Origin of the sequence: Nocardioides currus (assembly GCF_003057875.1) — a bacterium.
In the GTDB taxonomy this organism is placed as follows: domain Bacteria; phylum Actinomycetota; class Actinomycetes; order Propionibacteriales; family Nocardioidaceae; genus Nocardioides; species Nocardioides currus.
Window position 1 is genome coordinate 1 of the sequence record NZ_PYXZ01000003.1, and the last position, 57,271, is coordinate 57,271.

Genomic DNA, 57,271 nt, shown 5'->3' on the forward strand with positions numbered 1-57,271 from the left:
CGGCGAGGCCGAGCACGGCACCGTCGTCCTGGACGAGGGCGTCGTGACGTACGCCCCCGACGCCGACTACGCCGGCAGCGACGAGTTCACCTACGAGCTCAACGGCGGCTCGACCGCCACCGTGAGCGTGACCGTCGACGGGATCGACGACGTGGCCGTGGCCAACGACGACGCCTTCTCGCTCGACGAGGACGCCGACGCCACGGTGCTCCCGGTCCTGGCCAACGACACCGACGTCGAGGGCGACCCGATCGAGGTCACCGCGGTCGGCGACGCCGAGCACGGCACCGTCACCCTGGTCGACGGCGTGGTCACCTACACGCCCAACGCCAACTACAACGGCACCGACTCCTTCNTCGGTGACCGTCGACGCCGTCGACGACCAGGCCGTCGCGAACGACGACGAGCTCACGATCGAGGAGGACGCCGACGCCACCGAGGTCGACGTGCTCGCCAACGACACCGACGTCGAGGGCGACCCGATCGAGGTCACCGCGGTCGGCGACGCCGAGCACGGCACCGTCACCCTGGTCGACGGCGTGGTCACCTACACGCCCAACGCCAACTACAACGGCACCGACTCCTTCACCTACACCGTGACGGACGGCGCCACCGCCACCGTCGCGGTGACCGTGAACGCCGTGGACGACAAGCCGGTCGCCCACGACGACGAGGTCACCGTCACCGAGGACGACCCGGCCGCCGTGGTCGACGTCCTGGCCAACGACACCGACATCGACGGCGGCCCGAAGCACGTCGCGTCGGTCGGTGCGGCGGCGCACGGCACGGTCACCCTCGTCGACGGCGTGGTCAGCTACCGGCCGAACGCCAACCACGCCGGGTCCGACAGCTTCACCTACACGGTGAACGGTGGCTCGAGCGCCACGGTCGACATCACCGTCAGCGCGGTCGACGACGCCCCCGTCGCGGTCGCGGACTCCGCCGCCGTCGCCGAGGACGCCAGCGCCACGGCGATCAACGTGCTGGCCAACGACACCGACATCGACGGCGGCCCGAAGGCGATCATGTCGGCCACCAACCCGGCCCACGGCACGGTGGTCATCACCGGTGGAGGATCGGGCCTGACCTACAGGCCCGCGGCCAACTACAACGGGGCCGACAGCTTCACCTACACGCTGAACGGCGGCTCGACCGCCACCGTCAGCATCACGGTGACCGCCGTCGACGACGCCCCGGTCGCGGTCAACGACGCCTACACGGTGTCCGAGGACTCCAACGCCACGACGCTCCCCGTGCTGGCCAACGACGCCGACATCGACGGTGGACCGAAGACGATCACTGCGGTGACCCAGCCGGCCAACGGCACGGTCACCATCACGGGCGGCGGCACCGGCCTGACCTACAAGCCGGCGACCAACTACTTCACCCCGCTCAACACGCCGAGCACGTTCACCTACACGCTCGACGGCGGCTCCACCGCCACCGTGTCGATGACGGTGAGCCCGGTCGCGGACAACGGGGCGTCGAACAACCCGACCATCGAGGTGGGTGCCGAGACCACGGTCTACAAGATCGGCACGGCTCCGGTCGTGATCGCTCCCAACCTGGCTCTCACGCACCCCGACTGGCCGTCGTTCTCCGGCGCCACCGTTCGCATCCCCGGCACCGCACAGGCGGGTGACGTGATCGGGTTCGTCAACCAGAACGGCATCGTGGGCAGCTACAGCAACGGCACCCTCACCCTGACGGGTGTCGCGTCGCCTGCGGCCTACCAGGCGGCGCTGCGGACCGTCACGTTCAAGGCCACCAGCACCCCGGAGACCTTCCCGATCGTCTTCACGGTGACCGACGGAGCGACCCCGGCGCGCAGCGCGACCGACAACAGGTCGGTTCAGATCACCAGCTGATCCACTCCCGCAGATCCCGCCGCCCGGCACCGCCCCTCGGGGCAGTGCCGGGCGGCGGTGCATTTCCTGCGGGCACGAGATCCGTCAGGACCACCTGACCTGCGCGCTGTCGCGCCAGTCGTCCCAGCCGCGACCGTCGTCGGGTGACGCCTCGTCGCTGCGGTTCCACAGGGTCAGGTAGAGCGCCACCGCCGACCCGGTGAGCTCGAGGTCGGCGTCGGGCGTCTCGCCGTCGAACCGGCTCGTCACCGGCGGCGCGGCACTCAGCTCGACCAGCCAGCCGCCGCTACCACCCTCGGGGCGTACGGCGATGCGGCGCCCCTCCTCGGACCTCAACCGCGACACGGGGCGCGGCAGGAACCCGGTCAGCAGCTCGTCGATCCCGTCGAGGGCGACCTCCTCGGTGACCCAGTCGGCATCGGCGGCCACCGGGTGGCGACCCAGGCAGGCGGCCAGCGCGTCGACGGCATGGATGGTGGTCTCGTGGCACTGCCGGCGGGCCCAGAACCGGCGCGGTGGCGGGGCGTCGGCGAGGAAGACCAGCGCGTCGAGGTCGTCCGGCGCGGCGCTGATCGCCCCCACCACCTCGATGGCCCCGTCGCGCAGCCACTCCAGCGGGTCGGGCGCCTCCAGCCCCTCGCGCTGCCAGCGGTCCGGGGCCTGGTCGGCGCCGGTCACGACCGCGGCCGCCCAGCGGTGCACCATCCCCTGGTGGGCCACCAGGCGGCGTACGGACCAGTCTGGCGTCGTGGGCACCGGCGCCCGGAGCCCGGCCCGGTCGGCGCACCGCACCAGCGCGACCATCGCCGCGCGCAGGCCCTCCAGGTGCGTGGCGAGGTCGAGGTCGGTGCTCACCGCACCACGGTGGCAGACGCCGGGGACCACGACGAACGAATTTCCTCGTGCCCAGCGGGTGGCCGTGTGGCCGTGCGGGCCGTGCGTCGGGCAGGCTTGTGTCCATGACCACAGAGCACCCGATCGGCATCGACTTCGGCGGCACCGGCATCAAGGCCGCGGCCGTGGACCTCAAGGCCGGCGAGTTCGCGAGCGACCGCGAGAAGATCCAGACCCCCAAGCCGGCCACCCCGGCGGCCGTGGCGGACGTCTTCGCCGAGCTGGTCTCGCGGTTCCCCTCGTCGGACTCGCCGATCGGCGTCACGGTCCCGGCCGTCGTACGCCACGGGGTGGTCCACTCGGCCGCCAACATCGACCCGTCGTGGATCGGTGCCGACGCCGACGCGATCTTCACCGCCGCCCTCGACCGCGAGGTGCACGTCGTCAACGACGCGGACGCCGCCGGGCTGGCCGAGGTCGAGTACGGCGCCGCCAAGGGCCAGCGCGGGCTGGTCATCGTCACCACCCTCGGCACCGGCATCGGCTCCGCGCTCATCCACGACGGCGTGCTGGTGCCCAACTCCGAGCTCGGCCACCTCGAGATCGAGGGCCACGACGCGGAGTCGCGCGCGGCCAACAGCGTGCGCGAGAACGAGGGGCTGTCCTACCCCGTCTGGGCCGAGCGCCTCACCACCTACTACCGCACCGTCGAGCGCCTCTTCTCCCCCGACCTGATCGTCGTGGGTGGTGGCGTCAGCAAGTCCAGCGACCAGTTCCTGCCGCTGATCGACATCGAGACGCCGATCGTGCCCGCGCAGCTGCGCAACAAGGCCGGCATCATCGGCGCGGCGCTGGTCTCCTCGCGCGCGGGCTCCTGACCGGTCCGGTCAGCCCTGCCACCTAGCCCTGGCGAGCCGGGAACAGTCGCTCGCGCAGCGAGGCCCGACGCTGGCGCGGGATGGCGACGGGCGGCACCTCCCACCAGTCCATGCCGACGTGGCCGGCGCGGTTGAAGCCCTCGCGGAACATGTAGTGGCTGCCGCACGAGCACACCCACCGCGTGTCGACGGGATAGTCCGCGTCGCGCACCGGCGCGTTCGGCTGCTCGAGGCAGACGTGGAGCCCTCGACCTGTCATTGCCCGTCCCCCTCGCGCCGGTGACACCACCCGATCGAAGCACGGTAGGAAACCGATGACCGGTCGACCCCGCCCGCGCGGGAACATCGCCACATTTGAGGACGGGAGGGGCGCAACGCTGCCTCAGGCCGCGACCGGCTCGTGCCGGACGTCCTCACCGGCGACGGGCGCCGACCGCTCGCCCAGCACCCGCCGGGTGGCGACCGCCATCACGACCAGCGCGAGCCCGCCGAGCACCCCGACGACGTTGTAGCCGTCGGTGAAGGCCGACTGGGCGGCGTACGCGACCTGGGCCGCGAGGTCCGGCGTCTGCGCGGCCGCGGCCGGCGCCGAGCTGACGCCCTGCGTGGCGATCTCGACGGAGGCGCGACTGGTGCCGGCGGGCAGGGCACCCGGCAGCAGCGCGCGGTAGATGACCGTGACGAGCGTGCCGAGGGTCGCGACGCCCATCGCGACGCCGAGCTCGCCGCAGGTCTCCATCAGGGACGCGGCCGATCCCGCACGCTCGGGCGGCGTCGCCCCCATCACGAGGTTCATCACCAGCGACATCGGCACGCTGACCCCGCCGGCCGCGAGCACCATGGCGACCAGGTGCAGGACCAGCGAGTCGGTGTCGAGCAGGCCGAGCAGCAGGAGGCCGGAGCCGGCGACGACGAGGCCGCCGGTCACGAGGCCGACCGTGTCGAGACGGCGGTCGAGGCGGGGCGCGAGCAGGGTGCCGGCGAGCATGACGAGGTTCTGCGGGACCAGCCACGCGCCGACCTGCAGCGGGGAGAGACCGACGACGCTCTGCAGGTAGATCGCCGCGGCGTACGACACCCCGGCCATGACGACGCCGGTCACGAGGAAGGTGGCGAGGCCGACGGTGAAGCGGCGGTCCTCGAAGAGCGCCAGGTCGACGAGCGGGTCCTCGATGCGCCGCTGCCGGCGGACGAAGGCCGTGCCGGCGACGGCGGCGACGAGCAGGCCCACGAGGGCGCTGGTGACGTGCTCACCGCGAGCGAGCTCCTTGAGTCCGTAGACGCCCGGCAGGATCGTGACGAGCGACAGCACCACCGACGCGGCGTCCGGCAGGGCGTGAGCGCCGCTGCGGGGCGAGTCGGGCAGCAGCCGCGGCGCCACCAGGACGAGCAGCACCATCACCGGCACGCCGACCAGGAAGGCCGAGCCCCACCAGAACCGTTCCAGCAGCGCGCCGCCCACGATGGGGCCGGCCGTCATGCCGCCCATGAAGCACGCGAGCCAGATGCTGATCGCCTGCCCCATCTGCTCGGGCCGGGCGAACATGTGGCGGATCAGCGCCATCGTGCTCGGCATCAGGGTCGCGCCGGAGACGCCGAGGAGGGCGCGAGCGGCGATCAGCATCTCGGGGGTCTGGGCGTACGCCGCCAGCACCGACGTCGCCCCGAAGGCCACCCCACCGACGAGCAGCAGGCGTCGGCTGCCGATGCGGTCGGCCAGCCCGCCCATCGTGACGAGCAGGCCGGCGAGCAGGAAGGAGTAGATGTCGAGGATCCACAGCTGCTCGGTGCTGCTCGCGCCGAGCTCGCGGCTGAGGGTCGGCAGGGCGACGTACAGGACGCTCACGTCGATCGAGATCAGCAGGGTCGGCAGCGTCAGCACGGCCAGGCCGATCCACTCGCGCCTGGTCGCTGCCGGTGCCTCGGGGGTCTGGGCGGTGAAGCTCATGGGTCGTTCCTCCGGGTTCGTGGATGCCGTCACCCACTCCACGAACGGGGAGGGCCGATCTCGACATCGCCCCCACGACTTTCAGGAGCCGGTGACCTCCCGGAAGGCCTCGGTGGCGCCGCGGAGGTAGCGCTCGACGACGGCGCGCTCGGCCTCGTCGAAGCCCTCGTCGAGCTCGCGGAGCCGCCGGAACATCGGCAGCAGCCGCTGCAGCACCTCTTCTCGTCCCGAGGGGGTCACGAGCACCTGCGTACGGCGCCGGTCGAGCTCGTGCGGGGCGCGGGTGACGTGCCCGTGGCTGGCGAGGCGGTCGACGATGCCGGTGCTCGCGGCGGTGGTGACGTTGAGCAGGCGCGCCAGCTCGGCCGGACCGAGGGGCTCGCGGACGAGGTGCTCGAGTGCGGTCAGCTCGGACTCGCTGAGACCGGCCTGACGAGCCACGACCCCGCGCACCCGCGAGGCCACATCGGTGCACTCGCGCAGCGCGTCGAGGCTCCCGGTCTGCCGCCAGGAGGCGGCGAACGCGGTGGCGGGACCGGATTCTTCGGTGTCGGACATTTTACTTCACCAACTTAGCGACTAAGGTGTCTAACTATTATGGCACCGAACACCACCATCTCACCGCTCCTGCGCCCACGACTCGCCTGGCTGGTCGCCCTGCTCCCCCTTCTGCTGGCCGGTGCGCTGATCGCCGGGCTCGGGGAGGGTGAGCGCGACCGCACCAGCCTCGACAGCCTCCCCGCCGGGTTCGACAGCACCCAGGGCACCGAGCTGCGGGACGCGCTGCCCGACGAGGGCGCCGCCACCGCCGTCGTGCTCTGGACCAGCGACGAGGGCACGCTCGGCCGGGACGCGATCACGGACCTCGGCCGCCAGGCCGACCAGCTCGGCGCCGTACCCGCCGGGCCGGACGGCCCCGTGGTCGTGGCGAAGGACGGCACGGCCGCCATCGCGATCGTGCCCGTGGAGTCGAGCTCCGCCACGCAGAACGCCGACAAGGTCACCGAGCTGCGTGACCAGCTCGACGGCGACGACCCCGACGGCGTGACGAGCCAGGTCACCGGTCCGGCCGCCGTCGAGGCCGACCTCGCCGCGGTCTTCGACGGCGCCGACACCAACCTGCTGCTGACCACGGCCGGCGTGGTCGCGTTGCTGCTGCTGCTGACCTACCGCAGCCCCGTGCTCTGGCTGATCCCCCTGACGGTCGTCGGCGTCGCCGACCGGCTGGCCGCCGTGCTCGCCACCCAGTCGCTCGCCCTCGTCGACATTGCCTGGGACGAGTCGACGGTCGGCATCCTGTCCGTGCTCGTCTTCGGTGCCGGCACCGACTACGCCCTGCTCCTCATCTCCCGCTACCGCGACGAGCTGCGGGCGCACGAGTCGCGGCACGTCGCGATGAGCGTCGCCGTGCGGCGTACGGCGGAAGCGGTCCTGTCCAGCGCGACCACCGTCGTCCTGGGACTGCTGACGCTGCTGCTGTCCGTCGTGCCGACGACGCGCGGCCTGGGCCTGGCGTGCGCGATCGGGATCGTGGTGGCGGCGGCCTTCGTGCTGCTCGTGCTGCCGGCGGCGCTCGTGCTCTTCGGGCGCTGGGTGTTCTGGCCGCGGGTGCCGCACGTCGGCGAGGCCGCGCTGGTCGACACCGACTCGTTCTGGCACAAGGTCGGCGCCCGGGTCGAGCGTCGTCCGGCGGCCTTCGTGGCCGGGACCGTCGTCGTCCTCGCGGTGATGGCGATCGGCGTCTTCCGCATCGACACCGGCCTCGACCAGTCGGAGCAGTTCCTCGTCGAGCCCGAGGCGATCGCGGCGTCGAACCGGCTGGCCGAGTCGTTCCCGGCCGGCGTCTCCGACCCGGCGCAGGTGCTGACGCGGGCCGACGGCGAGAAGGTGCTGGCTGCCGTCGAGAAGACCGACGGCGTCGAGAGCGCGAGCATCACCCAGCAGGGCGACGGCATCACGCAGGTCGACGCCGTGCTCTCGGCCGGGTCGGGCACGGACGAGGCTCGCAGCACCGTCGAGGCGTTGCGTACGTCGCTGGAGTCGTTCGACGACACCCACGTCACCGGCACGGAGGCCAGCGCGCTCGACGAGGGTGACGGCGCCGCCCGCGACCGGTTGCTGATCCTGCCCCTGATCCTGGCCCTGGTGCTCGGCGCGCTCTTCGTCCTGCTGCGCGCCGTCGTGGCGCCGCTGCTGCTGGTGGCGACCGTGCTGGCGACGTACGCCGCGAGCATGGGCGTGGCCTGGTGGGTCTTCACCGGACCGCTCGGCTTCTCGGCCCTCGACTCCGGCGTGCCGCTGCTGGCGTTCCTGTTCCTGGTCGCGCTCGGCGTCGACTACAACATCTTCCTCGTCACCCGGGCCCGCGAGGAGGCCGCCGAGCACGGGTCACGCGGCGGCATGCTGCGCGCGCTGACGGCCACCGGCGGGGTGATCACCAGTGCGGGGATCCTGCTCGCGGCCGTCTTCGCCGTGCTCGGCGTGCTGCCGCTGGTCGTGCTCGCGCAGCTCGGCACGATCATCTGCATCGGCGTGCTGCTCGACACGCTCGTCGTGCGGACCGTGCTCGTCCCGGCGCTGGCGTTCGTCCTCGGTGACCGGTTCTGGTGGCCGCGTCGGGTGTCGGGGTAGGTCGTCCCGTGCCTCTTCGGTTTCCCCGGCTAGCCGGGGAAACCCCGACTTAACGGGGCATGCAAACACCTGGAAGTTCACAACTCGCTCACGAAGTCGGGGCCTCGGAGCTCGGGGCAAAGTAGGCCGCGGAGGCCGGGAGGACGAGGAGTACGGCGCTCGCCAACCCGGCGGCGACCATGGTCCAGGCGACCACGGCCACCGCGGGCGCGCTGCCCACCGTCACGATCGGGACCGCGAGGACCGCCCCGCCCGCCGCGGTGAGGGCCAGGATCCTCGCCCACCCGCGGCCGCCGGGCGCGGCGACGGCAACGACGAGCCAGAGCACGATGACCGCGACGGCGAGGGCGACCAGCCCGGCGTGGACGAGCCAGGCGAACAGGTCGAGATTGGTCATCGGCCCCGGGTCAGCGTCCGCCGCCCTCGCAAGGACACGGTCCCACTCCTCCTGCGACACGCCGCGGGGTCGTGCCGGCGGCGGTGGCGTGGTGCCCCGCGTGACCGGCGCGAGGTCCATGACGGTCCAGAGCAGGGCCGTCAGCCCGGCTGCCATGGCCGCGAGGATCGCGCCGGCGGTGACGGAGGGAGGTCGGGTCACGCCGCGACCCTAGTCAGACCGGCGCGGGTCGTGGTCCGCCTTCACGACGTCTCCGCAACCCCTCCACGGTTTCCCCGGCTAGCCGGGGAAACCCGAACTTCCAGCAGCAAGCAAGCCCCGAGAAGTTCGCAACTCGCCCACGAAGTCGTACGCCGCTCAGGCTTCCTTGCCGCTGATCGCGGACGCGACCCGCTTGGCCACGTCGGGGTGGAACACGCTCGGGATGATGAACGAGGCGTGGAGCTCCTCGTCGCTGACCACCGCGGCGATCGCGTCGGCGGCACGCAGCAGCATGTCGATGCTGACGTCCTCGGCGCGGGCGTCGAGCAGGCCGCGGAAGACGCCCGGGAACGCCAGCACGTTGTTGATCTGGTTGGGGTAGTCCGAGCGGCCGCTCGCGACGACCGCGGCGTACTTCGCGGCCGCGGCCGGGTCGACCTCCGGGTCGGGGTTGGCGAGGGCGAAGACCACTGCACCGTCGGCCATGTCGGCGATCCACTCCGGCGTGAGGATGCCCGGCGCGCTCACGCCGACGAAGACGTCGGCGTCGACGAGCACCTCCTGCAGCGACCCGGCCGCCCGGCGCGGGTTGGTGGCGCCGGCCAGCTCCTGGTGGGACGGCGAGAGCGTGGCGTCGTCGGCGGAGAGCGCGCCCTCGCGGTCCACGACCACCACGTCGACCGCGCCCGCGGCGAGGAGGAGGGTGACGATCGCCGTACCCGCCGCGCCGGCCCCCGAGACCACGATCCGCACGTCGGGCAGCGACTTCTTCACGCAGCGCAGGGCGTTCTTCAGCGCGGCGAGCACGACGATCGCGGTGCCGTGCTGGTCGTCGTGGAAGACCGGGATGTCGAGCGACTCGCGCAGCCGGCGCTCGATCTCGAAGCAGCGGGGGGCGGCGATGTCCTCGAGGTTGATGCCGCCGAAGCCGGGCGCGATCATCTCGACGGCCTTGACGATCTCGTCGGTGTCCTGGGTGGCCAGGCAGATCGGCCACGCGTCGATGTCGGCGAACCGCTTGAACAGCGCGGCCTTGCCCTCCATCACCGGCAGCGCGGCGCCGGGGCCGATGTTGCCGAGCCCGAGCACCGCCGAACCGTCGGTGACCACGGCGACCGAGTTGCCCTTGATCGTCAGCCGGCGAACGTCCTCGGGGTTGTCGTGGATCGCCATCGAGACGCGGCCGACGCCGGGCGTGTAGGCCAGCGACAGGTCGTCACGGGTGCGCAGCGGCACCTTCGACTCGACCTTGATCTTTCCGCCGATGTGGAGCAGGAAGGTGCGGTCGGAGACCTTGTGGACCGCGACGCCGTCGAGGGCCTCGACCGCGCGGACCAGCTCCTCGGAGTGGGTCTGGTCGGAGGCCGAGCAGGTGACGTCGACGACGAGCTTGTCGTGGCGCGACTCGGCGACGTCGATCGCGGTGACGATGCCGCCGCCCTCGGCGATGGTCGTCGCGACGGTGCCGACGACGCCGTGATCGGGAGCGGTGTTGAGCCGCATGGTGATCGAGTAGGACGAAGCAGTGGCGGCCATGGCGACGACTCTCGTCGCCCGCGAGGGTTACGGGCAAGTCACCTAGGGTGATTTGCATGACTACCAGCGACGTGACGACCCGCGACAACCCCGACGAGGGCCGCTTCGAGATCCTGGTCGGCGACGAGGTCGCCGGGTTCACGATCTATTCCGTCGAGGACGGCGTCGCCACGATGCCGCACACGGTGGTCGAGAAGGCGTACGACGGCCAGGGGCTCGGCAGCCGGCTCGCGGTCTACGCCCTCGACACCCTGCGCGAGCGTGGCCTGAAGGTCCGGCCGCTGTGCCCGTTCATCAAGGGCTACATCGACCGGCACGAGGAGTACGCCGACCTGGTGGCCTGACTACAGGACCTTCTCGATGTCCCCGGCCAGCTTGGTCGGGTCGGTCGTCGGGGAGTGCCGCGAGATGACCTCGCCGTCGCGGCCGATCAGGAACTTGGTGAAGTTCCACTTGATCTTGCCGCCGAGCAGCCCGCGCTTCTCGCCGCGCAGCCACGCGAAGAGCGGGTGGGCGTCCGTGCCGTTGACGTCGACCTTGGCGAAGAGCGGGAAGTCGACGCCGAAGTTGCGCTCGCAGAACTCCGCGATCTCGTCCTCGGCGCCGGGCTCCTGGTTGCCGAACTGGTCGCACGGGAAGCCGAGGACGGTGAACCCGCGCTCGCCGTACGTGTCCTGCAGCTCCTGGAGTCCCTTGTACTGCGGGGTGAACCCGCACTTCGAGGCGGTGTTGACGACGAGCACGACCTGGCCGGAGAAGTCGGCGAGGTCGGTCTCGGTGCCGTCGATGGCGGTGGCGGAGAAGTCGTTGATCGTGGTCACGGGTGTCCTTCGGAGCGGCTGGTCGATCGGATGGTCGTGTGGACGGTCATCCGGGCGGGCGGACCCGCACCTCGGCCCGCTCCCGCCGGCCGACCGGGTTGGTGTGGCCGTCGAGCACGACCCGCACCAGTCTCTCCCCCAGGTCCAGGACGACCTCGTGCTCGTCGTGCTCGAGCACCTCGCCGCTGACGCGCACCGTCCCGTCGCCGAGGTCCTGCCAGAGCGCGTGCATCCGGCCGGGCTCGACGTCCTCGAGCGCCTCGACGGTCTCGACCTCGCGCCGGTGGCGGAAGCGGACGCGCCACAGCAGGAGCAGGATCGCGAAGATCACGACGTCGGCGATGATCGTGCCCGTGCGGTACGTCGAGCGGCGGACCTCCCCGTCGACGATCGCTGAGGCGGGCTTGCCCGCGATGACGCGCACCGCCACGGTGTCGTCCCGCTCCGCGTCGTCGTACGTCGCTGCGTCGACCTCCGCCGACCACGAACGCCCGTCCGGGTCGATGTCGCGGGGCAGCCGGTAGCTCAGCCACCACCGTGGCTCTGCCTCGGTGCCGAGGTTGCGCGTCTCCGTCACCGGGGCGACCACGTCCTCGCCGGAGCGGACTACGGAGGCGCGGGTGAAGGAGGAGTAGACGATCGGCAGGTTGACCAGCAGCACGAGGACGCCGATCAGCAGCCAGCTGGAGCGGGAGACCCTCACGACCAGCCCTCCGTCCACGCCTGCGTCCAGGTGCCGGCCCGCGCCACCTCGTCGAGCCCGACCCGTTCGCGGATGCGGCGGTCGCGGTCGGCCGTGCGTTCGTCGACGTCGGCCGCGTCGCCACGCACGCCGATCGCGATCCCGGTGAGCAGCACGTGCGTGGCCGGCAGGTCGAGGTCGGCCGCGAGGGCCTCGTGGTCGAAGCCCGCGAACTGGTGGGAGTGCAGCCCCATCGACCGGGCCTGCAGGGTCAGGTGGGCGGCGGCCTGGCCGACGTCGTAGAGCGCGTAGTCGCTGTAGGCCGGCGCGTCCTCGTCGGCGCCGGTGCTGACGTGGGCGGCGGTCACGAAGACCACCGACGCCCGGGGCACCCACCCCGAGTTGCCGCGGCTCAGGCGGGCGACGAGCCGCTCGTGGTTGGCCGATCCGCGCTCGCACACGAAGAACACCCACGGCTGCGAGTTGCCGGCCGACGGCGCCCACTGCGCAGCGTGCAGCAGCCGGTCGATCTCGTCGCGGGTGAGGGTGTGCTGGTCGTCGTACACGCTCGTGCTCCAGCGCGAGCGCATCGGTTCGGACAGGCCCTCGGCGCCGGGCCGGGGCGCGTGGACGATGTCGGGAGGGCCGGCCATGCCGACCAGTATCGGGTCTGCGGTGAGACAAGGGGTTTGCGCCCCACAGGTGAGTGGAACGAGCATGGGCAATCCGACAACCACTGGGGGACCCGTGACACAACCGACCCATCGCAAGCGCTTCGGCTCCATCGTCCTCGTCGCGGTGCTGGCCCTCGTGCTCACCACGCTCGTCGGCTCGCCCGCGGAGGCGAAGCCGAGGAAGGGCAAGGACAAGGTCAGCTACGGCACCACGTCATGGGTCGCCGGCACCCAGGGCTACTCGATCAAGGGCAAGCTCAGCGGCCGCAAGGGACGCAAGGTGCAGCTCCAGATCAAGTGGGCCGACGGCTGGCACACCATCGACAAGGCGAAGACCAAGAAGAAGGGCAAGTTCACCATCACGGGCAACCTCGACTGGTACGGCGCCCACAAGGTCCGGGTCTTCGCACCGAGGTCGAAGGGCTCGCGCGCCAAGGTCTTCAAGGCCAAGTCGTTCAAGATCGCCGTGCCGTGGACGCCGCGCGGTTCGAAGTCGTCCTACCTGCGGATGAACTACAAGGGCGTCAACTTCCAGTGGGACCCCTGCAAGACCATCAAGTACCGCGTCAACCCCGGCTACGCCGGTGAGCCCGCGATCGCCTTCACCCAGCAGGCCGTCGAGCTGCTCGAGCGGGCGACCGGCTTTAGGACGAAGTACGTGGGCACCACCACCTCCGTGCCGATCGACCGCAAGCCCTTCCAGAAGGGCACCGACATGGTCATCGCCTGGTCCAACCAGACCGACTACGCCGACCTCGTGCAGGCCGTCGGCGTCGGCGGCCCCGGCTCGCTGAAGCCCGCGCGCCGCAAGTCCAACAACAAGGTCGTCCTCGAGATCAAGCGCCCCGGCGTCACGATGAACATGGCGTACGCCGGTCTGTACCCGTTCGCCTTCGACGACCCGGCCACCGAGACCTACGGCCTCGTGCTGATCCACGAGCTGGGCCACGCGTTCGGCCTCGAGCACTTCGCCGACAACATCCAGGTCATGCACCCGGGCGACCGTCCGCCGTCGGAGACCGGCTACCACGCGTGGTACGAGGCCGGCGACCTCGCCGGGCTCAAGGCCCAGGGCGCGCAGGGCGGCTGCCTCAAGCCCTACCGCAACCGTGGTCGCTACTCCGCGATCGACCTCACGAACATCCCGGACTTCATGCGGGAGTGAGCTGAGAGATGCACGAAGGCCCCGGAGTGATCCGGGGCCTTCGTCGTGTGTGCGCGAGGGGGGATTTGAACCCCCACGCCCTTTCGGACACTGGCACCTGAAGCCAGCGCGTCTGCCGTTCCGCCACTCGCGCGAGAAGCGGGAGACAGGCTATCCCACGCCGCGCCGTGCCTCCCAATCGCCTCGTCGGCCGGGTCGGCGCATCGTCGGCGCATCGTCGACGCGTCGTCGGCACATCGTCGGCGCGCCGCCCTCCCGCAGCAGTGAGCCACGCTCCGGACAGTACGATCGGGCACACCTACGTGACCCCGCGCCGTCCAGACGGTTGCTCCTGCGCGCCCCGGCCCGACCCACCCGCGAACTGACAAGTGAGAGAGGAGGCGCTGGACGTGAACGCCCTGCAACGCTTCGAGCACAAGCTGGAGCAGATGATCTCCGGCGCCTTCGCCCGTGCGTTCCGCAGCGCCGTGCAGCCCGTCGAGATCGCCGCGGCCCTGCAGCGCGAGGTCGACAACAACGCGCAGATCCTCAGCCGCGACCGGCGCCTGGTGCCCAACACCTTCCACGTCGAGCTCTCCGCGACCGACCTCGAGCGGCTGCACGGCTACGACGACGCGATGGGCCGCGACCTGATCGACCAGCTCAAGGACCACGCGGACTCGCAGGGCTACGTCTTCACCGGCCCGGTCAGCGTGGACTTCGAGACCGCCGACGACCTCACCACCGGCCGGTTCCGCATCCGCAGCCAGGCCGAGGCCAAGGTCACCGACAACGACCAGCGCACCCGCACCCGCTCGGCGCGCGCCGTGCTCGAGGTCAACGGCACGCGCCATCCGCTGCGCGCGCCCGGCCTCGTCGTCGGCCGCGGCACCGAGGCCGACCTGCGCATCAACGACCCGGGCGTCAGTCGCCAGCACGTCGAGTTCCTCGTCAACGGCGAGGACCTCGAGGTCGTCGACCTCGGCTCCACCAACGGCATGCTCGTCAACGGCACCAAGGTCCCCCGCGCGGTGCTGCGCGACGGCGCCGAGGTGAAGATCGGGCGGACGACGATGACGGTGCGCCTCGACGCCCACCTCGACGGGGAGGCGTGAGCCGTGTCCGAGCTGACCCTGTTCCTGATCCGGTTCGCCTTCCTCGCGATCCTGTGGATCTTCGTGCTCTCCGCGGTCTCGGTGATCCGCTCCGACATGTTCGGCGCGCGCGTCCCGGAGACGGCCCGCGGCAGCGCCCCGGCCCGCGGCAAGGGCAAGGCCAAGGCGCCCACGAAGCGGCGCGGCTCGCCGACCCACCTGATCGTGGTCGAGGGCGACAACACCGGCGCCCGCGCCGAGCTCGCGGACGCGCCCCTGCTCATCGGCCGCGGCAGCGACGCGGCGATCAAGCTCGACGACGACTATGTCTCGACCCGCCACGCCCGCGTCGCCGCGAGTGGTGACGAGTGGTTCGTCGAGGACCTCGGCTCGACCAACGGCACCTACGTCGGCACCGCGCGGATCACCCAGCCCACCACCATCGGGCTCGGCGTCCAGGTGCGGATCGGCAAGACCATCCTCGAGCTGCGGAAGTAGGCGCGATGGAGCAGCTCTTCCTCCAGTTCTCGGCCATCTCCGACGTCGGGCGCATCCGCAAGGACAACCAGGACTCCGGCTACGCCGGTCCGTGGCTGCTGACCGTCTGCGACGGCGTCGGCGGCGCGGCCCGTGGCGACCTCGCCTCGGCGACCGCCGTCCAGGCACTGCGCAAGCTCGACGCCCCGCCGAGCGACGACCTGCTCGGCCAGGTCGCCGGCGCCATCCACCGCGCCAACGACCGGATCTCCGAGATCATCGACGAGGACCCCGCCCTCAAGGGCACCAGCACCACCGCGTCGGTGCTGCTCTTCGACGGCACCAAGGTCGCCGTCGGCCACCTCGGCGACAGCCGGGCCTACCTCCTGCGCGACGGCGGGCTGCGCCAGCTCACCCACGACCACACCTTCGTCCAGACCCTGATCGACGAGGGCCGGATCACCGAGGAGCAGTCGCGGACCCACCCGCACCGCAACCTCATCCTCAAGGCCGTCGACGGCATCCGGCACGAGGAGCCCGACCTCTTCGAGGTGCCGGTGCAGGTCGGCGACCGGCTCTTCGTGTGCAGCGACGGCGCGTGCGGCTTCCTCACCGACGACCGGATGGCCGACATCCTCCGCAGCGGCACCCCCGACTTCGCCGCGGTCGAGCTGGTCCGCGCCAGCCTGGAGGCGGGCAGCAGCGACAACGTCACCTGCGTCGTGGCCGAGGTCGTTGCCGAGACCCCCGACCCCGCCCTCGAGCCGCTGCTCGTCGGTGCCGCCGCCGACCTCCCGCGCCGGCTCGCCACCAGCGGCGCGACCCGCAGCCGCGGCTTCCGCGGCCACCGCTCGGGCGACACCGGCGAGATCCCGCCGGTGCCCGACCTGCCCGGCGACCTGCCCAGCGACGTCCACGCCATCACCAACGACCCGATCGATCCCGAGGCGGCCCGCTACGCCCCGCGGCCCCCGGCCAGCCACACCTGGCTCAAGCGCGTCCTCGCGCTGGCCGTGGCCGTCGGCCTCGCCTGGATCGCCCTCGCCTTCGCGTGGTCGTGGAGCCAGAGCCAGTTCTACGTCGGCGAGCACGACGGCCGGATCGCGATCTTCCGCGGACTCAACGCCGACATCCCCGGCATCGAGATGTCGCACCCCTACGAGGTCAGCGACGTCGAGCTCGACAACCTCAGCGAGATCGACTCCGACACCATCATGGGCGGGATCGAGGCCACCGACCTCGAGGAGGCCCGCGCCACCGTCGAGAACTACGCCGCCCTCCAGGACCTGCCCGGATGACCCAGACCGGCGCCCTGATGGGGTTCGTGCACCGGCGTCGCCGCGGTGCCGAGCTCTTCCTGCTCCTGCTCGCCCTGGTGGTGGGCATCGGCGCCTACGCCGCCGTCGGCCTCGGTGTCGAGGGCACCGTCCCGGCCGACATCGTGGGGTACGGCGGATGGCTGGCCGGCCTCGTCGTGGCGGCCCACGTCGCGGTGCGGATCGTGGCGCCGTACGCCGATCCGGTGCTGCTGCCCCTCGTCGCCGCCCTCAACGGACTCGGCCTGGCGGTCATCCACCGCCTCGACCTGACCTACGAGGCGATCGGTCGCACGAACCACACGTTCGCCACCCAGCAGCTGACGTGGATGACGCTCGGCGTCGTCCTGTTCGTCGCCACGCTGGTGCTGCTGCGCGACCACCGCATCCTGCAGCGGCTGACCTACACCTCGGGCCTGGCCGGCATCGCGCTGCTGGTGCTGCCCTTCCTGCCCGTCATCGGCAAGGACATCAACGGCGCCAAGATCTGGATCAACGCCGCGGGCTTCAGCTTCCAGCCCGGCGAGGTCGCCAAGGTCCTGCTGGTCATCGCGTTCGCGGGCTACCTCGTCCAGCACCGCGACGCCCTGGCGCTGGCCGGTCGCCGCGTCGTCTTCGTCGACCTGCCGCGCGGCCGCGACCTCGGCCCGATCCTGGCCATGTTCGGCGTCTCGATGATGATCCTGGTCCTCCAGAACGACCTCGGCTCGTCGCTGCTGTTCTTCGGCCTGTTCCTGGTGATGCTCTACGTCGCGACCGAGCGCCCCGGCTGGCTGGTGGTCGGCGCGGTGCTCTTCGGCGCGGGCGCGCTGGCCGCCTACACCTTCGTCGGCAACGTGCAGAACCGCTTCAACATCTGGCTGCACCCGATGGACTACTACCCCGGCACCAGCTTCCAGCCCGTCGAGGCGATGTTCGGGATGGGCTGGGGCGGCCTGATCGGGCGCGGCTTCGGCGGCGGCATGCCGGAGCGGATCATCTACGCCGAGGCCGACTACATCCTGGCCGCGATCGGCGAGGAGCTCGGCCTGACCGCCGTGATGGCGGTGATCGTCTGCTACGGCCTGATCGTCGAGCGGGCGCTGCGGATCGCGCTGATCTCGCGTGACGGGTTCGGCAAGCTGCTCGCCGTCGGCTTCGCCAGCATCGTCGCGCTCCAGGTCTTCGTGGTCGTCGGCGGCGTGACCGGGCTGATCCCGCTGACCGGTCTCACCACGCCCTTCCTGTCGTACGGCGGGTCGTCGCTGGTCGCCAACTGGGTGATCATCGCGCTGCTGATGCGCATCTCCGACCACGCCCGCCGGCCGATCCCTCGGATGTCGGACGACACCGGCGAGATGGCCGACAGCGAGCACACCCAGGTGGTGAAGCTCCAGTGATTCACCCCACGATTTTCCTCGCTTCGCTCCCGATTCCGCGGGGGCCCCGATGAACAAGCCGATCCGGACGATCTCGATGTTCTGCCTGGTGCTCTTCGTGGCCCTGCTGATCAACGCGACGTACCTCATGTACTTCCGCTCCGACGAGCTGGCCGCGGACGCCCGCAACCGGCGCGTCGTCACGGCCGCGTTCGCGCGCGAGCGCGGGGCGATCCTCGTGGACAAGCAGCCGGTCGCGCGCAGCCTGCCCTCGGACGACCAGTACGAGTTCCAGCGGACCTACCCGCAGCCGCTGCGCTACGCGCCGATCACCGGCTACTTCTCCTACTACTCCCAGACCGGCATCGAGCGCTCGCAGAACGACGTCCTCTCCGGCGACGACCCGCGGCTGTTCGTGACCCGGCTCGTCGACATGCTCAGCAACGCTGAGCCCAAGGGCGGCAACGTCGAGCTGACCATCGACCCCGCCGCCCAGGACGCCGCCTTCGACGGCCTCCAGGCGCTGCCCGGCGACGCCCGAGGCGCGGTCGTCGCGCTCGAGCCCAGCACCGGCAAGGTGCTGGCGATGGTCTCCAACCCGACCTTCGACCCCAACGTCCTCGCCTCCCACGACCTGAACGAGGTCGAGGACGAGGCCAAGCGCCTCGAGGACGACCCGGCGACGCCGCTGATCAACCGCTCGATCGGCACCACGCTGCCGCCCGGGTCGACGTTCAAGCTCGTCACCGCGGCCGCCGCCATCGAGTCGGGCGACTACGACAAGGACTCGATGGTCCCCGGCGTGGCGCAGTTCCAGCTGCCCCAGTCGACGACCAAGGTCGGCAACTGGCAGGGCGGCAGCTGCGGCGCCAACAAGATCACCCTGACCCAGGCGCTGGCGGTCTCGTGCAACGTCAGCTTCCTGACGATCGCCAACGAGCTCGGCAACGAGACGATGGCCAAGCAGGCCGAGGCGTTCGGCTTCAACTCCACCGCGCTGACCGACCTGCCGGGCCAGGCCCGCTCGCTCTACCCCACCGACATGGACGAGCCGCAGACCGCGCTGTCGGGCATCGGCCAGTCGAGCGTGACGGCCACCCCGCTCCAGATGGCGATGGTCGCGGCCGGGATCGCCAACGGCGGCGAGGTCATGCAGCCCTACCTCGTCGACGAGGTCCGCGCCCCCAACGCCTCGCTGCTCGACAAGACCGACGAGAAGCCCTACTCGCGTGCGATCTCCCGCACCACTGCCGACGAGCTGACCGACATGATGGTCGCGACGGTGAACGACGGCACCGCCGGCGTGGCCGCGATCCCGGGCATCGAGGTCGCCGGCAAGACGGGCACCGCCCAGTCGACCGACTCGCGACCGCCGTACGCCTGGTTCGTGTCCTTCGCCCCGGCCGACGACCCCAAGGTCGCGGTCGCCGTGATGGTCGAGGCCAGTGACACCGCACGCGACGAGATCGCGGGCGGCACCCTCGGCGGCCCGATCGCCAAGGCCGTGATGCAGGCGGTGCTGGACCAGTGAGCGAGCGAAGCGAGCGAGCCATCCAACACCGCGCGACATGTGCCTCATGCGCGCGCGGAGCGAAGCGAGCACGGGCATGAGCGACGACACCCGCTTCGCCGACGACGCGCACCGCTACGTCCTCACCTCGCGGATCGCGACCGGCGGCATGGGCGAGGTGTGGCGCGGGCGCGACACGACGCTGGATCGCGACGTCGCGGTGAAGCTGCTGAAGGCGGAGTACGCCGACGACGTGACGTTCCGCCGCCGGTTCGAGAACGAGGCGCAGCATGCGGCGTCGCTGCACCACCCGGGGATCGCGGGCGTCTACGACTTCGGCGAGGGTGCGCCGACCGACGGCTCGGGCACACACCGGCCCTACCTCGTGATGGAGCTCGTCGACGGGCAGCCGCTGTCGGCCCTGCTGCGCCCCGGCGCCCCGCTCGACGCGGGCGTGACGCAGGACCTGATGGCGCAGGCGGCCGAGGCGCTCGGTGCCGCCCACCGCGCCGGGATCGTGCACCGCGACGTGAAGCCCGGCAACCTGATCGTCACCCCCGACCGCACGATCAAGGTGACCGACTTCGGCATCGCCCGCGCCGCCGACGGGCTCGCGATCACCGAGACCGGCCAGGTGATGGGCACCCCCGCCTACCTCTCCCCCGAGCAGGCCGAGGGCGGCAAGGCCACGTCGGCCTCCGACGTCTACAGCCTGGCCTGCGTCGCGTTCGAGTGCCTGACGGGTCGCCGCGCGTTCGTCGCCGAGACGGCGGTCGCCACCGCGGTCGCGCACCTGCGCCAGCCCGTCCCCTCGCTCCCGCCCTCGGTGCCCGCCGGTCTCGCCGCCGTCGTGACCCGCGCCCTGGCCAAGTCGCCCGCGGAGAGGTACGCCGACGGGTCGGCGTTCGCCGCCGCGCTCCGCTCGCCCGACGCGCCGACCGCTGTGACCGCCCCGGTCCCCACGCCGGTCCCCGCGCCGGCGAGCGAGACCCAGGTCCTGTCGACCACGCAGGCGACCCCCCTCGACACCCCGGTCGAGGGACCGCCGGCGCAGCGGCGTACGAACGTGGCGGGGTGGTTCGTGCTCGGCGCGCTGCTGGTGGCCGCCGCGCTGATCGCGTGGCAGATCGTCAGCGGCAGCGGCGCGGACGACGAGCCGGCCGACACCCCCACCACGGGCCAGACCCGCACCCAGACCGAGTCGCCGAGCACGTCGGAGTCGCCGACGGCCGAGAGCGTCGAGGTGGACGCGGACGACTACATCGGCGACGACATCAAGGACGTCCAGTCGGCGCTGAAGGCTCTCGGCCTCAAGGTCAGCCGGGTGAAGCTCGACAACCCGGGCGACGAGCTGGAGAACACCGTGGCGGCCGTGGACCCGTCGGGCACCCTCGAGAAGGGCGACACGGTCAGCGTCAGCTACTGGGGCAAGGCGAAGAAGCAGACCCCCACCGAGACCCCCACCGAAACTCCGACCGAGACCCCCACCGAGACCCCCACGGAGACTCCCACAGAGACGCCGACCGAGACGCCGACCGAGACCCCCACGGAGACTCCCACCGAGACGCCGACGGCCGCGGTCCCGACCGAGACACCTGCCGTAACGCCTGCCATGACCCCCACCGGGACCCCCACCGGGACCCCCACCGGGACACCGTCGGTGGCGCCGCCGACGCAGGCGTCCACCCCCGGTATCGGCGAGACGACCGCGCCCACCGAGAGCCCGACCCCGTGAGAGGCGACGATGACCACTGAGCCGACCGTGATCGGCGGACGCTACGAGCTCGGCGAGCTGCTGGGCCGCGGCGGCATGGCCGAGGTGCGCCAGGCCCGCGACACGCGCCTCGGACGGACCGTGGCGGTCAAGCGGCTGCGCACGGACCTCGCGAGCGACGCGACCTTCCAGGCGCGGTTCCGCCGGGAGGCGCAGTCGTCGGCCTCGCTCAACCACCCCGCGATCGTGTCGGTCTACGACACCGGCGAGGAGATGGCGACCGACGGGTCCGACGTCGCCCAGCCCTACATCGTGATGGAGCGCGTGCAGGGCCGCACCCTGCGCGACATCCTCCGCGAGGGCCGCAAGATCCTGCCCGAGCGCGCGCTCGAGATCACCAGTGACGTGCTCGCCGCGCTCGACTACAGCCACCGCGCGGGGATCATCCACCGCGACATCAAGCCGGGCAACGTGATGCTGACGCCGTCCGGCGACGTGAAGGTGATGGACTTCGGCATCGCCCGCGCCGTCTCCGACGCGAGCTCGACGATGACGCAGACGGCAGCGGTCGTCGGTACGGCGCAGTACCTCTCCCCCGAGCAGGCGCGCGGCGAGACCGTCGACTCCCGCTCCGACGTCTACTCCACCGGCTGCCTGCTCTACGAGCTCCTCACCGGTCGTCCGCCGTTCGTCGGCGACAGCCCGGTCGCTGTCGCCTACCAGCACGTGCGCGAGACGCCCGCCCCGCCGTCCGACCACGACGACCAGCTCGACCCCGAGATCGACGCGATCGTGCTCAAGTCGCTCGCCAAGCGCGTCGAGGACCGCTACCAGAGCGCCGCCGCGATGCGCGCCGACATCGAGCGCTACCTCGCCGGACACCCCATCCAGGCCGGGCCGCCGCCGCTTCCGCTGGACGACCCGGCTCCCACCTCGACGCAGTTCATCCCGGCGCAGACCGCGACCGGGATGGCGGCCGCGGGCGCCGTACCCCCGCCGTCCGACCACTCCGGCGGGCGCAACCGCACGGGGCTGATGTTCCTGATCGGCTTCCTGGTCGTCGCGGTGATCGCCGGAGCGGCCTACGTGCTCCCGGGGCTGTTCGAGGACCCGGTCGAGCGCGAGCAGGTGCCCGCGCTGATCGGGATGACCCAGAACGAGGCGCGCGCCGCCATCCGTGACGCCGGGCTGTCCGTCGGCACCGTCAGTCGCCAGACCTCCGACAGCGTCCCGGTCGACCAGGTCCTCGAGCAGACCCCCAACCGCGACCTGTACGTCGATCCCGGCACCGCCGTGGACTTCACCCTGTCCTCCGGGATGCCCGAGGTCGAGGTGCCGTTCGTCGTCGGCCAGCCCAAGGACAGCGCCAGCAACGTGCTGGAGAGCAACGACCTCAAGGTGAAGTTCAAGACCGAGGAGTCGGACGAGCCCAAGGACGAGGTCATCCGCACCGAGCCCGCCAGCGGCCAGCGGGTCGCGGAGGGCACGACCGTCACGCTGGTCATCTCCGCCGGTCCGAAGGAGATCCCGAACGTCGTCGGGATGCGGCAGGGCGAGGCCGAGAAGGCGATCCGGGCCGCGGGCTTCGAGGTGGAGATCGTCGAGACCGCCGAGACGACCGAGCCGAAGAAGACCGTGATCCGCCAGATCCCCGAGAGCGGCACCGCCGACCAGGGCGACACGATCACCCTGTTCGTGTCGATCTACGTCCCGCCCGTGGAGACGCCCACCGAGACCCCCCTGCCCACGGAGACCCCGGTGCCCACCGAGACCCCGCTGCCCACGGAGACCCCGCTGCCGACCGAGACGCCCTCGCCGCGCCGGCGCTGAGCCCCGCCGCTACATCGGGGTGGCGTACGTGAGGTCGAGCAGCCCCTCGTAGGCCGGGGCCGTGGCGGTGGGGAGCACCTCTTCGGCGTACAGCACCCCACCGCGCTCGTCGGCGGCCGCTTCGCGGTAGAGGTCGACGTAGCCGTCCGCGTCGATCGAAGTGAGCATCGCACCCGGGTCGCCGATGCCGACGATGACGTACGGCGGGGAGTAGGGCACGCCCTGGAGGCTGACCAGGTTGCCGTCGCACTTGATGCCCGTGGTCGAGATCAGGCGCTGGCCCTGGATGGTCACCGCGACCGCACCGGCGCGCCACATCGCGTTGACCACGGCCTGGATGTCCTGCTGGTGCACCACGACGTCGAGCGGGTCGCGCGTCGGGTCGGCGAGCACGTCCTCCGGAGCGTCGTCGAGGGTGACCTTCAGGGCGGGTCCGGTCCTGGGGGTGAGCCCGGCCGGGTCGGAGAGGATGGCGACCTGCTTCTGCGCGCGGTTGACGCTGCGGTCGCCGAGGCCGGCGCTGAGGCGCTCGATCTGCGCGTTCAGGTCGGCGACCTCGCCGGTGAGCTCGGCAGTGTCCTCGCGCTGGACCTGCACCACGGAGGCGAGGTCGGTGTAGCGCCCGCCGCGGAGGTCGGTGCCGTCGCTGTGCTCGTAGCTCACCGCGAACAGGGCGCCGGAGAGCAGGATCGCGACGGGGGTGCCGATCCGCCACGCCAGCGCGGTGCGCGGCCGCTCGTGCGTGCCGTGCGCCCCGTGGGTGGGGCGAGAATCGGCGTCGTGGGGCACGGCGACTACGCTAACCCCCCGGTGGGCGCCCCCGCCGCAGACCGCGTCATCCCGGTGCGAAAACCGAGCAGGAGTGAAGTAGTGGCCAAGTCCCCCGCGTCGTACGTCGAGACCGAGGCGAAGATCGTGTCGGTGAGGTTCGTGATCTCGCTGCTGCTGATCGTGGCCGGGATCGGGTGGATCCTCTTCTACTACCTGAGCGTGCGCCCCGACCCGGACGTCTTCCCCGTCCCCAAGGCGAGCCCGAAGGCGATCGCCGACCTCGGCCTGTGGAACTACGCGATCGGCTTCGGCGCGCTGCTGATCGGCCTGGCCATCTCCGCCCACCCGGTGACGCCGCTCGGTCGCGGTCGCGGCGTCGTGATCGGGATGCTCGGCTGCTTCCTGATCGGGCTGCTGTGGATCTGCACCTTCTACGTCTTCTCCGACGACCTCAGCAAGCTGCCGGTCTTCGACGACCTCGGCCAGTGGAACCTGATGGTCGGCATCGCGTTCATGGCGGTGGGCTTCACCTTCGCCACCCGCTGGGAGTAGCTCCCAGCCCCACGTCGCCCCACAGCCGCCGGTCCCGACAGGGGCCGGCGGCTGCGTGCTTTGTCCACCGCTGTGGACAACGATGTGGACGAATTACACGCGTGTAGTTATCCACAGATGTGGACACAGCTGTGCACGACCGGCGATCAGGCCAGGGCGACGATCCGCAGCGCGATCAGCGCGACGAGCAGGGCCAGGACGCCGGCCAGCCCGAGGCCCTGGACGAGGGCGCGGCGCTGGCGGGGAGCGTAGGCGAGGATCGCCGCGATCACGGCACCGCCGAGGATGCCGCCGAGGTGGCCCTGCCAGGAGATGTTGGGCACGGCGAAGGTGATGAACAGGTTGAGCGCGATCAGGGCGCCGATGCTGCGCAGGTCGCCGCCGACCTTGTGCGAGATCACCGCGAAGGCTCCGAACAGGCCGTAGATCGCGCCGGACGCGCCGAGCGTCAGCCCGCTCTCGCCGGAGAGCCACAGGACGGCGACCGAGCCGGCGAGCCCGGAGAGGAGGTAGAGCGCCAGGAACCGGGCGCGTCCCAGGGCGGCCTCGAGCTGGGGGCCGAGCATCCACAGCGCCAGCATGTTGCCGGCGATGTGCCAGATCTCGACGTGCAGGAACTGGCTGGTGACCAGCTGCCAGACCGCGCCGTCGGCGACCCCGGGCACCCAGTGCCCGTCACCGCCGGTGCCGAGCGTGCACAGGCGCTCACCGACGGCGGTCGGGTAGTAACCGTTGCTGGCCAGCGACTCGCAGGTCCCGCGGGGCACCAGCGCGAGCCGGGCGATCAGGTCGCTGTTCTTCCAGCCGGTCGCCACCACGGCCAGCCAGACGACCACGTTGGTCGCGATCAGCGCGATGGAGGTCAGCGCCGGGTTGGCCGAGCGCTGTCCGCCGTACGCCGTGCGACCCGTGCGCGTCGTCTTCGCGCCCTCGCTGACGCACGAGGGGCACTGGAACCCGACCGACGCGTCGCGCATGCAGTCGGGGCAGATCGGGCGTCCACACCGCTGACAGCGGATCCAGGTCTCGCGGCCCTCGTGCCGGTAGCACGTGGGTACGGCGGCGGCGGGATCGGACTCGGCGGTCATCGGACGTGCTCGTCAGCGGTGTGGAGCGGGACTCAGCGCTCGATCGTGACCGACTCGATGACGACCGGCTCGACCGGACGGTCCATCGCACCGGTGCGGGTGGCGCCGATCTTGTCCACGACGTCGCGCGAGGACTGGTCGGCGACCTCGCCGAAGATGGTGTGCTTGCGGTTCAGCCACGCGGTGGGCGCGAGGGTGATGAAGAACTGCGAGCCGTTGGTGCCGGGGCCGGCGTTGGCCATGGCCAGGAGGTAGGGCTTGTCGAAGACGAGCTCGGGGTGGATCTCGTCCTTGAACGTGTAGCCCGGACCGCCGGTGCCGGTGCCCTGGGGGCAGCCGCCCTGGATCATGAAGCCCTCGATCACCCGGTGGAAGCCGAGGCCGTCGTAGAACGGGCCGGAGCGGTCGCCGGCGGAGTAGTCCTTGGTGCCCTCGGCGAGACCGACGAAGTTGTCGACCGTCTCGGGAGCGTGGTTGGGGAACAGGTTGATGACGATGTCACCCTGGTTGGTCTTGAGGGTGGCCTTCGGGTCCGCCATGGGGGGTGTTCCTCTCGCGTGGTTGTCGTCGACGCAACCGATCCTGCCATGAGGACCAACAGGGGGATGCGTAGTGGTCGCGCCTTCGGGTACGTGGTGAGATGGACGCACCATCACCTAGGAGGACACGCATGCGGATCCGCAAGCAGAAGTCGCTCATCGACCGCGCTCACGACTACGTCGAGTCGGTCGCCGACACCGTCATTCCCCAGATCGAGGCGGCCCTCGAGTCCGCCCGCGAGAAGGCCGGACCCGCCATCTCCGACGCGCGCGACAAGGCCGGGCCCGCCCTGGCCGATGCCCGCGACCGCGTCGCACCCGCCCTGAGCGACGCCCGTGACCGCGTCTCGCCCGCCCTGAGCGACGCCCGTGACCGCGTCGCCCCGGCGCTGGTGGACGCCCGCGAGCGGGTCGCCCCCGCGTTGGCCGACGCCCGCGATCGGGTCGCCCCGGTGATCGCGGAGGGCCGTGCCCTCGCGGCCGAGAAGGCCGCCGCCGGTGCCGCGAGCGCGGCCGAGGCCGCCGCCGCGTCCCGGGAGTTCGCCGCCACCAAGGTGGCCGAGCTGCGCGACGAGCCGGAGCCGCGGGGCTCGAAGCTGAAGAAGTTCCTCCTCCTCGGTGGCCTGCTGGCCATCGGTGGCGTCGTGTTCTCCAAGATGCGCCAGCAGTCGGGGAGCAGCAACAACTGGCAGTCCTCCTACGTCCCCAGCCCGCCCCCGCCGGCCCCGGCCGCACCGGTGCCGCCCGCCCCGGTCGACCCGGTGCACGCGGACGAGGCCACGACCGACGTCGCCGCGGACACGCCCGACGACCCCGCCGGCGGCGGCCCGGGCGAGGCGATCAGCGACGCCGCCGAGGCCCCCCACGAGGTCACGACGCCCGACGCGCCCGCCGAGATCATCGACGTCGACGACGTCCCCGAGAACAAGGGCTGACACCGGCCGGGCGACCGGCCACCAGCGCGATCCCGCGCGAGGTCCCCGCACCCCCGACACGGGTGTGCGGGGACCTCGTCCGCATTTCCGGTCGGAGTGACACGGGCGTACCGAAAAACTCGCCCCCTCTCGAGCTCGCGATGACACACCCGTGCTGACATCTCCGCACGGCTGTGTCACGTGCCGTGTCGGGGCGGGCGTCCAATTCGGTACAACCGTGTTACCGGTCGCGTGGGGGCGGCTGTTCGCATCGGTACAGCCGTGTCACGGGCGTCGCGCGCATCAGCGGTGGGCGAGGTCCGTCGGCTTGTTGTCGTCGATCCACTCGTCGATCCGCTCCCACCAGCCGAAGAGCCACTCGATCCGTGCCTCCCGGTCGGCGGGGATCTCCGCGCGCGGCACCTCCCACCACCGCATGACCAGCTCCTTGTCCATCGGCAGCTCGCGCCACACGTCGCCGACGGTGAGCATGTGGTCCAGCCCCGTGTGCGCGACGAGCACGACGTCGGCCTCGGGCGCCGCGTCGAGGGCCGCGAGGAAGCCACCGGGGCGCGGGGCCAGCACGTTGGTCATCTGCTCGGCCCGCTCCGCCATCCGGGCCAGGCCGAGCTTGCGCAGCCGGGCGATCGCGCGGTCGCGGCGGGCCGGGGTGAAGTTGCCGCCCTCGGGGAAGATCACGAACGCGTCGTTGCGGTCGAGCCCGCTCGCCAGCCGCGCGATCTTGCTCTCGAAGTCCTCCCCCGGGCCAGGGTCGGGCGAGATGAAGGAGGCCGGGATGCGGTTGAGCAGGACGTCGATCGCGGGATCCCACGCCAGGGTGTCCTTGAGGACGACCCGGGGCTCGCGGTTGTACCAGTGCAGCAGGGCATACATCAGCGTGAACGAGTCACCGGGTCCCGCGTGCCGGCAGCACACGAGGATCGGGCGGACCGGGTGGGCGACGGGCGCCGGGCCGTCGGTGCGGATCCGCAGCGCCAGCACCCGCCGCGCCTCGCGGAAGAAGAGCACCAGGACGAACTGCACCAGGTCGTAGTGGATGCCGGAGAAGTACGGCGACTTCAGCCGCCACCCGAAGCCGGAGGCCAGCCACAGGCCGAGCAGCACGAGGAGCAGCAGCGCCTCCGCGGTGAGGTAGAGCATCGCGACGCACAGCACGCGCAGCGCGCGCCAGCGACCCGGGACGATCGGGGACAGGGCGGCCGCGGCGATCAGCCACAGCGGCAGGCTCACCCACATCGCCACGGTCAGCAGCACGACGGCGGGCGCGATGACCAGTCGGCGCAGGACCCAGATCACCGCGCGCCCCGGCTCACCGTGGTGCCAGGTGCTCGTCGAGGTAGGCGCTCGAGGCGTCGTACGTCGCGTCGATCCGTCGCTGCACGGAGTCGAAGTCGCGGAAGGCGAGCATGCTGTCGTCCTTGGTCGACGTGCCTGCGGCGGGCAGCACGTGGGCCTCGACGTGGTCGGGGATCTCGGACAGCTCGCGCATGAAGCGGTGGCGACGGGCGACCTCGAAGCTGACGCGCGCCACGTCCCACGGCCGCCTGGGCGGGACGAGGGGACGGTCGATCCGGCCGACCTGGAGCACGAAGACGCGGGTCGCCCCGAGGCCCACGGCGCGACCGACCGGGATCGAGTTCACGATGCCGCCGTCGAGGAAGTGCTCCTCGCCGAACTCGGTGGTCGCGACGGCGGGCGGCAGCAGCCCCGGGACGGCCGCGCTGGCGACGATCGCCGGCACCAGCGGTCCGCTGGTGAACCAGTGCTCGGCGGCGCGCTCGATGCTGGCCGCACACACGCCGAAGGTCACCGGCAGGTCGGCGAACGTGAGGTCGCCGAACTCGTCGACCAGCCGTTCGCGCAGCGGCTTCGCGGAGAACACGTGGGTGCCGCCGGTGGAGACCACGCGGCGTACGGTCCGCAGCGGCCGGTCGCGGAACAGCTCCGACCCGTCCGACCTGCGGGTCTGGGCGGTGGTCGCCCACAGGTCGGTGAGACGCTCGATCACCTCGATGGACGGCTCGCGCGCGACCATCGCGCCGTTGAGCGCGCCGACGCTGGTGCCGAGCACGAGGTCGGGGACGATGTCGCGCTCGAAGAGGGCGCGCAGCATGCCGACCTCGACGGCGCCGAGGACGCCGCCACCACCGAGGACGAAGGCGGTCGTCACGGCGTCAGCGCAGCTCTGCGTGCTCGGCCCGGAGGCGGCTGGCGACGTTGTGCTCGACCCAGAAGATCAGCACCGGGATGAGCCCGGCGAGCAGCATCAGCACGAGGAACTGCAGCGACCAGCCCGCCCGGCGGGAGAGCAGGAAGGCGACCACGACGTAGACGATGTAGACCCAGCCGTGGATGAGGGCGACGATCCCGGTCAGGCTGTCGCCGAAGGTCTGGAGGTCACCGCCCTCGGCGAGACCGTACTTCAGCACCATCCCGACGGCGAGGGCGAGCAGGAGCACGCCGACGACGAAGGCCAGCACGCGGTAGGTGAGGAAGAGGTTGCGCACGCGGATCAATCTACCGACGCGGCCTCGGCCTCCCGGACGGCCTGCTCGTCGCGGACCCAGCGCCACCACACGAAGGCCGCGAACGCACCGAAGAACCACCACTCGAACGCGTAGAGCAGGTTGCGCAGCGCGGTGAAGCGACCGACCTCGGGCAGTGCGTCGAGGGTCGCGGCGTCGAGGCCGTCGGCGGGCGAGGTCGCGACGGCGTAGGCGCTGTAGAGGTCGTTGTCGACGCGCTGGATGGCGTCGGCGGTCCGCAGCTGGGGCACGACGTCGTCGTCGGGGTCGTCGTCGAAGGCGCCGTTGCCCTCCGGCGGCTGCAGCCAGCCGGTGACCGTCGCCTCGCCGGACGGCACGAGCGAGGCGTCCTGGCTCTCCGTCCAGCCGAGCACGACCGGGATCGCGGGGTCGTCCGGGCCGCCGACCGCGAGCGGCACGACCAGCCACAGCCCGTCGCGGCCGGCGTCCTCGCGACCGGAGACGTAGAACGCCCCCTGCGGCAGCCACTCGCCCGCGAGGTCGACCGGGCGGCCCACGTCCTGGCCGGGGAAGGGGTCGTCGGGACCCATCACGTCGGCCAGCGGCACCGGGTCGAGCTGGGTGAGGTCGCGGGCCTCGGCGTCGCGCCGGTCCTGCCAGGCACGCAGCTGCCACACGCCGAGCGCTGCGGCGACGGCCACGAGGACGAGCGCGAGGGCGGTCGGTCCGATCAGTCGCTTCACAGGCCGGTCGGCTCTTCCATGGGCGTGACCTCGTTGCACACGGCGAAGGGGAGCAGGCCGGTCAGGGTCGCCGTCGCCGCGGCCAAGGGTCGCGCGACGTCGTAGCCGATGCGTCCGGTGGAGGGGTCGACGACCGGTGCGGTGAATCCGTCACCGAAGCCGAGGGAGCCGATCGTCGGGAAGGCGGCGGCCAGCTCGGAGCGGTCGAAGAGGTCGGGGCGGTCCGGCCCGAGGCGGGCCGTGGCGACCCCGTCGGCGAAGCCCACCGCGAACCGCTCGAGCGGCGCCAGGGTGGTCGGGTCGTGCGCCGCCACCACCGCCTCCTGGTCCTCGACGTCCGCGTCCGGGCCGAGCACGGCGGCCAGGGACAGGCAGCCCGCTCGGTAGTACGTCGACTCGGCCGGGGTGTCGCTGGCCAGGTCGGCGATGCCCTCGATGGTGCCCCACGAGTCCTGAGCGTCGCTCGCCGCACCCACCGAGACGAGGTGCCGCTCACGGTCGACCTCGGCGCCGCCGAGGCCCGCGACGTCGTCGGCGACCGCCCGTTCCACGCCGGCGAGGTCGAGGTCGGGGCGGAACGCGAGGACCCAGCCGGGACCGCCGGGGCCGGTGAAGTGCGCCTCCCAGTCGACGTCGTCCTGGGTGAAGCCGTAGTCGAGCATCAGTCGCGAGGTCTCCTCGCGCAGCATCCCCTCGGCGAGCAGCACGCTCTGCGTCCGCGCCCGCTCCCAGTAGTCGCTGCGGTCGGTGACGAGGTCGTCGCTGGTCAGGTCGGGCACGCCCAGGCTCGCCCGCGACTCGTCGAAGTCGGTGACGGTGACCTCGGTGGCGTCGGCCGGGACCAGCGTCAGCGCCGCCTTCCCGGCCGCCACGTCGGCATCGGGGTCGTACGCCGCGATGGTCGGCGTGGGTCGCGCCGGGACCTCCTGTTGCGTCAGCCCCGGGTCGCCGCACCCGGCCAGGAGGACCAGCGCCGCCAGAGCGACCAGACCGGCGGCCCGACCGGTCGCCGAGGCCCAGGCGAATTTCACGCGGGCGAGTCTGCCACTCGCCGTACGCGTGCCGTCAGTCCGCGTAACCTCATGACCCATGACCGCCACGAGTGAGACCGCGCCCGCTGCCGCCCCGGGCGGCGTGGCCGACGGTGGGGCGACGACCGGTTCCATGACCCCCGACCAGGCGACCTGGTTCGCGGCCGCCTTCACCCGGATGGCCGACAACATCGGCCTCGCCGTCCTGGGCAAGGACCACGTGGTCCGGCTCGCGCTCACCTGCCTGCTCTCCGAGGGCCACCTGCTCCTCGAGGACCTGCCCGGCACCGGCAAGACGATGCTGGCCCGCGCGCTGTCCAACACCATCGAGGGCACGCACGCCCGGATCCAGTTCACCCCCGACCTGCTGCCGACCGACGTCACCGGCGTCACGGTCTACGACCAGCACAAGGGGACCTTCGACTTCCACCAGGGCCCGATCTTCCACGACATCGTGCTCGCCGACGAGATCAACCGCGCCTCCCCCAAGACGCAGGCCGCGCTGCTCGAGGTGATGGAGGAGGGCCACGTCACCGTCGACGGCATCACCCACGACGTGCCGCACCCGTTCATGGTCATCGCCACGCAGAACCCGATCGAGCAGGCCGGCACCTACCGCCTCCCGGAGGCGCAGCTCGACCGGTTCCTGATGAAGACCTCGGTCGGCTACCCCGACGCCGACGCCACCGAGGAGCTCCTCCTCGGCTCGGCGGTGCGCGACCGCGCCTCGCTGGTCACGCCGGTCGCCAGCCGCCAGGTGGTCGGCGACCTCACGCGCCTCGCCGGTTCGGTGTACGTCGATCGCGCGGTCGTGCGCTACGTCCGCGAGCTCGCCGAGGCGAGCCGCGAGCTGCCGCACGTGAAGATGGGCCTGTCCGCGCGGGGCTGCCTGGCCCTGGTGCGGGTCGCGAAGACGTGGGCCGCGGCCGACGGGCGCACCACCGTCGTGCCCTCCGACATCACCGCCCTCGCCTCGCCGGTGCTGTGCCACCGCCTGCTCCTCGACCCGCAGGCGCAGTTCAGCGGGGTCTCGGTCGACGACGTGATCGAGCGGCTCCTGGGCTCCGTCACGCCCCCCACGACCCGCGACTGACCCGTGCCGTCGTTCCTGGCCCGCCTCGCCCGGGGGATGCTGGCGCTGCTGCGCGTTCCGACGGCGACCGGGCGCGGCGTCATCGCGCTCGGCCTCGCGGCGTGGATCGGCTCCGCCTACACCGACATCGTCGAGCTGCGGCTGCTCGCGCTGATGTGCGGGCTGGCCGTGCTGGCGGCCGTGCCGTGGCTGTTGGTGCCGATGCGGGTGGACGCCGCCCTGACCCTGCGACCCCCGCGCGCGGTCGCCGGCGAGCACGTCGACATCACCCTCGCCGCGACCAACCGGGGCCGGCTGTCGCTGTGGCAGCCGCTGGTGCGCCTCCCCGTCGGGCAGCGCGAGTCCTGGCTGCGGATGCCGACCCTGCCGCCGGCCGAGCGTCGCAGCCACGACAGCGTCGCCGACGACCTGGAGCGGGGCGTGCTCGACGTCGGCCCGGCGAGCGCCGTACGCACCGATCCGCTGGGTCTGCTGCGCAAGACGGTGCGCTGGTGCGAGCCGATCGAGCTCTACGTCCGCCCGCGGATGGCCCTGCTCTCGACCCTCGGCTCGGGGCAGGTGCGCGACCTCGAGGGCGTGCCGAGCGACCGGGTCTCGATGAGCGACCTCGCCTTCCACGCCTTGCGTGAGTACGTCCCCGGCGACGACCTGCGACACGTTCACTGGAGGTCCTCGGCGCGCGCCGGCGAGCTGCTGGTGCGGCAGTACCACGACACCCGGCGCAACCACGCGACCGTCGTCCTCGACCCGACGCCCGGCGCCTACCGCGGCGACGACGACTACGAGCTCGCCGTGTCGGTCTCCGCGTCCTTGGTGATGTGCGCCGCGCGCGAGGAGTACGACATCAGCCTGCTCAGCGGGACCGAGCAGATCACCTCCGTGCCGGCCGGTGCCGTGCTGGACGCGACGTGCCGGGTGCAGCGCCAGCCGGGTGCCGACCCGCTCGCGAGCCAGGTGCACCAGGCGCTGGTGCTGGCGCCCGACACCAGCCTGCTCTTCGTCGTCACGGGGGGTGTCGCCGACGACCTCGACGCGCTGGCCGCCGCGCTCCTGGTCGTGCCGGCCGACACCCGCTGCGTGGTGCTGCGATCGGTGCCCGGCGAGGAGCCGTCGGTGCTGCGCCAGCACGGCCACGAGGTGATCACGGTGGGTTCGCTGGCCGAGCTCCCCGGCGTGATGGCGGCATCATGAGGACGCGACCGCTGCCCCGCTACGCCGGCATCGACCTGCTGGCCGTGGTGGTCCTCACCGCGATCGCGATCAGCGGCTTCTGGCCGACCTTCGCGGGCTACCGCTGGCTGGTCGTCGCCGGGGCCGGTACGGCGATCGGCATGGCGTGGGCCCTGCTGGTCATCACGGTCCGGCTCGGGATGGACATCGTGCTCGAGTCGATGGCCGTGCCCTACCTCGTCACCGCCGGCGGCGTCGCCCTCGGGGCCTCGGGCCTCCTCCTCGGTATCCCGGACGCCGACGTGGTCAACCGGGTGCTGGCCGGGACGGCGACGTCGTGGACCACGATGGTCGAGACCGCGCCACCGGTGGACAGCACCGGTGCGGTGCTGCTGATCCCCTACGCGCTGACCTACTTCCTCACCTGCACGGCCACCGCGATGGCGCTGCGCAGCCGACGGGCCGCGCAGCCGGTCGTGCCGCTGGTCGCGATGCTCGTGCTGGTGCTCTTCCTCGGGTTCCCGCAGGCGTTCTCGGTGCTGCTCCAGGGCGTCGCCTTCGGGGCCGTCGCGCTGCTGTGGATCGGGCACCGGGGCATGCGGATCGAGGCCGGGCGCCAGGCGGACCCGAGCCTCGGGGTGGTGCCGGCGGGCCGCTTCGTCGCGGCCCTGCTCGTGGTCGGGGTCATCGCCGCGTCCACCCTGCCCTTCGTCGACTCCATCGCCCCGGACCGCCGGCTGGTGATGCGCGAGGTCGTCACGCCCTACGACGCGGCGTACATCGAGACCCCGCTCTCGGCCTTCCGCCGCTTCCGCGACCAGGGCCCCGACGTCTACGACAACCTCGCCGACCGCAAGCTGTTCCGGGTCAAGGGCGCGAGGGCCGGTACGCGGGTGCGGGTCGCGGTGCTCGACGGCTACGACGGCAACCGGTGGTACGCCGCCAATGACACCAGCCCCACCGACTTCTCCGACCGCTTCCTGCGCGTCTCCTCACGCATCGACAACCCGGCCGAGGGCGACGAGGGGCTCTACACGTTCTTCGTGCGCAGTCGCTGGGACCTGCCGTGGGTGCCGACGATCGGCGCGATGCGGGCCTTCGAGTTCTACGACGACTACGCGACCGACCGGCTGCCCGACCTGCGCTACAACCGCTCGACCGACACCGCCGTGCTGCCGGGCGGCCTCGACGTCCGTGAGGACTACGTCATCTCCGCCGTGCCGGTCGCCGACCGGCTGACGTCGAAGATGAAGCCCTGGCCGGTCAAGGACGAGGCGCTGCACGACGCCGCGGCCTTCCTCGACATCCCCGCGCAGGCCTGGTCGCTGGGCGCGAGGACGCCCATGCAGGCGGTGTTCCGGATCGCCGACCGGCTGCGGGTGCGTGGTCGCTACAGCGACGGCGCGTTCGGCTGGGAGCAGCAGTTCGAGGCCGGGCAGGACTCGATCCGCCTCGACGAGGGCTTCGTCAACGCCCCGGCGATGGTCGGCAACGACGAGCAGTACGCCGCCACGATGGCCCTCCTCGCCAACCGCATCGGCGTCCCGGCGCGGGTCGCGGTCGGCACCGTGCTCGGCAAGTTCGGGGTCATCAAGGGCAAGCACCTCGGCGCGTGGGTGGAGATCCGGGTCGCCGACGGCTCGTGGCGGGTGCTGGAGACCGACACCTTCATGGGGCACAAGGCACCCCGGCGCGACGACGCGAAGCTGCTCCCGGTCCGGCTGCCGCCCGAGCGCCAGGACCAGCCCCGGCCCACCGAGCAGGAGCAGCCGCAGGACCAGCCCGACCAGCAGCCGAAGGCCGACGAGACGAAGCCCGACGAGCCGCTGCCGCGCTGGCCGCTGCTCCTGCTCCTCCCCGCCGCCGTCTCGCTGGTCCCGGTGGCCAAGGGCGTACGCCGTCGGCGCCGGCGCTCGGCCGCCTCGTCGGCCGCCTACCTCGGGGGATGGGAGGAGCTGCTCGACACCGCCCGCGACCTGGGCGTCGGTGTGCCGGCCTCCGGGACCCGACCCGCCCAGGCCGCGGCACTCGGTGTGCCCACGACGCTGGCCCGTGACGCCGACATCGCGGTCTTCACCCCGGCCGACCCCCCGCCCGCCGGCCCGTTCTGGGACTCGGTCGACGAGCAGCGCCGTCGCCTCGCCTCCCGCTCCCCCGCCTGGCGGATCCTCCTCGCGCCCCTCAACCCGGCGTCGTTCTTCCGCCGCCGCTGAGGCGGGTTGGTGGTGCCGCTCCCGCGTGGCTTGCTTAGTGCACTAAATTGTCTTTAGAATGATGAGGTGCTGACCGACCGCGAGCGACAGATCGTCGACCTGCTCCGTCGCGACCCCCTGATGGGCTCGGAGGCCCTGGCCGCCGCGCTCGGCACCACCCGCGCCTCGATCAACGTGCACGTCTCCAACCTGGGCAAGAAGGGCGTCATCCTCGGCCGGGGCTACGTCCTGGCCGAGAGCCCGGGCGCCGTCGTCGTCGGAGGCGCCAACATGGACCTCAAGGCCCGCAGCGCAGCACGGGCGACCAGCCACACCAGCAACCCCGGCCACGGCTCGATGGCCCCGGGCGGCGTGGCCCGCAACATCGCCGAGAACCTCGGCCGGCTCGGCGACCGCGTCCACCTCGTCTCCGTCGTCGGTCGCGACCCGCTCGGCGAGAACCTGCTGAGCCACACCGCCGCCGCGGGCGTGCGCATCGAGCACGTCGCCCGCACCGACCGTCCGACCGGGACCTACACCGCGGTCCTCGACGCCGACGGCGAGCTGATCGTCGCGATCGCCGACATGGAGGCCACCGCCGAGCTCGGACCCGACCAGGTCCAGGCCGCGCGCGACGTCATCGCCACCGCCGGCGTGCTCGTCCTCGACGGCAACCTGCGGCGCGAGGCCCTCGAGCACGCGCTCGACCTGGCGGGCGGCGTGCGGACGATCTTCGAGCCGGTCAGCGTCCCCAAGGCCACCGCGCTCAAGGACGCGCTCGACGGCCGCGTCTGGGCCGTGACCCCCAACCGCGACGAGCTCGCTGCCCTCACCGACCTGCCGACCCGCACCGACACGCAGGTGCGTACGGCGGCCGCCGCCCTCCACCAGCGCGGGGTCGAGCTCGTGTGGATCCGGCTGGGCGAGCGCGGCTCGCTGCTGAGCACCGCCGACGGCGTTGTCGAGATCCCCGCCGTACCCACCTCCGTCGAGGACGTGACCGGAGCGGGCGACTCGATGCTCGCGGCCTTCTGCCACGTCCTGCTCGCCGGCGGCTCCCCCGAGGAGGCCGCCCGCTTCGGCCATGCCGCCGCGGCCCTCACCATCGCCAGCCCGCACACCGTCCGCCCCGACCTCACCCCGCGCCTGATCCGCACCACCCTCGACCAGAAGGAATCCTCGTGACCACTCCGCACCCCTCCCTCCGACTCACCGACGAGGTCGCCCAGGCCCTCGCGGACGGTGCGCCCGTCGTCGCGCTGGAGAGCACGATCATCAGCCACGGCATGCCCTACCCGCAGAACGTCGAGATGGCGACCGAGGTCGAGCGCATCGTCCGTGAGGGCGGCGCCGTCCCCGCGACGATCGCCGTGCTCGACGGCGTGCCCCGCATCGGGCTGGACGAGCAGTCCCTCGAGCTGCTGGCCACGCACCCCGACGTCGCCAAGGTCAGCGTCCGCGACCTGCCCTACGTCATCGCGCGCGGCACGCACGGCGCCACCACCGTGGCGGCGACGATGCGCCTGGCCGCGCTGGCGGGCATCCGGGTGTTCGTGACCGGCGGGCTCGGCGGCGTGCACCGCGGTGCCGAGACGTCCTTCGACATCTCCGCCGACCTGACCGAGCTGTCGCTGACCGACGTCGCCGTCGTCTCGGCCGGGGTGAAGTCGATCCTCGACATCGCGCTCACCCTCGAGACGCTGGAGACGCTGCACGTGCCGGTGCTGTCCTACGGCACCGACGAGTTCCCGGCCTTCTTCTCCCGCTCCAGCGGCCACGCCTCGCCCATGCGTGCCGACACCCCCGAGGAGGTCGCCGCGTTCATGGCCGCCAAGTGGGACCTCGGCATCGCCGGCGGAGTGTCGCTGGTCAACCCGATCCGCGAGGAGGACGAGATCCCCGCGGACGAGATGGACGTCGTCATCCGCCAGGCCATCGCCGACATGGACGCCGCCGGCATCCACGGCAAGGAGGCGACCCCGTTCCTGCTCGGCCGCATCGTCGAGATCACCGGCGGCGCGAGCCTGAAGGCCAACATCGCGCTGGTCAACAACAACGCCCGCGTCGGCGCCGCGGTCGCGACGGCGTACGCCGCTCGGTCGGCCTCTACCTGAGGGCGGGGCCGCCTCGGTCTGCAGACAGAGGCCGCGCGTGCCTCCGCGGGCGTAGCGTGCGGACATGAGAGGTCGGGCGGTGGGCCGGTCCGACGGCGTCGGAGCATGGGCGGGACTCACGCGTCGGCTCTCGCCGTACGTCGATCTCGCCGTCGGGCTCGTCGCCGCGGCCCTGTCGGTCACCTCGCTGGTGACCAACGACGTGGCCGCGATCGACCCCCGGCTGCATCCCGCCGACGCGTGGTCCGTCGCCGCGACCGCGGTCGCCGGACTGTCCCTGGCCTGGCGCCGGTCGCGCCCGGCCGGGTCGTTCGCCGTGTTCCTCGGCGGCTGCCTGGTGGTCACCCTCACCTGGCACTACATCGGCCTGCTCTCGGTGCTGCTGCTGGTGAGCCTCTACTCGCTGGCCGCCCACGGCCGGCGCCGCGACGGCGTCGCCGGACTGGCCGTCGGCCTGGCGATCTTCGTCGGCCTCGCACTGCTCGACGTCCCCGACCTGGGCGCCTCCGACCTCCTGCAGGCCTGCGCTCTCCTCATCGCCGCCTGGGCCCTCGGCGACGCCATCCGGTCCAGGCGCACCCAGCAGGCGGAGCGGCTCCGGGTCGCGGAGCAGGAGGCCGTCACCGCACGGGAGCTCGCCGCTCGGGCCGTCGTCGAGGAGCGCTTGCGGATCGCCCGTGAGCTGCACGACGTGGTCGCGCACAGCATGTCCCTGATCGCCGTGCAGGCCGGGGTCGGCGGGCACGTGATCCGCTCCGACGTCGCGGCCGCCGAACGCTCACTCGACATCATCGCCGAGACCAGCCGCAGGGCCCTGACCCAGACCCGCTGGATGCTGGGACTGCTCCGGGCGGACGACGTCGACCCGGCCGCCCCGCCGATGAGCACCATCGGCGACCTCGACAGCCTCGTGGAGGGCGTCCGGGAGGCCGGCGTCGACGCCTCCCTGACCGTGGCCGGCCACGCCCGCACGCTCGACCTGGCCGTCGAGCTGGCGGTCTACCGCGTCGTGCAGGAATCCCTGACCAACGTGCTCAAGCACTCCGGCGCCAGCCGGGCTCGCGTGCGCGTGACCTACGTGCAAGACGGTGTGGACGTCGAGGTCAGCGACCAGGGTCGCGGGGCACCGCGGGTCCCAGGTGCCGGGGCGAGCGGCGGACACGGGCTCGCGGGGCTGCGCGAGCGCGTCCGGCTCCTGGGTGGCGTCCTGGACTACGGGGCGGTCGACGGGGCCGGGTTCCGCGTGAGCGCCCACCTGCCCTCGTCGCTGGAGGCGGTCTCGTGATCCGGGTCGCGGTGGTCGACGACCAGGAGCTCGTGCGCTCGGGCTTCGTGGTGCTGCTGGGCTCCAGCCCCGGCATCGAGGTCGTCGGCGAGGCGGGCGACGGCGCCGGGGCGTGGGAGCTGTGTCGCCGTACGACCCCCGACGTGGTGCTGATGGACATCCGGATGCCGCGGATGGACGGCCTCGAGGCGACCCGGCGGATCGTGGCCGACCCCGTGTGCGCCGGCACGCGGGTGCTGGTGCTGACGACCTTCGACGACGACGAGCTGGTGCACGAGGCGCTGGTGGCCGGCGCCAGCGGGTTCCTGCTGAAGGACACCCGGCCGACCCAGCTGCTCGACGCCGTCACCGTGGTGGCCGCCGGCGACGCCCTGCTCGCGCCATCGGTCACCCGACGGCTGATCGAACGGTTCGCCGCCCTGCCGACGCCCCCGGTGCGATCCGCCGACGACGGACTGACCGACCGCGAGCGCGAGGTGCTGGTCGCCGTCGCGCGCGGACTGTCCAACCAGGAGATCGCCGACGCGCTGCACATGGGCTACGGCACCGTGAAGACCCATGTCAGCCACGTGCTGACCAAGCTCGGGCTGCGCGACCGCGCCCAGCTCGTCATGCAGGCCTACGAGTCGGGACTCATCGTCCCCGGGACCGGCTGACCTCTGCCGCGGGTCTCGCGGCGCGACGACCTCGGACAGATGTGAGGGACCCGTCCCGGCGACCAGATTGGGGGCACGGCCAGACCGGCCGACCCACCCGACGGAGGTTCCCCCATGTCCCGACCACTTCGCGAGGTCACGACCTATCTCGTGCTCGCCTTCGCCATGGCCGTCGGCATCGCCGCCGCACTGCCGCACGCCGGCATCGGCGTCCTGCTCAGCGCGATGATCCCGATCACGACCGTCCTCGTCATCACCGCGACCACGCCGCGAGGTGGACGTCGCGCGCTGTGGGCCGGCTTCGGCCTGAACCGATCAGGCAGGCGAGTCTGGCCGATCGCCCTGTTGGTGCCGGTGCTCCTGTCCGGCCTGGCGTACGGCGCCGCGGTGGTGCTCGACGTCGCCGAGCTCCGCGACTGGAACTCCTCGCACGGACTCCTGTGGTGGGCCCTCAACATCGTCACCACGCTCGCCTCCATGACGGTGCTCTTCGTGGGCGAGGAGATCGGCTGGCGCGGCTACCTGCTGCCCCGCCTGCAGCAGCTCACCAGCCGTCGGCGCGCCGCGCTCGTCGCCGGTCTCGCGCACGGGTGTTTCCACCTGCCGTTGATCCTGATCGCCACGACGTACGACGAGTTCGGGAGCCGCTGGTTCGTCGCCCCGATGGTGGTGGCCACCCTGACCCTGGGCGGCGTCTTCTACGCCTACCTCTGGGACCGCACCGGCAGCGTCTGGCCCGTCGCGATGGCCCACGGCGCCATCAACTCCGCCTTCGGCTGGGGCGCCGCCGCGGTGGTCGGGTCCCAGACCGACCTGGCCTACGTGGCCGGGGAGAGTGGCGTCGCGACCTTCGGGGTCGTGGCTGTCCTCGGTGCGTTGCTCCTCGCGCGGGCGGAGGTGTGGCGCACGCGCCGCTCCACCGTACCCACTCCCGAGCCCGGGCTCCTGTCGTCGGCGTCCTAGTCCGGGCGGCGCGCGAGCACGTAGAGCCGGTCGGTGGTCTCGCCCCGACCGGTGAGCGGGCCGCGGAGATACCACTCGACGTCCACGAGCCCTGCAGCCTCGACGGTGCGGACGACCTGGGCCGGGTCGTGGAGCACGACGTCGAGGTCGACGTCGCGGCCGAACCACTCGCCGAGGTGGCGCACCTCGCTGCCGGCGTGCATCGCCAGCACCAGCCACCCGCCCGGCGCGAGCGGGCGGGTGAGCGCGGCGATCGCCGCCGGCAGCTCGGAGGCGGCGAGGTGGATCAGGGAGTACCACCCCAGCACCGCCGCCCACCCCGCGCTCGTCGGCGGACGCCCCAGGCGCCGGAGGTCGTCGACCTCGAACCCCACGTCCGGGAAGCGGCGACGCGCCTCGTCGACCATCGCGGGCGACAGGTCGATCCCCGTGGCGTCGGCGCCGAGCGCGGCCAGGTGGGCCGTGACGTGACCAGGACCCGACCCGACCTCGATCACCGGCCCCCCGGCGGAGGCCGTCGCCACCCGGTCGAGCAGCCAGGTCTCGAACGGCAGCCCGGCCAGCTCGTCGGCCAGCTGGTCGGCGTAGGCGGTGGCCACGGCGTCGTACGTCGCCCTGACCCGTGTGTCGCGTGCCTCGCCGCCCTCCGCGATGACGGCGTCGCGGTCGACGGCCACGCTCGGGGAGCCGGTCGGCTGCTCGTCGACGGGGGCGAGGAGGTGGACCCAGCGCGCATCCTGCTGGCCCGGGCGCCGCTCCAGCTCGCGGACCAGCGGCTCGGCGCGCTGCGCCATCCGGGCCAGGCACTCCTCGACCTCGTGCCGGTCGGCGAAGGGGTGGAGCCGCTCGGTCCGGGTGCGCAGCTCGCCCGGCGCCTGCTCACCGCGCAGCAGCAGGACCGTGAGGATCGCGCGCTCGTCGGGGTCGAGCCCGAGGTGCTCGTCGAGGACCTGGTGGTACTTCAAGGTCCGCCGGCCGGTCGGGGCCCAGACGATGCGCAGCAGCCCGCGCTCCTTGAGCGAGCGCGCGGTCTGCTCGACGGTGGGGAGGTCCAGGTCGGTGACGGGGTCGCGGTTGTTGGACTGGTTGCAGGCGGAGACGAGGGCGTTGGCGGTGAGGGGGTAGGTCGCCGGCACCGTGGTCTGCTTCTCCAGCAGGGCACCCAGGATGCGGCGGTCGGTGGCGTCGAGGACGGGGAGCTCGCTCACGGCACGACCCTAGGTCCCCGAGCCAGCGTTGTGCGCCCCCACCGGCCGTGGCACGTTGGAGGACAACGGCAGCCCGCCGGCGGACGAAGGAGACCCATGCCCACCATCTCGGCCAACGACATCACCCTGACCTACACCGACAGCGGCGGCACCGGCCGCCCGGTCGTGCTCATCCACGGCTGGCCGCTCAGCGGAGCCTCGTGGTCCGACCAGGTGCCCGCCCTCACCGACGCCGGCTACCGCGTGGTGACCTACGACCGCCGTGGCTTCGGTGGCTCCGACAAGCCCGAGGGCGGCTACGACTACGACACCTTCGCGGCCGACCTGGCCGGCCTGCTCGACGGGCTGGACCTGCGCGACGTCACCGTGGTGGGCTTCTCGATGGGCGGCGGCGAGGTCGCTCGCTACCTCGGCGCGCACGGCTCGGAGCGGATCCACAGCGCGGTCCTGGCGGGGGCCGTCCCGCCGTACCTGCTCAAGACCGACGACAATCCCGACGGGGGCCTGGGCGAGGAGGACGTCGCCGGCATGGAGGAGGGCGCGCGCACCGATCGCGAGAACTTCCTCGACGGCTTCACCACCAACTTCTTCAGCGTCGACGGCGAGCTCAAGGTCACCGAGGAGCAGCGCCAGGAGGCCCTCGCGATGCAGGAGCCCGCGCGCGACGAGGCCGTGGTGGGGTGCATCGGCGCCTTCGGTCGCACCGACTTCCGCGACGACCTCGCGAAGATCGACGTGCCCACGTTGGTGATCCACGGCGACTCGGACGCGATCGTGCCGTTCGAGGTCTCCGGCAAGCGTTCCGCGGAGGCGATCGCCGACAGCACCCTCGTGGTCGTCGAGGCCGCTCCCCACGGCTTCAACGTCAGCCACAAGGACGAGTTCAACGCCGCGCTGCTGGAGTTCCTCGCCCGCTGACGGGTCCGGGGCGTACGGCGAGGTGTGCTCCTCGGCGTACGTCCCCGCAGGCTCCTAGAGCGACGCGACGGCCGGTGCGACCTCGGTGCCGAGCAGCTCGATGCCGCGCAGCAGGTCGGCGTGGGCGAGTCGGGGGTTGGTCATCTGCAGGGACAGCCGGTCGACCCCGCCCAGCTGTTCGCCGACCCGGGCGATCTTGTCGGCCACGGTCTGCGGGTCGCCCATGAAGAAGGCGCCGTTGGGCCCGGAGGTCGCGTCGAACTGGATCCGCGACGGCGGCGGGAAGCCCCGCTCCCGCGAGACCTGGGTGAACATCTGGTTCCAGCCGGGGTAGATCGTGTCGGCCGCCGCCTGGGTGCTCTCGGCGACGAACCCGAAGACGTGCAGGCCGACCTTGAGCTGCTCCGGCGGGTGGCCCGCCTCGGCGCCGGCGCGGCGGTAGAGGTCGACGAGGGGGGCGAACTGGCGGGGCTCGCCGCCGATGATGGCGATCATCAGCGGCAGGCCGAGCAGCCCGGCTCGCACGAAGGACTCGGGGGTGCCGCCCACGCCGACCCAGATCGGCAGTGGATCCTGCACCGGTCGCGGGTAGACGCTTTGGCGGACGAGCGGCGGCCGGTGCTGACCCGACCAGGTCACCTCCACCTGGTCGCGGATCTGCAGGAGCAGCTCGAGCTTCTCGGAGAAGAGCGAGTCGTAGTCGTGCAGGTCGAGACCGAACAGCGGGAAGGCCTCCGTGAAGGAGCCTCGTCCGACGACGAGGTCGATGCGGCCCTTGGCGATGAGGTCGAGGGTCGCGAACTGCTGGAACACCCGGACCGGGTCGTCGGCGCTGAGCACCTTGACCGCGCTGCCGAGCCGGATGCGCTCGGTGCGCGCGGCCGCCGCAGCGAGGATGATCTGGGGTGCGGAGTCGTAGTACTCGCTGCGGTGGTGCTCGCCGATGCCGAAGGAGTAGAGCCCGACCCGGTCGGCCAGCTCGATCTCCTCGAGGAGGTGCTCCAGCCGCTCCGCCGCACCGACCTCGTGCCCGGTGCTCGGGTCGGTCACGCTGGAGACGAAGCTGTCGACGCCGATGTGCACGGGTCCCCCTGGAGGCGATGTGGCCGCGGCAGGCATCGCGGACCTTCGCGATCGAGCCTAGGGGATGGTGCCAGGGAGCGACGTCGCGGATCAGGTGGTGGAGCCTAGGGGACTCGAACCCCTAACCCCCTGCTTGCAAAGCAGGTGCGCTACCAATTGCGCCAAGGCCCCCGGTCGAACGGGCGAAGCAGGTCAGGACTTGTGGACGGTGTCCGTCGCCTCGGCCCACAGTGCCTGCTCGCTCTTGCCCTGGTCGATCTTCTTCTTCGCGAAGGCGGCGCCGGTGGCGGCGAGCAGGACGAGGAGGATCTTCTTCATGCGGCACCTTGGGGAGAGGGCGGAATCGGAGATGGTGGGCCTAAGAGGACTTGAACCTCTGACCTCTTCCTTATCAGGGAAGCGCTCTAACCGTCTGAGCTATAGGCCCGGTGCCGCTTGACGCGGCGGTGGTCGCCCGAGGGCGACCGAGGGGGAACATTACCGCACGCCCGAGCGGGCCGACAAAACGTCAGCGCTCGTCCTCGGCCAGGGTGACCTCGATGCCGCCGAGCAGTGCCGCGGCCATGTTGTAGAGGAAGGCGGTGAGGGTGGCGATCGCGGTCAGGAGGATGACGTCCATGATGCTGACCAACAGCGTGAAGCCGAGGACGCGGCCCATGCCGAGGTAGTTGGTGACGTCGAAGTCGGAGGTGTTGGAGTCACCCTCGACCACGCTGGCCACGGTGGAGTTGATCGAGTCCCACACGCCCGCGGCGCCCAGCACCGACCAGACCATGAAGACCGCGACGAAGGTGACGACGCCGAAGGCGACCGAGAGCAGGAACGACGTCTTCATGACGCTCCACGGGTCGATCCGGGTCAGCCGCAGGCGGGCCCGACGCGGGGACTTCGCCGCGCCGCGCGCCTGCTTCCTCGGCTCGTCGGCCGTGCCGGCCACCGCGTTGGCGCGGTGCTCGGTGGCGGCGTTCGACAGGGTCGAGGTGATGCGCTCGGCGAGCGGCGCGCGCTGCGTCGTCTCAGAGTCGGCGGGCGTGCTCGCGTCGCTCGAGCTGGTGCCGCCGGAGGCCCGGGGGGCGATTCGCTCGGACATGGATCACTCCTCAGAGTCTTCGTCTGGACTCTCGATTGTTGCACCGTCGGCCACATCCGGCGATTCCACAGCCTCGGACGTCGGAGCGGGAGCGGTGGTTTCGACGGTGGTCTCGACGGTGGTCTCGACCTCGCCCTCCTCCGGCTCCTCGGCGTCCTCGCGCGCCTCGACCGAGCGGGCCACCACGGCGACGGCGTCGCCCGCCTTCGGGCTGACGAACTTCACGCCCTGGGTCGATCGGCCGGTCGCACGGAAGTGCTCGTTGATGGGGCTGCGCACGACCTGACCGGCCTGGGTGATGGAGAGGATCTCGTCGCCCTCCTCCACGATGAACGCGCCGACCAGGCCGCCACGGTCCTCGTTGGTCAGCGTCATCGCCTTGATCCCGAGCCCGCCGCGACCGGTGGTGCGGTAGTCCGTGATGCGCGAGCGCTTGGCGAAACCGCCGTCGGTGATGGTGAAGACGTACTGCTCCTTCACCTCCTCGGACTCGGCCGCGTCGGTGCCGGGCGCCTCGTCGGCCGCCTCCTCGGCGGCGACCTGGGCCGCACGGATGACCGACATGGACAGGACCGAGTCCTCGCCCTTGAACTTCATGCCGGTGACGCCGGACGTGGCGCGCCCCATCGGGCGCAGCTGGCCGTCGTCGGCCTTGAAGCGGATCGCCTGGCCGCGGCGCGAGACGAGCAGGATGTCGTCGTCGCCGTTGACCAGCTCGGCACCGATCAGCGCGTCGTCGTCGTCGCGGAAGTTGATCGCGATGACGCCGGCCTGACGCGGGCTGTTGTAGTCGCCGAGGCGGGTCTTCTTGACCAGGCCGTTGCGGGTGGCGAGCACGAGGTAGGGGGCCTGCTCGTAGTCGCGGATCGCCAGCACCTGCGCGATGTCCTCGTCGGGCTGGAACGACAGCAGGCCGGCGACGTGGCCTCCCTTCGCATCGCGTGCCGCCTCGGGCAGGTTGTAGGCCTTCGTGCGGTAGACCCGACCGGCCGTGGTGAAGAACAGCAGCCAGTGGTGGTTGGTGGTGGAGATGAAGTGCTCGACCACGTCGTCGCCGCGCAGGGTCGCGCCGCGCACGCCCTTGCCGCCGCGCTTCTGGGTGCGGTACTGGCTGGCCAGCGTCCGCTTCGCGTAGCCACCGCGGGTGATCGAGACGACCAGCTCCTCGTCGGGGATCAGGTCCTCCATCGACAGGTCGCCGTCGGCGGCGATGATCTGCGAACGGCGGTCGGTGCCGTACTTCGCGACGATCTCGCCGAGCTCGTCGATGACGATCTGACGCTGGCGCGTCTCGTTGGCCAGGATGTCCTCGAGGTCGGCGATCTCCAGCTCGATCTTGGCGAGCTCGTCGATGATCTTCTGCCGCTCGAGGGCCGCGAGCCGGCGCAGCTGCATCTCGAGGATGGCGTTGGCCTGGAGGTCGTCGATCTCGAGCAGCTCCATCAGGCCGCTGCGCGCCTCCTCGACGTCGGGGGAGCGACGGATCAGCGCGATGACGTCGTCGAGCGCGTCGAGCGCCTTGACCAGTCCGCGGTAGATGTGGGCGCGCTTCTCGGCCTCGGCGAGGCGGTAGCGGGTGCGCCGCTGGATGACCTCGATCTGGTGGGCGACCCAGTTGCTGATGAACTGGTCGATCGTCAGCGTGCGCGGGACCTGGTCGACCAGGGCGAGCATGTTGGCCGAGAAGTTGGTCTGCAGCTCGGTGTGCTTGAACAGGTTGTTGAGCACGACGCGGGCGACCGCGTCGCGCTTGAGCACGATCACGAGGCGCTGGCCAGTGCGCGAGCTGGTGTCGTCGCGGACGTCGGCGATGCCCTGGATGCGCCCGGAGTCGGCGAGCTCGGCGATCTTCAGCGCGAGGTTGTCGGGGTTGACCATGTAGGGCAGCTCGGAGATGACCAGGCAGGTGCGGCCCTTGGCGTCCTCGTCGATGTCGACGACCGCGCGCTGGGTGATCGAGCCGCGGCCGGTGCGGTAGGCCTGCTCGATGCCCTGGCGACCGACGATCAGCGAACCCATCGGGAAGTCGGGGCCCTTGATCCGCTCGATCAGCGCGTCCTGCAGCTCCTCGCGGGTCGCGTCGGGGTGCTCGAGGGCCCAGATCGCGCCCTCGGAGACCTCGCGCAGGTTGTGCGGCGGGATGTTGGTCGCCATCCCGACCGCGATGCCGGCCGAGCCGTTGACCAGCAGGTTGGGGAACCGGCTGGGCAGGATGGTCGGCTCCTGCGAGCGCCCGTCGTAGTTGGGCTGGAAGTTGACCGTGTCCTCGTCGATCTCACGGACCATCTCCATGGCCAGCGGCGCCATCCGGCACTCGGTGTAGCGCATGGCGGCGGCGGAGTCGTTGCCCGGCGAGCCGAAGTTGCCCTGGCCGTTGATCAACGGCGCGCGCATCACCCACGGCTGGGCGAGGCGGACCATGGTGTCGTAGATCGCGGTGTCGCCGTGGGGGTGGTACTGACCCATGACGTCGCCGACCACGCGCGAGCACTTGCTGAAGCCGCGGTCGGGGCGGTAGCCGCCGTCGTACATCGCGTAGAGGATGCGCCGGTGCACGGGCTTGAGGCCGTCGCGCACGTCGGGCAGCGCGCGACCGACGATGACCGCCATCGCGTAGTCGATGTAGCTGCGCTGCATCGACACCTGGAGGTCGATGGGCTCGATCCGGCCGCCGCCGTCGCCGCCGCCCTCGATCAGGTTCCCGGTGTTCTCAGTCATGTGCCTGTGTCTTTCTCGTCGAATCTAGGACAATCTAGGAGTGGTCGTAGAAACCTAGATATCGAGGAATCGAACGTCCTTGGCGTTGCGCTGGATGAAGGAGCGGCGCTGCTCGACGTCCTCGCCCATGAGGATCGAGAAGATCTCGTCGGCCTGCGCGGCGTCCTCGAGCGTGACCTGCAGCAGGATCCGGCCGGCCGGGTCCATCGTGGTCTCCCACAGCTCGTCGGCGTTCATCTCACCGAGGCCCTTGTAGCGCTGGACCGGGTTCTCCTTGGGCAGCTTCTTGCCCTGCTCGAGCCCGTCGCGCATCAGCGCGTCGCGCTCGGCGTCGGAGTAGACGAACTGGTGCTCGGCCGGCTTGTTCCAGCGCAGGCGGTAGAGCGGGGGCTGGGCCATGTAGACGTAGCCGTGCTCGATCAGCGGCTTCATGAAACGGAAGAGCAGCGTCAGCAGCAGGGTGTTGATGTGGTGGCCGTCGACGTCGGCGTCGGCCATCAGCACGATCTTGTGGTAGCGCAGCTTGTCGCTGTTGAACTCCTCGTGGATCCCGGTGCCGAGCGCGGAGATGATCGACTGCACCTCCTGGTTGGCCAGGACCTTGTCGATGCGCGCCTTCTCGACGTTGAGGATCTTGCCGCGGATCGGGAGGATCGCCTGCACGCGCGGGTCGCGACCCTGGCGGGCGGACCCGCCGGCCGAGTCGCCCTCGACGATGAAGACCTCGCACTCGGCCGGGTTGGTCGACTGGCAGTCCGACAGCTTGCCGGGCAGGCCGCCGCCACCGAGGAGACCCTTGCGGCCGCGGGCCAGGTCGCGCGCCTTGCGGGCGGCGATGCGCGCCGACGCCGCGGCCTGCGACTTGCGGACGATGTCCTTGCCCTCGGCCGGGTTCTGCTCGAACCAGGCACCGAGCTGGTCGTTGACGACGCGCTGCGTGAAGCCCTTGGCCTCGGTGTTGCCGAGCTTGGTCTTCGTCTGGCCCTCGAACTGCGGCTCCTCGAGCTTGATCGAGATGATCGCCGTCAGGCCCTCGCGGATGTCGTCACCGGAGACGCGGTCCTCCTTCTTCTTGATCTGCCCCCACTCCTCGCCCCAGTGGTTGACCAGGGAGGTGAGCGCCGAGCGGAAGCCCTCCTCGTGGGTGCCGCCCTCGTGGGTGTTGATCGCGTTGGCGAAGGTGTGGACCGACTCGGTGAACGAGGTGTTCCACTGCATGGCCACCTCGAGGCTCATGTGCGCCCCGCTGCTCTCCGGGCTCTCGGCCTCGAAGGAGATGATCGTCGGGTTGGCCTTGTCCTTGCGGCGGTTGAGGTGCTCGACGTAGTCGACGAGGCCGCGGTCGTACTTGAAGATCCGCTCGAGACCGGTCTCGGTCTTCTTGATCGCGTCAGAGGTGGCCTGGTCGACCGAGGCGTCGATCGTGCCGTCCTCGACGGCGTCGGCGATGTCGTCGGCGTGCTCGCGCTCGTCGCGCACGACGATCTCGAGACCCTTGTTGAGGAAGGCCATCTCGCGGAAGCGGTTGGTGATCGTCTCGAGGTTGTAGGTGGTCGTCTCGAAGATGTCCTCCGAGGCCCACCACGTCACCGTGGTCCCGGTGCGCTCGCCCGGCTCCATCTCGCGGACCTGCTCGAGGTCGGCGTCGGGGACGCCGAGGGAGAACCGCTGGCGCCACAGGTGTCCACGGTTGCGTACGTCGACGACGAGCGTGGTCGAGAGGGCGTTCACGACCGAGACGCCCACCCCGTGCAGGCCGCCGGAGACCTTGTAGCCGCCGCCGCCGAACTTGCCACCGGCGTGGAGCAGCGTCAGCGCCATCGTGACCGCGGGCATGTCGGCGCCGGGCGCGGTGTCGGTCGGGATGCCACGCCCGTTGTCCTCGACCTGGATGCTGCCGTCGGCCTTGAGGGTGACGACGATGCGGTCGCAGTAGCCCGCCATCGCCTCGTCGACCGCGTTGTCCACGATCTCCCAGATCAGGTGGTGCAGTCCGCGCTCACCGGTGGACCCGATGTACATGCCGGGTCGCTTCCGGACGGCCTCGAGGCCCTCGAGGACCTGGATCGCGGAAGCGTCGTACTCGACGCCGTTGGGCTGCTCAGGGACCTGGGCGTCGCTCACGCACACCTCTTCTGCTGGGCACCCGTCAGGGTGCGGGACATACAGGAAGGTCGTGACTGGGACAGTCTCCGACCTTGCGTCCAGTCTAGCCGTCAGAGGCCCGGATTCCACGTGCGACCCCCGGAATGGGGGCATCCGGGGACGAAATGTGCCCCTCAACGCCCTCCAGAGGGCTGACGGAGCGCCGAACAGGGGGTGTGCTGGGCCCCCGTACGTCCCCGAGGCCCGCAGATCGGCAGATCGTCTACCCGTAGGTGTCGCGTGGACCGCGTCCGTCGCGGGTGGTGTAGCGGCCCTTCTTCCAGCTCGGCAGGTGCGGGCCCTGGATGTCGATGACGGTGACCACTCCGTCGCCGAGCTCGACGTTGAGGCGCTTGACGATGGTCGGGGCGAGCAGCTTGAGCTGGGTGGCCCACGCCGTGGAGTCGGTGCGCACGGTCAGCCGCGACTCGGTCAGCGCCTCGGGTGTGCAGTGCGCCGCGACCTCCTCGCCGACCAGCTCGGCCCAGCGACCGAACACCGACTGGACCCGCAGGTCGAGCTCCCAGCCGTGCTGGCCGATCATCCGCTTCATCGCCGAGTCGAGCAGCTGCGGGTCTCGGTCGTCGGGGTGGGCGCCGGACGACTTGGGGACGGTACGGCGTCGGAAGTCGCCGGAGGTCTTGCGCCGCGGCGCCTTGCCGGGCCCGGAGCCGGCGGCTCGTCGCGCCGAGCGGGCGAAGTCGAGGCCGTCGTCGCGCCGCCCCGGCTCGCCAGCCTCGTCCGCCGCCTCGTCCAGGGTCTCGTCGGCGCTCTCGTCCCGAGTCTCGTCAGGCATCGCGGCGTACCTCACCGTCGGCGACCACGAACCGGATCCCCTGCAGGGAGGCGGGCACGTCGGCGGCGACGGCCGCGGTGACCAGCACCTGCTCGGCGCCGGCGACGAGGTCGGCGAGCTGGGCGCGGCGCTCGGAGTCGAGCTCGGCGAAGACGTCGTCGAGCACCAGGATCGGGTCGTCGCCGTCGGCTCGCAGGAGGTCGTACGACGCCAGCCGCATCGCCAGCGCGAAGGACCACGACTCGCCGTGCGAGGCGTAGCCCTTGACCGGCAGCCGCAGGTCGCCGTTGCCCAGGGTCAGCACCAGCTCGTCGCGGTGCGGCCCCACCAGGGAGATGCCCCGGTCGAGCTCGTCCTTGCGCCGGCGCTCGAGCTCGGCGAGCAGCGCCTCCTCGAGCCCGGACGGATCGGCCGGCAGCTCGAAGGAGGGCTTGTACTCGATCTCGGCGTCATCGCGGTTCGCCCCGCGCGCGACCGCCTCGTAGGCCTTGCCGAGGTAGGGCCGCAGGTCGTCGACGAGCCGCAGCCGGGCGGCCAGCAGCTCGGCGCCGATGCTCGCCAGCTGGAGGTCCCACACCGCGAGGGTGGACAGTGCGGTTTCACGTGAATCACCGCGGGCGATACCGGCGGTCTTGAGCAGGCTGTTGCGCTGCTTGAGGATCCGGTCGTAGTCGGAGCGGACGCCGGCCAGGCGCGGGGCGCGCAGGATGAGCAGGTCGTCGAGGAACTTGCGCCGGTCGGACGGGTCGCCCTTGACGAGGGTGAGGTCGTCGGGGGCGAAGACCACCGTGCGGACGACGCCGATCAGCTCGCGCGGGCGGGGGAGGGGCGACTTGTTGATGCGCGCGCGGTTGGCGCGGCCCGGGTTGAGCTCGACCTCGAGGATCGCGGTGCGCCCGGCGCGGACGACAGCCGCGCGGATCAGGGCCTGGTCGGCGCCGGCCTTGACGAGCGGCGCATCGGAGGCGACGCGGTGGGAGGAGAGGCGCGAGAGGTAGTCGATGGCCTCGACGAGGTTGGTCTTGCCCTGGCCGTTGCGCCCGATGAACGCCGTCGCTCCGGGCTCCAGCTCGACGTCGAGGTCGGCGTAGGAGCGGAAGTTGTGCAGGGTGAGGTGCGCGACGTGCAAGGAGGTCTAGCTCTCCGCGGACTCGTGCCCACCGCCGGCACCAGCCTGCTGGGAGGCCGTCGACTGGTCGGGACCGCCGTCCCCGCCCGCAGCGTCGCCACCCTTCGGGGGAGCGGTGCGCACGGCGTGGCCACCGAACTGGTTGCGCATCGCGGAGACCGCCTTCATCGTCGGGGAGTCGTCCTGGCGCGAGACGAAGCGCGCGTAGAGCGCGGCGGTGATCGCCGGCGTCGCGACCGCGTGCTCGATGCCGGCCTCGACGGTCCAGCGGCCCTCGCCGGAGTCCTCGGCGTAGCCGGCGATCTTGGACAGTCCGGGGTCTTCGTCGAGCGCCGCGACCATCAGGTCGAGCAGCCACGACCGGATGACCGTGCCCTCGCGCCACGAGCGGAAGACCTCGGTGACGTTGTCGGTGAGCTCGGCGGTCTCGAGGAGCTCCCACCCCTCGGCGTACGCCTGCATGATCGCGTACTCGATGCCGTTGTGGACCATCTTCGAGAAGTGCCCGGCGCCCACCTTGCCGGCGTGCACGGAGCCGAAGTCACCCTCGGGCTTGAGGGTGTCGAAGACCGGCTGCACCTTCTCGATGTCGGCCGCGTCGCCGCCGTACATCAGGGCGTAGCCGTTCTCGAGGCCCCAGACCCCGCCGGAGACGCCGCAGTCGACGTAGCCGATGCCCTTGTCCTTCAGCGACTCGGCGTTGGCGAGGTCGTCGGTCCAGCGCGAGTTGCCGCCGTCGACGATGACGTCGCCCTCGCTGAGGAGGTCCTTCAGCTCCGCGACGGTGGCGCGGGTCGGCTCCCCGGCGGGCACCATCACCCACACCGCGCGGGGCGAGGGGAGCTGCTCGACCATCTCGGCCAGCGACGCGGCGTCACTGACGTCGGGGTTGCGGTCGTAGCCGACGACCGTGTGCCCGCCGCGCCGCAACCGCTCGCGCATGTTGCCGCCCATCTTGCCCAGCCCGACGAGTCCGATGTCCATACGGGCGACCCTAGCCGGACGCGCGGCCGGAGTGAACGTGCGTCACGACAGCAATCGGCGCGGCATCAACAGGTAGCGGAACGAGTCCTCGTCGCCGGCGTCGGTGCTCGAGATGACGACCGGCTTGCTGGCCTGGGTGAAGGCGAGGTCGATGTACTCGCCGTCGAGGGCGGTGAGGCCGTCGAGCAGGAACTGCGGGTTGAAACCGGTGGTCAGGTCGTCGCCGTTGATGTCGGCCTCGATCACCTCGGTGGCCTGCGCCTCGTCACCGGTGCCGGCGTCGAGGACCAGCTGGTTGTCACCGAAGCGGAGCTGCACGGCGGTGTTGCGCTCGGCCACCAGCGCGACGCGCTTGACCGTGTCGATCAGCTCGTCCTTGCGCACCTTCGCGACGGTCAGGTGCTCGCTCGGGAAGAGCGAACGGACCTTGGGGAACTCGCCGTCGAGGAGCCTGGTGGTCGTACGGCGCACGCCACCGAGCCCGGAGCCCTCGAACCCGATCAGGCCCTCGCCGCCGTCGCCGGAGCTGAGCGCGATCGTGACCTCGGCACCGGAGGTCAGCGCCTTGGCGGTGTCGCCGAGCACCTTGGCCGGGACCAGGGCGGCGACCGACGCGTCGGGGGTCTGCGGGTTCCAGGTCAGCTCGCGGTGCGAGAGGCGGAAGCGGTCGGTCGCCAGCAGCGACATGGTGGAGCCGTCGATCTCGATGCGCACGCCCGTCAGCACGGGCAGCATGTCGTCGCGACCGGCGGCGGTGACGGCCTGGGCGACGGCGTGGGCGAAGTCGTTGCTCGACACCGTGCCCGTGGCCGCCGGCATCTGCGGCAGCTTGGGGTAGTCCTCGACCGGCATCGTCTGGAGGCTGAACCGGGCGGACCCGCAGGTCAACGAGACGCGGGGACCGTCGAGCTGCATCTCGATCGGCTTGGCCGGCAGGCTGCGGCAGATGTCGGCGAGCAGGCGTCCGCTGACCAGCGCGCTGCCGTCGTCGCTGACCTCGGCGGTGAGGTCGGCCCGCGCCGAGGTCTCGTAGTCGAAGGTGGAGAGCACCAGTCCGGCGTCGCTCGCCTCGATCAGGAGGCCGGCGAGCACGGGCGAGCTGGGGCGGACCGGCAGGCTGCGCGCCGCCCAGGCAACGGCATCGGCGAAGACGTCGCGTTCGACGCGGAACTTCACTTCGGGCTCCTCAAGTTGGAACTGCGCGGGCTGGTCAGCAGGGGTGCCGGGACGACACGGATCGGCGCGGGGTGCGCGCGGATGGTGAATCCTGCCATGGGAAGGACGGCGAGCGGGAGGGAAGGTGTGGGTTGTCCCCAGCTCGTCGTCGGTTCGGAGGTTTCTGAGATTCGATCCGGTTACAGGTCCATAGGAGTCATAGCGTCTGTGGAAACTGTGGACAACTGCTGTTCGTGCAGGTCAGGCGGAGCAATCGGGGTGCACAGGGGCTGTGCGCTGGGTTGTCCACGAGCCGGATCACCTGTGCACGCTGACCGGATGGTGCGAGCGGCGATGCGGTCCACCCACAGGTCCTGTGGAGGAAACGCCCGCTCGAACCACACGTCCTCCACAGATTGCGGCTCACCCTTGACGAGCCTGGACCTTGAGGCGGTTGGTGAGCTCGGAGACCTGGTTGAACACCGCGCGACGCTCGGCGAGGAGCTGGCGGATCTTGCGGTCGGCGTACATCACGGTCGTGTGGTCGCGGTTGCCGAACTCGGCCCCGATCTTGGGCAGCGACAGGTCGGTGAGCTCGCGGCACAGGTACATGCCGATCTGGCGCGCCATCACCAGGTGGCGCCCCCGGCTCGGGCCCGTGAGGTCCTCGATGGACACCCCGAAGTAGGCGGCGGTCTGCGCGATGATCAGCCCCGGCGTGATCTCAGGCTCCGCGCCCTCGGGGATCAGGTCGCGCAGCACGATCTCGGCCAGGCTCATGTCGACGTCCTGGCGGTTGAGGTTGGCGAAGGCCGTGACCCGGATCAGCGCGCCCTCCAGCTCGCGGATGTTGGTCTGGATCTTGGAGGCGATGAACTCGAGCACGTCCGGCGGCGCGGTCAACCGGTCCATGGCCGCCTTCTTGCGCAGGATCGCGATGCGCGTCTCCAGCTCGGGCGGCTGGACATCGGTGATCAGCCCCCACTCGAACCGGTTGCGCAGCCGCTCCTCCAGCGCCTCGAGCTTCTTCGGCGCCTGGTCGGAGGTCAGGACGATCTGCTTGTTGGCGTTGTGGAGGGTGTTGAAGGTGTGGAAGAACTCCTCCTGCGTCTGGGTCTTGCCCTGCAAGAACTGGATGTCGTCGATGAGGAGGACGTCCACGTCGCGGTAGCGCCGCTTGAACCGGTCCTGCCGGTCGTCGCGCACCGCGTTGATGAATTCGTTGGTGAACTCCTCGCTCGAGACGTAGCGCACCTTGGCGTTGGTGTAGAGGCTGCGGACGTAGTGGCCGATGGCGTGCAGCAGGTGGGTCTTGCCGAGCCCGGACTCGCCGTACACCAGGAGCGGGTTGTAGGCCTTGCCCGGCGCCTCGGACACCGCGACGGCGGCCGCGTGCGGGAAGCGGTTGGACGACCCGATGACGAAGGTCTCGAAGGTGTACTTCGGGTTCAGGCGGGTCTCCAGCGCCGAGTGGTGGGTACGGCGATCGGCGACCGGCTCGCGCTCGGTCCCGTCGCTCGATGCCGGCGTGGCGGGGATGAGCCCGGCGGGCACGCCGTCGTCCAGCGGTCGATTTGTCGACAAGTCGTCAGATGGACTTGGTGATTCGTCGATGTGTGTCTGGGGAGACCGGTCCTCGAGGGCCGGGTTGACGCTGACCGCCAGCCGGATCTCGCGACCGAACGACTCGCTCAGCGAGTCCTCGAGCTGCGCTCGCAGGCGGCCCTCGAGCTGCCCGCGGGTGAAGTCGTTGGGCACCGCGATGATCGCCGTGCTCTCGTGGAGGGTGACCGGCTCGCTGGCGCGCAGCCAGGCGCGCTGGTTGGGCTGGAGCTCGTGGACGATCGCCCGCCAGACGGTGCCGAGGTCGAGATCCGGTGCGGCGAGCGGGTTGCCGGGCACCTCGCTCGGGTCGCTCCGGTCGCCTGCCTGACCGTCGACATGTGCGTGGGTGCGGTCGTCCACCGGCCTACCTCTCCTGCGTCTGGTTGTGCGGTGTCTCGTCCACAGAGTTGTCCACAGTCTGTTGAACACGGTCCCTCGGTCGTGGCCCAGGTCACACCGGGCGCCGCCATCAGGGTCGCACGGCGCGTGATCGTGCAGGTCAGACGGCGTGTGGAGGTTGGAGCGACCCTGGTGCCAAGCTGCTCGTCCACCCGTGTGGACACCGGGCCCGTGGACGTCGGTGCTGCGCAACCTAACAACCTGTGAAACGCCTCGGCAAGCCGTCATCCACAGGCAGCGCGTGTGTGGCACAGTCCCGAGTTTGACCGTGATTCACCGGCGCGCGTACCGTTGGCCGGTCACTCCGTGTCGACGGGTGCCGCATGTCCACGACTGCGTGGCCCACCCGGGCCTGCGCGCGTGGGTGGGCGGTGCCGGCCGAAGAGCCGAGTTCGACGACCAGCCGGTCGCCGTACACCCGCATGTCCCGCCTGTGGAGTGGACGTTCCCTAGAAATCGCATCGGAGAGAAGCTCGTGAGCAAGCGTACGTACCAGCCGAACAACCGCCGCCGTCACAAGGTCCACGGTTTCCGCCTGCGCATGCGCACCCGCGCCGGCCGCGCGATCCTGTCCTCGCGTCGCCGCAAGGGCCGCGAGAAGCTGGCCGTCTGACGACTGCGCCTGCGGCCTCCACGCCCGTGCTGCCCGCAGCGCACCGGCTCGTCGACAGCGACGCCTTCCGCGTCGCCGTCCGGTCCGGTCGGCGCTGCGGTTCGCGCAACCTCGTGGTGCACCTCGACCTCCAGGCACCGGGTGACCCGGCGCGCGTGGGCTTCGTGGTCAGCAAGGCCGTGGGCAACGCCGTGGTCCGCAACCGCGTGAAGCGCCGACTTCGACACCTGACCCGGGAGCACCTGCCTGCACTGGCGGTGCTGCCGGGTTCTGCTGTGCTCGTGGTCCGTGCGCTCCCGGCGTCGTCGCGGGCCACCTCGGTGGAACTCGACGCCGACCTGCGCCGTTGTCTGACCAGGGTGATGTCGTGAAGTTCCTGCTGATCGGAGTGCTGCGCGCCTACCGCGCGCTGATCAGCCCGTTGTACGGCCAGGTCTGTCGCTACCACCCGTCCTGCTCGGCGTACGCGCTGGAGGCGGTCACGGAGCACGGCGCGGCCCGCGGCGTGTGGCTCTCCGTACGCCGTCTGGCCCGCTGCCACCCGTGGGCGGCCGGCGGCTACGACCCGGTCCCGCCCCACCGACACCGTCCATCCCGCACCGCGAGTGCGGCCCCGACCCCGACCCAGGGAGCTTGAGTGCTCGACTTCTTCGGCAGCATCGGCAGCTTCATCATGACGCCGCTGTACTTCGCCATCTCCTTCGTGCTCACCAGCTTCCACACGCTCTTCGGCGGCATCTTCGGCCCCGCCTCGGGTGTCGCGTGGGTGCTCTCGATCATCGGCCTGACGCTGGTGATCCGGGCGGCCCTGATCCCGCTGTTCGTCAAGCAGATCAAGTCGAGCCGCAACATGCAGCTGATCCAGCCCAAGGTGAAGGAGCTGCAGAAGAAGTACGG

53 protein-coding genes, 3 tRNA genes and 3 pseudogenes (1 of these 59 cut by a window edge) are annotated in these 57,271 nt (G+C 71.4%); 28 read left to right on the plus strand and 31 right to left on the minus strand.

The annotated features are described in order from the left end of the window. Nucleotides 1-43: 43 nt before the first annotated feature. Together C7S10_RS23145 and C7S10_RS08780 are read left to right on the plus strand one after the other, a co-directional pair. Nucleotides 44-295 (plus strand): annotated as a pseudogene (locus tag C7S10_RS23145) (Ig-like domain-containing protein); the annotation flags it as partial. Nucleotides 296-359: 64 nt separating this feature from the next. After that, nucleotides 360-1,868: an Ig-like domain-containing protein gene (locus tag C7S10_RS08780; RefSeq protein WP_108344073.1), complete on the plus strand. Its 1,509-nt coding sequence runs from the start codon at nt 360-362 to the stop codon at nt 1,866-1,868. An 84-nt stretch (nt 1,869-1,952) separates the two neighbouring features. Here C7S10_RS08780 and C7S10_RS08785 read toward each other — a convergent pair whose 3' ends face one another. Next, nucleotides 1,953-2,723: a maleylpyruvate isomerase N-terminal domain-containing protein gene (locus C7S10_RS08785; RefSeq protein WP_108344357.1), complete on the minus strand. Its 771-nt coding sequence runs from the start codon at nt 2,721-2,723 to the stop codon at nt 1,953-1,955. A 104-nt stretch (nt 2,724-2,827) separates the two neighbouring features. On the opposite strand from C7S10_RS08785, the gene ppgK reads away from it, so the two are divergent. Then, nucleotides 2,828-3,580 (plus strand): polyphosphate--glucose phosphotransferase, encoded by a 753-nt coding sequence (gene ppgK / locus C7S10_RS08790; protein ID WP_108344074.1) that lies wholly within the window; start codon nt 2,828-2,830, stop codon nt 3,578-3,580. Between the two features lie 22 nt (nt 3,581-3,602). Here the strand turns inward: ppgK and C7S10_RS08795 are convergent, their stop codons facing one another. The 3 genes from C7S10_RS08795 to C7S10_RS08805 form a co-directional block, all read right to left on the minus strand. Further along, nucleotides 3,603-3,839, minus strand: coding sequence for a hypothetical protein (locus tag C7S10_RS08795; protein ID WP_108344075.1), 237 nt, complete (start codon nt 3,837-3,839; stop codon nt 3,603-3,605). A gap of 123 nt (nt 3,840-3,962) precedes the next feature. Further along, nucleotides 3,963-5,528 carry an MFS transporter gene (locus C7S10_RS08800; RefSeq protein ID WP_108344076.1) on the minus strand — a complete coding sequence of 522 codons (1,566 nt, stop codon included), beginning with the start codon at nt 5,526-5,528 and terminating at the stop codon, nt 3,963-3,965. Nucleotides 5,529-5,609: 81 nt separating this feature from the next. Beyond that, nucleotides 5,610-6,086 (minus strand): MarR family winged helix-turn-helix transcriptional regulator, encoded by a 477-nt coding sequence (locus tag C7S10_RS08805; RefSeq protein WP_108344077.1) that lies wholly within the window; start codon nt 6,084-6,086, stop codon nt 5,610-5,612. 39 nt (nt 6,087-6,125) lie between these two features. Here C7S10_RS08805 and C7S10_RS08810 point away from each other — a divergent pair, with 39 nt between their 5' ends. Beyond that, nucleotides 6,126-8,159 (plus strand): MMPL family transporter, encoded by a 2,034-nt coding sequence (locus tag C7S10_RS08810; RefSeq protein ID WP_108344078.1) that lies wholly within the window; start codon nt 6,126-6,128, stop codon nt 8,157-8,159. An 88-nt stretch (nt 8,160-8,247) separates the two neighbouring features. On the opposite strand, the gene C7S10_RS08815 is transcribed toward C7S10_RS08810, so the two are convergent. Together C7S10_RS08815 and C7S10_RS08820 are read right to left on the minus strand one after the other, a co-directional pair. After that, entirely contained in the window at nt 8,248-8,757 is a 510-nt protein-coding gene (locus C7S10_RS08815; RefSeq protein ID WP_108344079.1) for a hypothetical protein, read from the minus strand. A gap of 156 nt (nt 8,758-8,913) precedes the next feature. Continuing rightward, nucleotides 8,914-10,293 carry an NAD-dependent malic enzyme gene (locus C7S10_RS08820; protein ID WP_108344080.1) on the minus strand — a complete coding sequence of 460 codons (1,380 nt, stop codon included), beginning with the start codon at nt 10,291-10,293 and terminating at the stop codon, nt 8,914-8,916. Nucleotides 10,294-10,349: 56 nt separating this feature from the next. Between C7S10_RS08820 and C7S10_RS08825 the strand changes: the two genes are divergently transcribed. Next, entirely contained in the window at nt 10,350-10,637 is a 288-nt protein-coding gene (locus tag C7S10_RS08825) for a GNAT family N-acetyltransferase (protein ID WP_108344081.1), read from the plus strand. Here C7S10_RS08825 and C7S10_RS08830 read toward each other — a convergent pair whose 3' ends face one another. The 3 genes from C7S10_RS08830 to C7S10_RS08840 are packed head-to-tail and all read right to left on the minus strand — an operon-like array spanning nt 10,638 to nt 12,449. After that, entirely contained in the window at nt 10,638-11,114 is a 477-nt protein-coding gene (locus C7S10_RS08830; protein WP_108344082.1) for a glutathione peroxidase, read from the minus strand. Between the two features lie 46 nt (nt 11,115-11,160). Next, on the minus strand, nt 11,161-11,817 hold the full coding sequence (locus C7S10_RS08835; RefSeq protein WP_133176471.1) for a hypothetical protein: 657 nt from the start codon (nt 11,815-11,817) through the stop codon (nt 11,161-11,163). Then, on the minus strand, nt 11,814-12,449 hold the full coding sequence (locus tag C7S10_RS08840) for a nitroreductase family protein (RefSeq protein WP_108344084.1): 636 nt from the start codon (nt 12,447-12,449) through the stop codon (nt 11,814-11,816). Before C7S10_RS08840 ends, C7S10_RS08835 begins: the two co-directional genes overlap by 4 nt. A gap of 94 nt (nt 12,450-12,543) precedes the next feature. Here C7S10_RS08840 and C7S10_RS08845 point away from each other — a divergent pair, with 94 nt between their 5' ends. After that, nucleotides 12,544-13,635 carry a zinc metalloprotease gene (locus tag C7S10_RS08845; RefSeq protein WP_108344085.1) on the plus strand — a complete coding sequence of 364 codons (1,092 nt, stop codon included), beginning with the start codon at nt 12,544-12,546 and terminating at the stop codon, nt 13,633-13,635. 50 nt (nt 13,636-13,685) lie between these two features. Here C7S10_RS08845 and C7S10_RS08850 read toward each other — a convergent pair. Further along, nucleotides 13,686-13,768, minus strand: a tRNA-Leu gene (locus tag C7S10_RS08850). Nucleotides 13,769-14,024: 256 nt separating this feature from the next. Between C7S10_RS08850 and C7S10_RS08855 the strand changes: the two genes are divergently transcribed. The 7 genes from C7S10_RS08855 to pknB all read left to right on the plus strand — a co-directional run bounded on the left by C7S10_RS08855 (nt 14,025) and on the right by pknB (nt 22,913). Then, on the plus strand, nt 14,025-14,729 hold the full coding sequence (locus tag C7S10_RS08855; RefSeq protein WP_108344086.1) for an FhaA domain-containing protein: 705 nt from the start codon (nt 14,025-14,027) through the stop codon (nt 14,727-14,729). Between the two features lie 3 nt (nt 14,730-14,732). Beyond that, on the plus strand, nt 14,733-15,206 hold the full coding sequence (locus tag C7S10_RS08860; protein WP_108344087.1) for an FHA domain-containing protein FhaB/FipA: 474 nt from the start codon (nt 14,733-14,735) through the stop codon (nt 15,204-15,206). Between the two features lie 5 nt (nt 15,207-15,211). After that, nucleotides 15,212-16,483 carry a PP2C family protein-serine/threonine phosphatase gene (locus C7S10_RS08865; RefSeq protein WP_108344088.1) on the plus strand — a complete coding sequence of 424 codons (1,272 nt, stop codon included), beginning with the start codon at nt 15,212-15,214 and terminating at the stop codon, nt 16,481-16,483. Further along, nucleotides 16,480-17,880: an FtsW/RodA/SpoVE family cell cycle protein gene (locus C7S10_RS08870; RefSeq protein ID WP_108344089.1), complete on the plus strand. Its 1,401-nt coding sequence runs from the start codon at nt 16,480-16,482 to the stop codon at nt 17,878-17,880. The genes C7S10_RS08865 and C7S10_RS08870 overlap by 4 nt, the downstream gene beginning before the upstream one ends. 49 nt (nt 17,881-17,929) lie before the next feature. Next, nucleotides 17,930-19,390: a peptidoglycan D,D-transpeptidase FtsI family protein gene (locus tag C7S10_RS08875; RefSeq protein ID WP_108344090.1), complete on the plus strand. Its 1,461-nt coding sequence runs from the start codon at nt 17,930-17,932 to the stop codon at nt 19,388-19,390. A 76-nt stretch (nt 19,391-19,466) separates the two neighbouring features. Next, on the plus strand, nt 19,467-21,104 hold the full coding sequence (locus tag C7S10_RS08880; RefSeq protein ID WP_165807093.1) for a serine/threonine protein kinase: 1,638 nt from the start codon (nt 19,467-19,469) through the stop codon (nt 21,102-21,104). 9 nt (nt 21,105-21,113) lie between these two features. Beyond that, a complete protein-coding gene (gene pknB, locus C7S10_RS08885; RefSeq protein WP_108344092.1) occupies nt 21,114-22,913 on the plus strand; it encodes a Stk1 family PASTA domain-containing Ser/Thr kinase in 1,800 nt (599 codons plus the stop codon). 9 nt (nt 22,914-22,922) lie between these two features. On the opposite strand, the gene C7S10_RS08890 is transcribed toward pknB, so the two are convergent. Next, a complete protein-coding gene (locus C7S10_RS08890) occupies nt 22,923-23,702 on the minus strand; it encodes a DUF881 domain-containing protein (protein WP_243395286.1) in 780 nt (259 codons plus the stop codon). 81 nt (nt 23,703-23,783) lie between these two features. On the opposite strand from C7S10_RS08890, the gene C7S10_RS08895 reads away from it, so the two are divergent. After that, nucleotides 23,784-24,236, plus strand: a complete 453-nt coding sequence (locus tag C7S10_RS08895) for a cell division protein CrgA (protein ID WP_108344093.1) — start codon at nt 23,784-23,786, stop codon at nt 24,234-24,236. A gap of 146 nt (nt 24,237-24,382) precedes the next feature. Here the strand turns inward: C7S10_RS08895 and C7S10_RS23210 are convergent. Then, nucleotides 24,383-24,874: pseudogene (locus tag C7S10_RS23210) on the minus strand (rhomboid family intramembrane serine protease); the annotation flags it as partial. A gap of 482 nt (nt 24,875-25,356) precedes the next feature. Beyond that, on the minus strand, nt 25,357-25,863 hold the full coding sequence (locus tag C7S10_RS08905; RefSeq protein ID WP_108344095.1) for a peptidylprolyl isomerase: 507 nt from the start codon (nt 25,861-25,863) through the stop codon (nt 25,357-25,359). Nucleotides 25,864-25,994: 131 nt separating this feature from the next. Between C7S10_RS08905 and C7S10_RS08910 the strand changes: the two genes are divergently transcribed. Beyond that, on the plus strand, nt 25,995-26,798 hold the full coding sequence (locus C7S10_RS08910) for a hypothetical protein (protein ID WP_108344096.1): 804 nt from the start codon (nt 25,995-25,997) through the stop codon (nt 26,796-26,798). Between the two features lie 282 nt (nt 26,799-27,080). Here C7S10_RS08910 and C7S10_RS08915 read toward each other — a convergent pair whose 3' ends face one another. From C7S10_RS08915 to C7S10_RS22175, 5 genes are read right to left on the minus strand one after another with little or no spacing between them, the layout of a single operon-like run. Then, nucleotides 27,081-28,094, minus strand: a complete 1,014-nt coding sequence (locus tag C7S10_RS08915) for a 1-acyl-sn-glycerol-3-phosphate acyltransferase (RefSeq protein WP_207769308.1) — start codon at nt 28,092-28,094, stop codon at nt 27,081-27,083. Nucleotides 28,095-28,107: 13 nt separating this feature from the next. Then, nucleotides 28,108-28,968: a patatin-like phospholipase family protein gene (locus tag C7S10_RS08920; protein ID WP_108344097.1), complete on the minus strand. Its 861-nt coding sequence runs from the start codon at nt 28,966-28,968 to the stop codon at nt 28,108-28,110. Between the two features lie 4 nt (nt 28,969-28,972). After that, nucleotides 28,973-29,305 carry a DUF3817 domain-containing protein gene (locus C7S10_RS08925; protein ID WP_108344098.1) on the minus strand — a complete coding sequence of 111 codons (333 nt, stop codon included), beginning with the start codon at nt 29,303-29,305 and terminating at the stop codon, nt 28,973-28,975. A 5-nt stretch (nt 29,306-29,310) separates the two neighbouring features. Next, complete coding sequence (locus C7S10_RS08930) at nt 29,311-30,027, minus strand: SURF1 family protein (RefSeq protein ID WP_165807094.1); 717 nt, start codon at nt 30,025-30,027, stop codon at nt 29,311-29,313. Then, nucleotides 30,024-31,058, minus strand: a complete 1,035-nt coding sequence (locus C7S10_RS22175; RefSeq protein ID WP_165807095.1) for a hypothetical protein — start codon at nt 31,056-31,058, stop codon at nt 30,024-30,026. Before C7S10_RS22175 ends, C7S10_RS08930 begins: the two co-directional genes overlap by 4 nt. Nucleotides 31,059-31,116: 58 nt before the next feature. On the opposite strand from C7S10_RS22175, the gene C7S10_RS08935 reads away from it, so the two are divergent. From C7S10_RS08935 to C7S10_RS08970, 8 genes are all read left to right on the plus strand, one after another. Next, a complete protein-coding gene (locus C7S10_RS08935) occupies nt 31,117-32,151 on the plus strand; it encodes an AAA family ATPase (RefSeq protein WP_108344100.1) in 1,035 nt (344 codons plus the stop codon). 3 nt (nt 32,152-32,154) lie between these two features. Next, the gene (locus tag C7S10_RS08940) at nt 32,155-33,342 is read left to right on the plus strand and encodes a DUF58 domain-containing protein (RefSeq protein ID WP_108344101.1); all 1,188 of its coding nucleotides are present in this window, start codon (nt 32,155-32,157) and stop codon (nt 33,340-33,342) included. After that, nucleotides 33,339-35,534 carry a transglutaminase TgpA family protein gene (locus C7S10_RS08945; RefSeq protein WP_108344102.1) on the plus strand — a complete coding sequence of 732 codons (2,196 nt, stop codon included), beginning with the start codon at nt 33,339-33,341 and terminating at the stop codon, nt 35,532-35,534. The genes C7S10_RS08940 and C7S10_RS08945 overlap by 4 nt, the downstream gene beginning before the upstream one ends. Nucleotides 35,535-35,600: 66 nt before the next feature. Further along, a complete protein-coding gene (locus tag C7S10_RS08950; protein ID WP_108344103.1) occupies nt 35,601-36,698 on the plus strand; it encodes a carbohydrate kinase family protein in 1,098 nt (365 codons plus the stop codon). Then, complete coding sequence (locus C7S10_RS08955) at nt 36,695-37,627, plus strand: pseudouridine-5'-phosphate glycosidase (RefSeq protein ID WP_108344104.1); 933 nt, start codon at nt 36,695-36,697, stop codon at nt 37,625-37,627. Before C7S10_RS08950 ends, C7S10_RS08955 begins: the two co-directional genes overlap by 4 nt. A gap of 64 nt (nt 37,628-37,691) precedes the next feature. Beyond that, nucleotides 37,692-38,912, plus strand: coding sequence for a sensor histidine kinase (locus C7S10_RS08960; RefSeq protein ID WP_133176472.1), 1,221 nt, complete (start codon nt 37,692-37,694; stop codon nt 38,910-38,912). Continuing rightward, nucleotides 38,909-39,568, plus strand: coding sequence for a response regulator (locus C7S10_RS08965; RefSeq protein WP_108344106.1), 660 nt, complete (start codon nt 38,909-38,911; stop codon nt 39,566-39,568). Before C7S10_RS08960 ends, C7S10_RS08965 begins: the two co-directional genes overlap by 4 nt. A gap of 114 nt (nt 39,569-39,682) precedes the next feature. Further along, nucleotides 39,683-40,531 (plus strand): CPBP family intramembrane glutamic endopeptidase, encoded by an 849-nt coding sequence (locus C7S10_RS08970; protein WP_108344107.1) that lies wholly within the window; start codon nt 39,683-39,685, stop codon nt 40,529-40,531. Here C7S10_RS08970 and C7S10_RS08975 read toward each other — a convergent pair. Continuing rightward, on the minus strand, nt 40,528-41,739 hold the full coding sequence (locus C7S10_RS08975; RefSeq protein ID WP_108344108.1) for a DUF480 domain-containing protein: 1,212 nt from the start codon (nt 41,737-41,739) through the stop codon (nt 40,528-40,530). The genes C7S10_RS08970 and C7S10_RS08975 overlap by 4 nt on opposite strands. 96 nt (nt 41,740-41,835) lie before the next feature. Here C7S10_RS08975 and C7S10_RS08980 point away from each other — a divergent pair, with 96 nt between their 5' ends. Beyond that, nucleotides 41,836-42,657, plus strand: coding sequence for an alpha/beta fold hydrolase (locus C7S10_RS08980; protein WP_108344109.1), 822 nt, complete (start codon nt 41,836-41,838; stop codon nt 42,655-42,657). Between the two features lie 54 nt (nt 42,658-42,711). On the opposite strand, the gene C7S10_RS08985 is transcribed toward C7S10_RS08980, so the two are convergent. The 12 genes and pseudogenes from C7S10_RS08985 to dnaA form a co-directional block, all read right to left on the minus strand. Next, nucleotides 42,712-43,740, minus strand: coding sequence for an Atu2307/SP_0267 family LLM class monooxygenase (locus C7S10_RS08985; RefSeq protein ID WP_108344110.1), 1,029 nt, complete (start codon nt 43,738-43,740; stop codon nt 42,712-42,714). Between the two features lie 95 nt (nt 43,741-43,835). Beyond that, a tRNA-Ala gene (locus tag C7S10_RS08990) sits at nt 43,836-43,911 on the minus strand. A gap of 21 nt (nt 43,912-43,932) precedes the next feature. Beyond that, nucleotides 43,933-44,058, minus strand: a complete 126-nt coding sequence (locus C7S10_RS22755) for a DLW-39 family protein (protein WP_243395287.1) — start codon at nt 44,056-44,058, stop codon at nt 43,933-43,935. Nucleotides 44,059-44,090: 32 nt separating this feature from the next. Next, nucleotides 44,091-44,167: transfer RNA gene (locus C7S10_RS08995), tRNA-Ile, on the minus strand. An 81-nt stretch (nt 44,168-44,248) separates the two neighbouring features. Beyond that, a complete protein-coding gene (locus C7S10_RS09000; RefSeq protein WP_108344111.1) occupies nt 44,249-44,830 on the minus strand; it encodes a DUF3566 domain-containing protein in 582 nt (193 codons plus the stop codon). 3 nt (nt 44,831-44,833) lie between these two features. Further along, complete coding sequence (gene gyrA, locus C7S10_RS09005) at nt 44,834-47,548, minus strand: DNA gyrase subunit A (protein ID WP_108344112.1); 2,715 nt, start codon at nt 47,546-47,548, stop codon at nt 44,834-44,836. Nucleotides 47,549-47,602: 54 nt separating this feature from the next. Next, nucleotides 47,603-49,672 carry a DNA topoisomerase (ATP-hydrolyzing) subunit B gene (gyrB, locus tag C7S10_RS09010; RefSeq protein ID WP_243395288.1) on the minus strand — a complete coding sequence of 690 codons (2,070 nt, stop codon included), beginning with the start codon at nt 49,670-49,672 and terminating at the stop codon, nt 47,603-47,605. Between the two features lie 244 nt (nt 49,673-49,916). Then, nucleotides 49,917-50,489 (minus strand): DciA family protein, encoded by a 573-nt coding sequence (locus tag C7S10_RS09015; protein WP_108344360.1) that lies wholly within the window; start codon nt 50,487-50,489, stop codon nt 49,917-49,919. Then, entirely contained in the window at nt 50,482-51,618 is a 1,137-nt protein-coding gene (recF, locus tag C7S10_RS09020) for a DNA replication/repair protein RecF (RefSeq protein WP_108344114.1), read from the minus strand. The genes C7S10_RS09015 and recF overlap by 8 nt, the downstream gene beginning before the upstream one ends. Nucleotides 51,619-51,624: 6 nt before the next feature. Continuing rightward, a pseudogene (gnd, locus tag C7S10_RS09025) lies at nt 51,625-52,605 on the minus strand (phosphogluconate dehydrogenase (NAD(+)-dependent, decarboxylating)); the annotation flags it as partial. Between the two features lie 39 nt (nt 52,606-52,644). Continuing rightward, nucleotides 52,645-53,778, minus strand: coding sequence for a DNA polymerase III subunit beta (dnaN, locus tag C7S10_RS09030; protein WP_108344116.1), 1,134 nt, complete (start codon nt 53,776-53,778; stop codon nt 52,645-52,647). Between the two features lie 402 nt (nt 53,779-54,180). Beyond that, the gene (dnaA, locus tag C7S10_RS09035) at nt 54,181-55,659 is read right to left on the minus strand and encodes a chromosomal replication initiator protein DnaA (RefSeq protein ID WP_207769325.1); all 1,479 of its coding nucleotides are present in this window, start codon (nt 55,657-55,659) and stop codon (nt 54,181-54,183) included. A 577-nt stretch (nt 55,660-56,236) separates the two neighbouring features. Between dnaA and rpmH the strand changes: the two genes are divergently transcribed. The 4 genes in view from rpmH to yidC are tightly spaced (at most 26 nt apart) and all read left to right on the plus strand, a layout consistent with a single transcriptional unit that may run on beyond the window. Further along, on the plus strand, nt 56,237-56,374 hold the full coding sequence (rpmH, locus tag C7S10_RS09040; RefSeq protein ID WP_108344118.1) for a 50S ribosomal protein L34: 138 nt from the start codon (nt 56,237-56,239) through the stop codon (nt 56,372-56,374). Between the two features lie 26 nt (nt 56,375-56,400). Further along, nucleotides 56,401-56,745, plus strand: coding sequence for a ribonuclease P protein component (gene rnpA, locus C7S10_RS09045; protein WP_108344119.1), 345 nt, complete (start codon nt 56,401-56,403; stop codon nt 56,743-56,745). After that, nucleotides 56,742-57,011 carry a membrane protein insertion efficiency factor YidD gene (gene yidD, locus C7S10_RS09050; RefSeq protein WP_108344120.1) on the plus strand — a complete coding sequence of 90 codons (270 nt, stop codon included), beginning with the start codon at nt 56,742-56,744 and terminating at the stop codon, nt 57,009-57,011. Before rnpA ends, yidD begins: the two co-directional genes overlap by 4 nt. Then, a protein-coding gene (yidC, locus tag C7S10_RS09055; protein WP_108344121.1) for a membrane protein insertase YidC crosses the window boundary here: on the plus strand, nt 57,012-57,271 show its beginning. It continues 715 nt past the right edge of the window; the window shows 260 of its 975 coding nt (coding positions 1-260); the start codon lies at nt 57,012-57,014; its stop codon lies beyond the right edge, outside the window. It abuts the gene before it with no gap.

Coding starts and splice junctions, on each gene's coding strand:
- ppgK (WP_108344074.1), top strand. CDS start 2,828: ATGACCACAGAGCACCCGATCGGCATCGACTTCGGCGGCACCGGCATC.
- C7S10_RS08795 (WP_108344075.1), bottom strand. CDS start 3,839: ATGACAGGTCGAGGGCTCCACGTCTGCCTCGAGCAGCCGAACGCGCCG.
- C7S10_RS08800 (WP_108344076.1), bottom strand. CDS start 5,528: ATGAGCTTCACCGCCCAGACCCCCGAGGCACCGGCAGCGACCAGGCGC.
- C7S10_RS08805 (WP_108344077.1), bottom strand. CDS start 6,086: ATGTCCGACACCGAAGAATCCGGTCCCGCCACCGCGTTCGCCGCCTCC.
- C7S10_RS08810 (WP_108344078.1), top strand. CDS start 6,126: ATGGCACCGAACACCACCATCTCACCGCTCCTGCGCCCACGACTCGCC.
- C7S10_RS08820 (WP_108344080.1), bottom strand. CDS start 10,293: ATGGCCGCCACTGCTTCGTCCTACTCGATCACCATGCGGCTCAACACC.
- C7S10_RS08825 (WP_108344081.1), top strand. CDS start 10,350: ATGACTACCAGCGACGTGACGACCCGCGACAACCCCGACGAGGGCCGC.
- C7S10_RS08840 (WP_108344084.1), bottom strand. CDS start 12,449: ATGGCCGGCCCTCCCGACATCGTCCACGCGCCCCGGCCCGGCGCCGAG.
- C7S10_RS08865 (WP_108344088.1), top strand. CDS start 15,212: ATGGAGCAGCTCTTCCTCCAGTTCTCGGCCATCTCCGACGTCGGGCGC.
- C7S10_RS08870 (WP_108344089.1), top strand. CDS start 16,480: ATGACCCAGACCGGCGCCCTGATGGGGTTCGTGCACCGGCGTCGCCGC.
- C7S10_RS08875 (WP_108344090.1), top strand. CDS start 17,930: ATGAACAAGCCGATCCGGACGATCTCGATGTTCTGCCTGGTGCTCTTC.
- C7S10_RS08880 (WP_165807093.1), top strand. CDS start 19,467: ATGAGCGACGACACCCGCTTCGCCGACGACGCGCACCGCTACGTCCTC.
- pknB (WP_108344092.1), top strand. CDS start 21,114: ATGACCACTGAGCCGACCGTGATCGGCGGACGCTACGAGCTCGGCGAG.
- C7S10_RS08905 (WP_108344095.1), bottom strand. CDS start 25,863: ATGGCGGACCCGAAGGCCACCCTCAAGACCAACCAGGGTGACATCGTC.
- C7S10_RS08910 (WP_108344096.1), top strand. CDS start 25,995: ATGCGGATCCGCAAGCAGAAGTCGCTCATCGACCGCGCTCACGACTAC.
- C7S10_RS08935 (WP_108344100.1), top strand. CDS start 31,117: ATGACCGCCACGAGTGAGACCGCGCCCGCTGCCGCCCCGGGCGGCGTG.
- C7S10_RS08945 (WP_108344102.1), top strand. CDS start 33,339: ATGAGGACGCGACCGCTGCCCCGCTACGCCGGCATCGACCTGCTGGCC.
- C7S10_RS08960 (WP_133176472.1), top strand. CDS start 37,692: ATGAGAGGTCGGGCGGTGGGCCGGTCCGACGGCGTCGGAGCATGGGCG.
- C7S10_RS08970 (WP_108344107.1), top strand. CDS start 39,683: ATGTCCCGACCACTTCGCGAGGTCACGACCTATCTCGTGCTCGCCTTC.
- C7S10_RS08980 (WP_108344109.1), top strand. CDS start 41,836: ATGCCCACCATCTCGGCCAACGACATCACCCTGACCTACACCGACAGC.
- C7S10_RS22755 (WP_243395287.1), bottom strand. CDS start 44,058: ATGAAGAAGATCCTCCTCGTCCTGCTCGCCGCCACCGGCGCCGCCTTC.
- C7S10_RS09000 (WP_108344111.1), bottom strand. CDS start 44,830: ATGTCCGAGCGAATCGCCCCCCGGGCCTCCGGCGGCACCAGCTCGAGC.
- gyrA (WP_108344112.1), bottom strand. CDS start 47,548: ATGACTGAGAACACCGGGAACCTGATCGAGGGCGGCGGCGACGGCGGC.
- C7S10_RS09015 (WP_108344360.1), bottom strand. CDS start 50,489: ATGCCTGACGAGACTCGGGACGAGAGCGCCGACGAGACCCTGGACGAG.